This window comes from Paraburkholderia sp. WS6, from assembly GCF_030464835.1.
Lineage (GTDB): Bacteria > Pseudomonadota > Gammaproteobacteria > Burkholderiales > Burkholderiaceae > Paraburkholderia > Paraburkholderia madseniana.
Window position 1 is genome coordinate 57,672 of sequence record NZ_JALQCK010000022.1, and the last position, 57,671, is coordinate 115,342.

The 57,671-nt window shown below is 61.5% G+C and carries 50 protein-coding genes, 1 tRNA gene and 2 pseudogenes (2 of these 53 cut by a window edge); 18 read left to right on the forward strand and 35 right to left on the reverse strand.

Translation table 11 applies throughout. The annotated features are described in order from the left end of the window. The 4 genes from M0D64_RS24800 to M0D64_RS24815 form a co-directional block, all read right to left on the reverse strand. On the reverse strand, positions 1–1,024 hold the 5' portion of the coding sequence (locus M0D64_RS24800) for an NCS1 family nucleobase:cation symporter-1 (protein WP_154559077.1). 488 nt of this gene lie to the left of the window's left edge; the window shows 1,024 of its 1,512 coding nt (coding positions 1–1,024); its start codon is at positions 1,022–1,024; the stop codon falls past the left edge of the window. Between the two features lie 124 nt (positions 1,025–1,148). Then, positions 1,149–2,483, reverse strand: a complete 1,335-nt coding sequence (preA, locus tag M0D64_RS24805; protein WP_266259627.1) for an NAD-dependent dihydropyrimidine dehydrogenase subunit PreA — start codon at positions 2,481–2,483, stop codon at positions 1,149–1,151. 67 nt (positions 2,484–2,550) lie between these two features. Then, positions 2,551–3,900 carry an NAD(P)-dependent oxidoreductase gene (locus M0D64_RS24810; RefSeq protein ID WP_266259629.1) on the reverse strand — a complete coding sequence of 450 codons (1,350 nt, stop codon included), beginning with the start codon at positions 3,898–3,900 and terminating at the stop codon, positions 2,551–2,553. 155 nt (positions 3,901–4,055) lie between these two features. Continuing rightward, complete coding sequence (locus M0D64_RS24815; RefSeq protein ID WP_266259630.1) at positions 4,056–5,336, reverse strand: Zn-dependent hydrolase; 1,281 nt, start codon at positions 5,334–5,336, stop codon at positions 4,056–4,058. Positions 5,337–5,638: 302 nt separating this feature from the next. Here M0D64_RS24815 and M0D64_RS24820 point away from each other — a divergent pair, with 302 nt between their 5' ends. After that, positions 5,639–6,403 carry a TetR/AcrR family transcriptional regulator gene (locus tag M0D64_RS24820; protein WP_171927695.1) on the forward strand — a complete coding sequence of 255 codons (765 nt, stop codon included), beginning with the start codon at positions 5,639–5,641 and terminating at the stop codon, positions 6,401–6,403. An 82-nt stretch (positions 6,404–6,485) separates the two neighbouring features. Here M0D64_RS24820 and boxA read toward each other — a convergent pair whose 3' ends face one another. The 4 genes from boxA to M0D64_RS24840 all read right to left on the reverse strand — a co-directional run bounded on the left by boxA (position 6,486) and on the right by M0D64_RS24840 (position 12,112). After that, complete coding sequence (gene boxA, locus M0D64_RS24825; RefSeq protein WP_266259631.1) at positions 6,486–7,730, reverse strand: benzoyl-CoA 2,3-epoxidase subunit BoxA; 1,245 nt, start codon at positions 7,728–7,730, stop codon at positions 6,486–6,488. Positions 7,731–7,795: 65 nt separating this feature from the next. Further along, positions 7,796–9,223, reverse strand: coding sequence for a benzoyl-CoA 2,3-epoxidase subunit BoxB (boxB, locus tag M0D64_RS24830; RefSeq protein WP_093643119.1), 1,428 nt, complete (start codon positions 9,221–9,223; stop codon positions 7,796–7,798). Between the two features lie 96 nt (positions 9,224–9,319). Further along, positions 9,320–10,990: a 2,3-epoxybenzoyl-CoA dihydrolase gene (gene boxC / locus M0D64_RS24835; RefSeq protein ID WP_266259632.1), complete on the reverse strand. Its 1,671-nt coding sequence runs from the start codon at positions 10,988–10,990 to the stop codon at positions 9,320–9,322. 117 nt (positions 10,991–11,107) lie between these two features. Beyond that, entirely contained in the window at positions 11,108–12,112 is a 1,005-nt protein-coding gene (locus M0D64_RS24840) for a helix-turn-helix transcriptional regulator (protein WP_266259672.1), read from the reverse strand. A gap of 184 nt (positions 12,113–12,296) precedes the next feature. On the opposite strand from M0D64_RS24840, the gene M0D64_RS24845 reads away from it, so the two are divergent. The 4 genes from M0D64_RS24845 to M0D64_RS24860 all read left to right on the forward strand — a co-directional run bounded on the left by M0D64_RS24845 (position 12,297) and on the right by M0D64_RS24860 (position 16,910). Next, positions 12,297–12,776 (forward strand): DUF4863 family protein, encoded by a 480-nt coding sequence (locus M0D64_RS24845; protein ID WP_266259633.1) that lies wholly within the window; start codon positions 12,297–12,299, stop codon positions 12,774–12,776. An 8-nt stretch (positions 12,777–12,784) separates the two neighbouring features. Next, the gene (locus M0D64_RS24850; protein ID WP_266259634.1) at positions 12,785–14,383 is read left to right on the forward strand and encodes a 3,4-dehydroadipyl-CoA semialdehyde dehydrogenase; all 1,599 of its coding nucleotides are present in this window, start codon (positions 12,785–12,787) and stop codon (positions 14,381–14,383) included. Between the two features lie 95 nt (positions 14,384–14,478). Then, positions 14,479–16,071 carry a benzoate-CoA ligase family protein gene (locus M0D64_RS24855; protein WP_266259635.1) on the forward strand — a complete coding sequence of 531 codons (1,593 nt, stop codon included), beginning with the start codon at positions 14,479–14,481 and terminating at the stop codon, positions 16,069–16,071. Positions 16,072–16,079: 8 nt separating this feature from the next. After that, a complete protein-coding gene (locus tag M0D64_RS24860; RefSeq protein ID WP_266259636.1) occupies positions 16,080–16,910 on the forward strand; it encodes an alpha/beta fold hydrolase in 831 nt (276 codons plus the stop codon). 149 nt (positions 16,911–17,059) lie between these two features. Here M0D64_RS24860 and M0D64_RS24865 read toward each other — a convergent pair whose 3' ends face one another. The 3 genes from M0D64_RS24865 to M0D64_RS24875 all read right to left on the reverse strand — a co-directional run bounded on the left by M0D64_RS24865 (position 17,060) and on the right by M0D64_RS24875 (position 20,990). Beyond that, positions 17,060–18,430, reverse strand: coding sequence for a gluconate:H+ symporter (locus tag M0D64_RS24865; protein WP_054040499.1), 1,371 nt, complete (start codon positions 18,428–18,430; stop codon positions 17,060–17,062). 80 nt (positions 18,431–18,510) lie between these two features. Next, positions 18,511–19,629, reverse strand: a complete 1,119-nt coding sequence (locus M0D64_RS24870) for a porin (RefSeq protein WP_171927688.1) — start codon at positions 19,627–19,629, stop codon at positions 18,511–18,513. A 158-nt stretch (positions 19,630–19,787) separates the two neighbouring features. Beyond that, a complete protein-coding gene (locus M0D64_RS24875) occupies positions 19,788–20,990 on the reverse strand; it encodes an aminotransferase class V-fold PLP-dependent enzyme (RefSeq protein ID WP_171927687.1) in 1,203 nt (400 codons plus the stop codon). Between the two features lie 118 nt (positions 20,991–21,108). On the opposite strand from M0D64_RS24875, the gene M0D64_RS24880 reads away from it, so the two are divergent. From M0D64_RS24880 to M0D64_RS24895, 4 genes are all read left to right on the forward strand, one after another. Continuing rightward, entirely contained in the window at positions 21,109–21,972 is an 864-nt protein-coding gene (locus M0D64_RS24880) for an IclR family transcriptional regulator (RefSeq protein WP_171927686.1), read from the forward strand. 82 nt (positions 21,973–22,054) lie between these two features. Continuing rightward, complete coding sequence (locus M0D64_RS24885) at positions 22,055–22,516, forward strand: RidA family protein (protein WP_054040495.1); 462 nt, start codon at positions 22,055–22,057, stop codon at positions 22,514–22,516. Between the two features lie 137 nt (positions 22,517–22,653). Next, positions 22,654–22,977 (forward strand): hypothetical protein, encoded by a 324-nt coding sequence (locus tag M0D64_RS24890; protein ID WP_266259637.1) that lies wholly within the window; start codon positions 22,654–22,656, stop codon positions 22,975–22,977. A 79-nt stretch (positions 22,978–23,056) separates the two neighbouring features. Further along, positions 23,057–25,168: a phosphocholine-specific phospholipase C gene (locus tag M0D64_RS24895; RefSeq protein ID WP_266259638.1), complete on the forward strand. Its 2,112-nt coding sequence runs from the start codon at positions 23,057–23,059 to the stop codon at positions 25,166–25,168. A gap of 107 nt (positions 25,169–25,275) precedes the next feature. Here the strand turns inward: M0D64_RS24895 and M0D64_RS24900 are convergent, their stop codons facing one another. From M0D64_RS24900 to M0D64_RS24935, 8 genes are read right to left on the reverse strand one after another with little or no spacing between them, the layout of a single operon-like run. Next, positions 25,276–26,565 carry an MSMEG_0569 family flavin-dependent oxidoreductase gene (locus M0D64_RS24900; RefSeq protein WP_266259639.1) on the reverse strand — a complete coding sequence of 430 codons (1,290 nt, stop codon included), beginning with the start codon at positions 26,563–26,565 and terminating at the stop codon, positions 25,276–25,278. Between the two features lie 27 nt (positions 26,566–26,592). Further along, positions 26,593–26,877, reverse strand: a complete 285-nt coding sequence (locus M0D64_RS24905; RefSeq protein WP_266259640.1) for an MSMEG_0570 family nitrogen starvation response protein — start codon at positions 26,875–26,877, stop codon at positions 26,593–26,595. A 17-nt stretch (positions 26,878–26,894) separates the two neighbouring features. Continuing rightward, positions 26,895–28,070: an MSMEG_0565 family glycosyltransferase gene (locus M0D64_RS24910; RefSeq protein WP_266259641.1), complete on the reverse strand. Its 1,176-nt coding sequence runs from the start codon at positions 28,068–28,070 to the stop codon at positions 26,895–26,897. Next, positions 28,067–29,053, reverse strand: coding sequence for a sll0787 family AIR synthase-like protein (locus tag M0D64_RS24915; RefSeq protein ID WP_171927682.1), 987 nt, complete (start codon positions 29,051–29,053; stop codon positions 28,067–28,069). Before M0D64_RS24915 ends, M0D64_RS24910 begins: the two co-directional genes overlap by 4 nt. Next, positions 29,050–29,649, reverse strand: a complete 600-nt coding sequence (locus M0D64_RS24920; protein WP_171927681.1) for an MSMEG_0567/Sll0786 family nitrogen starvation N-acetyltransferase — start codon at positions 29,647–29,649, stop codon at positions 29,050–29,052. The genes M0D64_RS24915 and M0D64_RS24920 overlap by 4 nt, the downstream gene beginning before the upstream one ends. A gap of 2 nt (positions 29,650–29,651) precedes the next feature. Further along, positions 29,652–30,722 carry an MSMEG_0568 family radical SAM protein gene (locus tag M0D64_RS24925; protein ID WP_154559110.1) on the reverse strand — a complete coding sequence of 357 codons (1,071 nt, stop codon included), beginning with the start codon at positions 30,720–30,722 and terminating at the stop codon, positions 29,652–29,654. Further along, on the reverse strand, positions 30,715–31,749 hold the full coding sequence (locus M0D64_RS24930; RefSeq protein WP_171927700.1) for a Nit6803 family nitrilase: 1,035 nt from the start codon (positions 31,747–31,749) through the stop codon (positions 30,715–30,717). The genes M0D64_RS24925 and M0D64_RS24930 overlap by 8 nt, the downstream gene beginning before the upstream one ends. 19 nt (positions 31,750–31,768) lie before the next feature. Further along, entirely contained in the window at positions 31,769–32,251 is a 483-nt protein-coding gene (locus M0D64_RS24935; RefSeq protein ID WP_054040483.1) for an MSMEG_0572/Sll0783 family nitrogen starvation response protein, read from the reverse strand. Positions 32,252–32,598: 347 nt separating this feature from the next. On the opposite strand from M0D64_RS24935, the gene M0D64_RS24940 reads away from it, so the two are divergent. From M0D64_RS24940 to M0D64_RS24950, 3 genes are all read left to right on the forward strand, one after another. After that, complete coding sequence (locus M0D64_RS24940) at positions 32,599–33,990, forward strand: PLP-dependent aminotransferase family protein (protein ID WP_154559053.1); 1,392 nt, start codon at positions 32,599–32,601, stop codon at positions 33,988–33,990. A gap of 297 nt (positions 33,991–34,287) precedes the next feature. After that, positions 34,288–36,087 carry a methyl-accepting chemotaxis protein gene (locus M0D64_RS24945; protein ID WP_266259642.1) on the forward strand — a complete coding sequence of 600 codons (1,800 nt, stop codon included), beginning with the start codon at positions 34,288–34,290 and terminating at the stop codon, positions 36,085–36,087. A gap of 21 nt (positions 36,088–36,108) precedes the next feature. Beyond that, positions 36,109–37,689, forward strand: a complete 1,581-nt coding sequence (locus tag M0D64_RS24950; RefSeq protein ID WP_266259643.1) for a methyl-accepting chemotaxis protein — start codon at positions 36,109–36,111, stop codon at positions 37,687–37,689. 20 nt (positions 37,690–37,709) lie between these two features. On the opposite strand, the gene M0D64_RS24955 is transcribed toward M0D64_RS24950, so the two are convergent. Beyond that, positions 37,710–38,090 carry a DUF5594 family protein gene (locus tag M0D64_RS24955; protein WP_266259644.1) on the reverse strand — a complete coding sequence of 127 codons (381 nt, stop codon included), beginning with the start codon at positions 38,088–38,090 and terminating at the stop codon, positions 37,710–37,712. 59 nt (positions 38,091–38,149) lie between these two features. Between M0D64_RS24955 and M0D64_RS24960 the strand changes: the two are divergent. Beyond that, positions 38,150–38,242, forward strand: a pseudogene (locus tag M0D64_RS24960) (LuxR C-terminal-related transcriptional regulator); the annotation flags it as partial. A gap of 33 nt (positions 38,243–38,275) precedes the next feature. On the opposite strand, the gene M0D64_RS24965 reads toward M0D64_RS24960, so the two are convergent. The 4 genes from M0D64_RS24965 to M0D64_RS24980 all read right to left on the reverse strand — a co-directional run bounded on the left by M0D64_RS24965 (position 38,276) and on the right by M0D64_RS24980 (position 42,647). Next, a complete protein-coding gene (locus M0D64_RS24965) occupies positions 38,276–39,619 on the reverse strand; it encodes a dicarboxylate/amino acid:cation symporter (protein ID WP_171927678.1) in 1,344 nt (447 codons plus the stop codon). Positions 39,620–39,721: 102 nt separating this feature from the next. Next, complete coding sequence (gene leuD, locus M0D64_RS24970; RefSeq protein WP_266259673.1) at positions 39,722–40,336, reverse strand: 3-isopropylmalate dehydratase small subunit; 615 nt, start codon at positions 40,334–40,336, stop codon at positions 39,722–39,724. Next, entirely contained in the window at positions 40,333–41,751 is a 1,419-nt protein-coding gene (gene leuC, locus M0D64_RS24975; RefSeq protein ID WP_266259645.1) for a 3-isopropylmalate dehydratase large subunit, read from the reverse strand. Before leuC ends, leuD begins: the two co-directional genes overlap by 4 nt. Before the next feature lie 17 nt (positions 41,752–41,768). Then, positions 41,769–42,647 (reverse strand): alpha/beta fold hydrolase, encoded by an 879-nt coding sequence (locus M0D64_RS24980; protein WP_266259646.1) that lies wholly within the window; start codon positions 42,645–42,647, stop codon positions 41,769–41,771. 94 nt (positions 42,648–42,741) lie between these two features. Between M0D64_RS24980 and M0D64_RS24985 the strand changes: the two are divergent. After that, positions 42,742–43,639 (forward strand): annotated as a pseudogene (locus M0D64_RS24985) (LysR family transcriptional regulator). A 67-nt stretch (positions 43,640–43,706) separates the two neighbouring features. Here M0D64_RS24985 and M0D64_RS24990 read toward each other — a convergent pair. Both M0D64_RS24990 and M0D64_RS24995 read right to left on the reverse strand, forming a co-directional pair. Next, positions 43,707–43,895: a hypothetical protein gene (locus M0D64_RS24990; RefSeq protein ID WP_266259647.1), complete on the reverse strand. Its 189-nt coding sequence runs from the start codon at positions 43,893–43,895 to the stop codon at positions 43,707–43,709. Positions 43,896–43,994: 99 nt separating this feature from the next. Beyond that, entirely contained in the window at positions 43,995–44,903 is a 909-nt protein-coding gene (locus M0D64_RS24995; protein WP_266259648.1) for a LysR family transcriptional regulator, read from the reverse strand. Positions 44,904–45,044: 141 nt separating this feature from the next. On the opposite strand from M0D64_RS24995, the gene M0D64_RS25000 reads away from it, so the two are divergent. The 4 genes from M0D64_RS25000 to M0D64_RS25015 all read left to right on the forward strand — a co-directional run bounded on the left by M0D64_RS25000 (position 45,045) and on the right by M0D64_RS25015 (position 50,492). Next, positions 45,045–47,165 carry a 3-hydroxyacyl-CoA dehydrogenase NAD-binding domain-containing protein gene (locus tag M0D64_RS25000; protein WP_266259649.1) on the forward strand — a complete coding sequence of 707 codons (2,121 nt, stop codon included), beginning with the start codon at positions 45,045–45,047 and terminating at the stop codon, positions 47,163–47,165. Positions 47,166–47,263: 98 nt separating this feature from the next. Beyond that, on the forward strand, positions 47,264–48,472 hold the full coding sequence (locus tag M0D64_RS25005; protein ID WP_266259650.1) for an acyl-CoA dehydrogenase family protein: 1,209 nt from the start codon (positions 47,264–47,266) through the stop codon (positions 48,470–48,472). A gap of 12 nt (positions 48,473–48,484) precedes the next feature. Beyond that, positions 48,485–49,615, forward strand: a complete 1,131-nt coding sequence (locus M0D64_RS25010) for an acyl-CoA dehydrogenase family protein (protein ID WP_266259651.1) — start codon at positions 48,485–48,487, stop codon at positions 49,613–49,615. Between the two features lie 649 nt (positions 49,616–50,264). Next, positions 50,265–50,492 (forward strand): hypothetical protein, encoded by a 228-nt coding sequence (locus M0D64_RS25015; RefSeq protein WP_266259653.1) that lies wholly within the window; start codon positions 50,265–50,267, stop codon positions 50,490–50,492. 303 nt (positions 50,493–50,795) lie between these two features. Here M0D64_RS25015 and M0D64_RS25020 read toward each other — a convergent pair. The 9 genes from M0D64_RS25020 to thrS form a co-directional block, all read right to left on the reverse strand. Next, positions 50,796–50,872 (reverse strand) — tRNA-Pro (locus tag M0D64_RS25020). 63 nt (positions 50,873–50,935) lie between these two features. Then, positions 50,936–51,343, reverse strand: a complete 408-nt coding sequence (locus tag M0D64_RS25025; RefSeq protein ID WP_154559038.1) for a MerR family transcriptional regulator — start codon at positions 51,341–51,343, stop codon at positions 50,936–50,938. A gap of 46 nt (positions 51,344–51,389) precedes the next feature. Next, complete coding sequence (locus M0D64_RS25030) at positions 51,390–51,800, reverse strand: integration host factor subunit alpha (RefSeq protein WP_154559037.1); 411 nt, start codon at positions 51,798–51,800, stop codon at positions 51,390–51,392. A 69-nt stretch (positions 51,801–51,869) separates the two neighbouring features. Continuing rightward, on the reverse strand, positions 51,870–54,305 hold the full coding sequence (pheT, locus tag M0D64_RS25035) for a phenylalanine--tRNA ligase subunit beta (RefSeq protein ID WP_266259655.1): 2,436 nt from the start codon (positions 54,303–54,305) through the stop codon (positions 51,870–51,872). A 137-nt stretch (positions 54,306–54,442) separates the two neighbouring features. Further along, positions 54,443–55,456, reverse strand: a complete 1,014-nt coding sequence (pheS, locus tag M0D64_RS25040; protein ID WP_028200200.1) for a phenylalanine--tRNA ligase subunit alpha — start codon at positions 55,454–55,456, stop codon at positions 54,443–54,445. A gap of 157 nt (positions 55,457–55,613) precedes the next feature. Beyond that, positions 55,614–55,973, reverse strand: a complete 360-nt coding sequence (rplT, locus tag M0D64_RS25045; protein WP_006052502.1) for a 50S ribosomal protein L20 — start codon at positions 55,971–55,973, stop codon at positions 55,614–55,616. Positions 55,974–56,002: 29 nt separating this feature from the next. After that, entirely contained in the window at positions 56,003–56,200 is a 198-nt protein-coding gene (rpmI, locus tag M0D64_RS25050; RefSeq protein WP_097389908.1) for a 50S ribosomal protein L35, read from the reverse strand. Between the two features lie 248 nt (positions 56,201–56,448). Continuing rightward, positions 56,449–56,973 carry a translation initiation factor IF-3 gene (gene infC / locus M0D64_RS25055; protein ID WP_074263967.1) on the reverse strand — a complete coding sequence of 175 codons (525 nt, stop codon included), beginning with the start codon at positions 56,971–56,973 and terminating at the stop codon, positions 56,449–56,451. A gap of 49 nt (positions 56,974–57,022) precedes the next feature. Then, positions 57,023–57,671 carry the final stretch of a threonine--tRNA ligase gene (gene thrS, locus M0D64_RS25060; RefSeq protein WP_266259656.1) on the reverse strand. The gene runs 1,259 nt beyond the window's last position, so the window shows 649 of its 1,908 coding nt (coding positions 1,260–1,908); the start codon falls outside the window, past its right edge — the gene reads right to left on this strand; it ends in the stop codon at positions 57,023–57,025.

Sequence of the window (57,671 nt, forward strand, 5' to 3'; positions counted from 1 at the left end):
CAACAAGATTAGCCGCCAGATTGCAGCACATCGTATCCAGCGTCAGGATGATCAACGCAAGGCCGACGCCGATGCCGGTCATGCGGCTCGTCAGGTCGATCGGGTCCCAGATCGCCTTGCCGTAGATCACCACGGTCGCCGACGTCACCACCACGGAGATCACCGAGAGCAAGGCCATCGGCACCGGCAAACCGATCGACTGGCCGATAATCTGGTCGCGCTGCGTTTTAGCAAAGCGTGTGAAGTCGGGGATGTTCAGCGCGAGCGTCGCCCAGAAGCCCACCATCGCCGTGAGGCCGGGCCAGAAAGTCGCCCAGAACATGCCCTCCTTCTTGCCGCCCGGCACGAACTGCGACGGCGCGGACAACATCGAGCCGAGACCGCCCGCCTTCGAGGTGGCCCACCACACCAGCGCGATACACATCACGATCTTGATCGGCGCGGACCAACTTTCGAGCCAACGAATCGAGTCGGTGCCGTGCACGATGAAATAGATCTGCAACGCCCAGAACACCAGGAAACACGCGAGCTGCGTGAGCGAGATGTCAAGGAAAGGCAAGGCCGCGCCGTGCAGCGCGTTGCCAGTCAGAATGTTCAGCAACGTGTAGATCGCGCTGCCGCCCAGCCATGTCTGAATGCCGTACCAGCCACACGCGACGATCGCCCGCAGCATCGCCGGCAATTTCGCACCCTGCGTGCCGAAGGAGGAACGCACCAGCACCGCATACGGAATGCCGTGCTTCGCGCCCGCATGCCCGATCAGCAGCATCGGCACCAGCACGATCAGATTGCCGAGCAACACGGTTGCCACCGCCTGCCACGGCGACATGCCCTCCTCCGTCAATCCGGCCGCGAGCATGTACGACGCGATGTTCATCACCATCCCCACCCACAGCGCGGCGAAGTGATACCACCGCCACGTGCGCTGTGCGACGCCGGTCGGCGCAAGGTCGTCGTTGTAAAGACTGCTGCCCTGCGCGCCGGCCGCAAACTGCGGATCGACGGGTTGCGCTGTCTGCTTCATCGAAAGATCTCCACTGATCGTTGAGGCCTGCGCAGCTTCTGATGGCGCGTCAGGCCTTGAGGGAAAATTACAGGTTCAGTACAAGCGCTTCGCTTCGTTTCCTTTCCTACTGGTAGCTCAGGTTTCAAGCTGCTTTTGCTGCGTGGGCATGGGCATGCTCGGCGGTTTCAACGGCGTCTGACTTGTCGCTTTCACCAGCATCCACCCGTGCAGGGTTGTTCGGATGCGTGGTCCAGTTCGCATACTCGCCGCTGTCCACGCGCTCCATCGTGATGCACTGCTCGACCGGGCACACATGCATGCACAGATTGCAGCCGACACATTCGGAGTCCATCACTTCAAAATGCCGGACGCCATCTTTTTCCTTCATGATCGCCTGGTGAGCGGTGTCTTCGCACGCGATATGGCAGAGGCCGCACTGGATGCACTTGTCCTGATCGATGCGCGCCTTGATGTCGTATTTGAGGTTCAGGTACTTCCAGTCGGTGACGTTCGGCACGGCGCGGCCGCGAATGTCGTCGAGCGTCGTATAGCCTTTTTCGTCCATCCAGTTTGAAAGACCATCCGCGAGATCGGAGACGATACGGAATCCATAGTGCATCGCCGCCGTGCAGACCTGCACGCTGCCTGCGCCGAGCACCATGAATTCGGCCGCATCGCGCCATGTCGAAATGCCGCCGATGCCGGAGATCGGCAGATTCGGCGTTTCCACGTCGCGCGCAATTTCGGCCACCATGTTCAGCGCAATCGGTTTGACCGCCGGACCGCAATAGCCGCCGTGCGTGCCTTTACCGTCGACCATCGGCAGCGGCGACATCGCGTCGAGATCCACCGCGACGATCGAGTTGATCGTGTTGATCAGCGACACGCCGTCCGCGCCGCCTTTGTAGGCAGCACGCGAACCGAGGCGGATGTCGCTGATATTCGGCGTGAGTTTGACGAGGCAGGGCAGCTTCGAGCCTTCCTTAACCCAGCGCGTGACCATCTCGATGTACTCGGGCACCTGACCGACCGCCGCACCCATGCCGCGCTCGCTCATGCCGTGCGGGCAGCCGAAATTCAATTCCACCGCGTCGGCGCCGGTGTCTTCGACGAGCGGCAAAATCCACTTCCAGTCGCGCTCGTTGCACGGCACCATCAGCGAGACGATCATCGCGCGGTCCGGCCAGTCGCGTTTGACCTGGGCGATTTCCTTGAGGTTGACGTCGAGCGGACGGTCAGTGATCAGTTCGATATTGTTCAGGCCCGCGATGCGCTGGCCGTTCCATTGCACCGCGCCATAGCGTGAGCTGACGTTCACTACATGCGGGTCGAGGCCCAGTGTCTTCCACACGACCCCGCCCCAGCCCGCTTCGAACGCGCGGTTCACGTTATAGGCTTTGTCGGTCGGCGGCGCGGAAGCGAGCCAGAAGGGATTCGGCGACGTAATGCCGGCAATCGTACAGCGCAGATCGGCCATGTTCGGCTCCTTGGGGACTGCTATTTTATCTTGGTGTGATGCGTGGCTTAAGCGGCTCTGTGCAGTCTCACGCGGCTTTGACTGCTGTGCGGGCGAACTGGGCGTCAATCGTGGCGGCGACGACCTTGCCGTCCTGCACCGCTTGTACCGTCAGATCGATCCCGCCAGTCGCCGCGCAATCGCCACCCGCCCATACGCCGGGTAACGAAGTTTGTCCGTTTGCATCGACCGCGATACGGCTGCCGTCCAGCGTCAACAGTTCGCGCTCGATACCGACCGGCACCAGCGTCTGCCCGATTGCCTTTAACACCATGTCGGCCTCGACCACGAAGCGCTCCTGACTGCCATCGCCTAGCGTGCGCTCGAATTCGACACCCGTCACCACGCCTCCTTCTCCGATCAAACGCATCGGCTTTGCATGCGTGACGAGCGTGACGCCGTTGGTTTGCGCGAAATCGCGCTCGGCCCACGTCGCGCTCATCGACTCGACGCCGCGCCGATACACCATCGTGACCGACGTCGCGCCGAGCTTGTGGCTTTGCACGGCGGCATCCACTGCCGTATTGCCGCCGCCGATCACGACGACTCGCCGGCCCACCGGCACCGTGCCGAAGTCGCTCGCCGCGCGCACCTGTTCGATGAAATCCACTGCGTTCATCACGCCGCCCAGGTCCTCGCCTTCCATCGCCAATGCGCGCACGCCCGTGAGACCGATCGCGAGGAAGACCGCATCGTGCTGCTTGCGCAGCGCGTCGAGCTCCACGTCACGTCCAAGCGCCACGCCGTGCTTGATCTCGATGCCGCCGATCGAGCACAGCCACGCCACTTCACGCTGCGCAAAATCGTCAACGGTTTTATAGGCAGCGATGCCGTATTCGTTCAGGCCACCCGCTTTCTCGTGGGCGTCGTAGATCGTCACGTTATGGCCTGCCAACGCAAGCCGATGCGCACACGCAAGTCCGGCCGGTCCCGCACCGACCACCGCGACGTGCCGACCCGTTTCAGCCGCACGTTTGAACAGCACTTCGCCGCGCGCCATCGCCCAATCGGTCGCATGACGTTGCAGCGCGCCGATCGCCACCGGCTTCGCATCCTGATGGTTGCGCACGCAAGCACCCTCGCAAAGAATCTCGGTCGGGCAAACGCGCGAGCACATACCGCCCAGCGGATTCGCAGACAGAATGTCGACGGCCGCGCCCTTCAGATTGCCGTTGCTGATCTTGCGAATGAAACTGGGAATGTCGATCTGTGTCGGACACGCGTTCACACACGGCGCGTCGTAACAGTAGTGACAGCGGCTCGCTGCTGCGGCCGCGGCACTCGCGTCGAGCAACGGTGCGATATCGGAGAACTCGCACGAGAGTTGATCGGCCGATAGGCGTTGAGCCGCAATATCGCCGGTTTGCTTGATGGCCATACACGTTCCTTCTTCGATGTGAGGACGTAGCCGGTCCCGCCGGCTGCGCTGAAGCGGAGCCGGGGCGGCATGTTTTATGGGCACTACGGTGAGGCTAGGGAATCAACTAAAACCCGCAACTAAAACCCGCAACTACAACCGCTACCGCTAAAGCGTTATGAAACCGGCTCGCACGCTCGTCCGAGCATGGCGTGCAGCAAAACGTTGGCGCCCGCTTCGATCCATTCGAAGGTCGCGTCCTCGATCTCGTTGTGACTGATCCCGTCGACGCACGGCACGAACACCATCGAAGTCGGCGCGACTTGCGACAGATAACAGGCGTCGTGTCCCGCGCCTGAAACCATGTTGCGATGCGGATAGCCGAAGCGTTCGGCCGCGGCGCGTACTGACTTCACGCAGGCGTCGTCGAAAGCGACCGGCGCGTAGTAAAAGATCTGCTCGAGTTCGGTTTCCAGACCGATGGTGCTGGTGATTTTCTCCACGCCCTCACGTAGCGCCACATCCATCTTTGCGAGCACCGCGTCGTCCGGATGACGGAAATCGACGGTGAAGAACACGCGGCCCGGAATCACATTGCGCGAGTTCGGATAGACCTGCATCATGCCGACCGTTGCGCAGCCGAACGGCGCGTTATCCAGCCCGATTCGATTGACCAGATCGACCACGCGTGCGGCGCCCAGCAATGCATCGCGACGGCGCGGCATCGGCGTCGGACCCGCATGCGCCTCCTGTCCCGTCAGCGTAATTTCGTACCAGCGCTGACCTTGCGCATCGGTCACCACGCCGATGGTTTTGTGCTCGGCTTCGAGAATCGGCCCCTGCTCGATATGCAATTCGAACGCGGCATGCAAGGGACGACCGCCGCAAGGAAGATCGCCCGCATAGCCGATACGTTTGAGCTCCTCGCCGATGGTCTTGCCATCCACGTCCTTGCGCGAGAGGCCGTAGTCCAGTGTGAAGACGCCGGCGAACACTCCTGAGGCAACCATGGCGGGCGCAAAGCGCGAGCCCTCCTCATTGGTCCAGATCACCACTTCAACCGGATGCTCGGTCTCGATGCCGTGATCGTTCAGACTGCGGATCACTTCGAGTCCGCCGAGCACACCGTAGATACCGTCGAAGCGGCCGCCGGTCGGCTGCGAGTCCGCATGCGAGCCGGTCATGACCGGCAACGCATCGGGGTTGCGCCCAGCGCGGCGCATGAATACATTGCCCATCTGATCGACACTGACCGTGCAACCCGCTTCCTTCGCCCAACTGACGATCAGGTCACGCCCCTGTTTGTCGAGGTCGGTCAGCGCCAATCGGCAGACGCCGCCTTTGGGCGTCGCGCCGATCTTCGCCATCGTCATCAGGCTGTCCCACAGCCGCTTGCCGTCGACCTTGATCGACGTAGCGGGTTCTGCGTGCTTCAGCGCTTCGGATACCGCGTTCATTCGTCTCGCTCCTTTCGGTGAATCGACATGAAACTGGTGCATCGGCGGCGGGTTTTGGGGCGTGTCCGCACGGCGGCGGTGCACACTCGATGCCTTTGATCGCCTCTTTTACAGAGGGCAAACCCTGGGGCATCTCCCGCTCTCTCAATCCTGTCCAGTTGGACAGGTTGTAGACGATTAAGCCCGCCAAATCAACACCTTTCGTACGGTAGGAAACATAGCGAGAAGCGTGCCATTGCACTGCAGCACGCATTTTTCGACGACCTCGAATGCGCGTGTCCATCCGCGCTCAAACGACTAGAATGAAGCGCGACGCGGCACACATGCCGATGCAGGCCAACATGAGAGACGACAACGTGGCTGCCGACATCACGGAAAACGACGAGACACTGGACGAAACTCGCGCACCTTTGCGGCGGCGCAAGGCGCACATTCGCGAGTCGAATGAAGCGCATTTGTTGGCGTGCGCCGAAGCGGTTTTCGCCGAACGAGGACTCGACGGAACCAGCACGGCGATGATCGCGGAGCGTGCAGGCTTACCGAAAGCTAACCTGCATTACTACTTCCCGACAAAACTCGCGTTGTACCGGCGTGTGCTGGAAGATCTGTTCGAAGACTGGCATCGCGCGGCGGACACGTTCGAATGCAGCGACGATCCGGTCGAAGCGATTGGCGGATACGTACGCGCGAAAATGGAGTTGTCGCGCCGCCGGCCATTAGGCTCGAAGGTGTGGGCGAGCGAGATCATCCACGGCGCGGAGCATATGGAGGACATTCTCACGGGGCGTGTGAAGCCGTGGCTGGACAGCCGGGTGAAGGTGATCGACGACTGGATCGCGCGCGGGCTGCTGGCGCCGGTGGATGCGCAAACGCTGATGTACATGATCTGGGCGACTACCCAGCATTACGCCGACTTCGACGCGCAGATTCGCGCGCTTAAAGGCAAACGCGCGCTGACGCAGAAAGCGTTTGAGGTGACGACGGAGGAAGTCGTGCAGTTGGTGATTCGTGCGTGTGGGGCGGTGTCGCCGTCGCAGCACGAAGACGGCGCGGATCCCTCGAGATAAAAAAAAAGCCCGGCTGCGTTTTTAAAAGCAGCCGGGCCTTCGCACCACTCACTGTGTGATGTCTCTCTTGAGACTTAGCGATTCAATACGTCTCCAGATGCAGCCGCCCTTCCCGCTTCAGCTTCATCCATAGCGCTTCCCAATCGAGCTGGTGCTGCTCGCCGATTTCCTTGAGCGCTTGCAGCACGCCATCTTCCATCCCCTTCAACCCGCACACGTAGATATGCGTGTTGTCGTCTTTGAGCATCTGCGCGACATCGACCGCGCGCTCGCGCATCGCGTCCTGCACGTAACGCTTCGGCTGGCCCGGCGTGCGCGAAAACGCCAGATTCGTATCGATGAAATCCTTGGGCAGATTCGTCAGCGGCCCGAAGTACGGCAACTCTTCTTTCGTACGCGCGCCGAAGAACAACATCAGCTTGCCGGTTGCACCTTTCAGACGACGACGCCTGCGATATTCGGTCATCGCGCGCATCGGCGCCGAGCCGGTGCCCGTGCAAATCATCAGCAAATGCGAGTTCGGATGATTCGGCATCAGGAAGGTACCGCCGAACGGCCCGATCACGCTGACCACGTCGCCCTTCTTCAGATCGCACAGATAATTCGAGCAGACCCCATCGAGCACGTCGCCGTGCTGCTGGGAAACACGCTTCACGGTGAGAGAAACATTGTTATAGCCGGGCCGTTCGCCATCGCGCGGACTCGCGATCGAATACTGCCGCGCGTGATGTGTGCGGCCATCGGCGGTCGCGCCTGGCGGCAGGATGCCGATCGACTGCCCCTCCAACACAGGGAAAGGCATCGAACCGAAATCGAGCACGATGTGATGGATGTCGCTATCGGTGGAGCCGTCGGTGAGCCGGTAGTTGCCGACCACCGTCGCGGTAGTCGGCGCCTTGTGCGTGTAGAGATTCACGTACGGTTTCGCCGCGGACCACGGCGGCACGACCGACCCGCGTACGGTATCGACGTCAATACCGCTTGCGTCCGTCGGCGCATCGCCTGACGCTCCGGCCGCAACCGATTCATCTTCAGCAGCCGCCACGGCCATCGTGTTCTGCTCGGGCAACACGTCCCACTTGAACTGCTCCTCGATGGAGTACGCATCGGCTTTCAGCACGGTGCGCCAGTTATCGATCGAGCCAGTCGGACACGGTGGCACGCACGCCATGCAGCCGTTGCAGACATCCGCCTTGACCACATAATTATTCTCGTCGTGCGTGATCGCATCGACCGGGCAAGTCTCTTCGCAGGTATTGCAGCGAATGCAGATTTCCGGATCGATCAGATGCTGCCTGAGAACTTCGATCGATGCTGGGCCGTTCATGACATCCTCCACCAGATATTCGTGCGAATACGACGCCGCACGCCGCACGTTTTCAATCGCCGTGCTCAGTTAAAACGCACGTATTCGAAATCGACCGGCTGACGGTTCACACCCATTGCCGGCGGCGCAATCCAGTTCGCGAACTTGCCGGGCTCAACGACGCGGCCCATCAGCGAGGCGACATACGCGCGGTCTTCCGGCGAAGCGAGCCACTTCGCTTCATTGGCGGCCCATTCGGTTTCGCTGATCACGCGGCCGTCCGGCGACACACGCGTACCGGCAAACGTGCCGATCTGCCGGTTGAACGCTTTATGCGGCACTGTCATGCGGAAATCGATGCCGGCCTTTTCGAGTACCTTGTTCCAGCGGCCGACACCCGCCACCGAATCCTTAATGTAGTCGTCGCGCAGCACTTCGTTCATGGCGTTGAGCATCGGCACTTCACGCTCGACCAGTTTGCCGTCCTGCACGTCGAGCAGCTTGTAGCTTTGACCGTTCAATTGATGGTCGTCGTCGCGCTTGTTCTCTTCATAGCGGCCCTTCAGGCCCGAGCTGTAGAACGTGGCCGCATTCGAAGAATGATCAGCGCCGAACAGGTCGATCGTCACCGAGTAATGGAAGTTCAGGTAACGCTGGATGGTCGGCAGATCGATCACGCCGGCCGCGCGAATCTTCGCGACGTCGTCCGTGCCCAGTTCGTTCATCACTTGCGCCGTGCGCTGGATCACGCGCGACACACCCGATTCGCCAACGAACATGTGATGCGCTTCTTCGGTCAGCATGAACTTCGTGGTACGTGCAAGCGGATCGAAGCCCGACTCGGCAAGCGCCGACAACTGGAACTTACCGTCGCGGTCGGTGAAGTACGTGAACATATAAAACGCGAGCCAGTCCGGCGTTTTCTCGTTGAAAGCGCCGAGAATGCGTGGATTGTCTTCGTCGCCCGAACGGCGGCCGAGTAGCGCTTCGGCTTCCTCGCGACCGTCGCGGCCGAAGTAGCGATGCAGCAGGTACACCATCGCCCACAAGTGGCGCCCTTCTTCTACATTCACCTGAAACAGGTTGCGCAGGTCGTACATCGACGGCGCGGTCAAACCCAGATGCCGTTGTTGCTCGACCGAAGCCGGCTCCGTATCGCCTTGCGTGACGATGATGCGGCGCAGATTCGCGCGATGCTCGCCGGGCACGTCCTGCCACGCGGCCTCACCCTTGTGCTCGCCGAAATGAATCTTGCGGTCCTGTTCGCCGGGCGTAAGGAAAATGCCCCAGCGGTAGTCCGGCATTTTCACGTGATCGAAATGCGCCCAGCCGCCCGCGTCGACGCTCACCGCCGTGCGCAGATACACGTCATAGCCATGCGAGCCTTCCGGGCCCATATCGCCCCACCACGACAGAAAATTCGGCTGCCATTGTTCTAGCGCGCGTTGCAATGCACGGTCGTCGGCGAGATTGACGTTGTTCGGAATCTTTTCGCTGTAGTTGATCGTAGACATGGTCGGTTCCTTGGTCGGAATACAGAGCTTGCGGATGAGAGGCGCGTATCAGGCAGGTGGCGTCGCTTTCAGTTACGTTGCGTCGCGTCGAAAGAATCAAACGCGCGAGACGTCGAATTGCGCCTTGCTGCCCTTGCCGTACACCTTGAGCGCGCCCTTCTCGCCCACTGCGTTTGGCCGGTTAAAGATCCAGTTCTGCCATGCGGTGAGACGCCCGAAAATACGCGTCTCCATCGTTTCCGGGCCGTTGAAGCGCAGATTCGCTTCCAGTCCGGTCAATGCATCCGGCGACATCGCCGCGCGTTCTTCGAGCGCGATGCGGATTTCGTCGGCCCAATCGATATCGTCGGGCGATGCGGTCACGAGACCAAGGCGCTCGGCTTCAACAGCTTTGATCGCCTGGCCGATCTTCGAGCGCACCGCGTCGAGCGGTTCGACTTCTTCATAGAAGCGACGAGCGAGACGTGATTGATGCGTAACCATCGGATAGAGACCGAAATTGACTTCCGACAGCGTGATCGCCGGCTCTTCGTCTTCGTTGCTCGGCAGTGCGGCCATATAGCTGCGGTCGCAAGCAAACGCGAGTTCCGCGAAGGTACCGGCAAAGCACGAACCCGGTTCGATCAGTGCGAACAGCGAACGCGACGACACGTCGATACGTGCCAGTGTGCGGCGCAAGAGGCCGATGGTCTCGCGCACGAACCAGTGGTCCTTGTGCTGCATCAGCGTGGCGTCGGTAGCGAGCAGGTTACGGGCATCGCCTTCGGTCTTGAAGACCCAGGTGCCGACCTCGAGTTCGTTGGTACGCATCGACAGAATCGCGTCGTCGAGTTCGCGGGCGAACTGCAGCGGCCACCAACTCGTGCCGGCGGCGACGATCGCGTCGATCTCCGTGGGTTGTCCCGCTTGCGGGGCTTTCGCCGTGAAGGTGGCGATGCGCTTCGCACGATCGATCGTAACGTCGAGCGTTTTATAAGTCAGGCCGTCTTCGCGGTTGATGCGTTCGATACGCGTGAGCATGACGCCTTGTGCGTCCGACGGACGATCGCTTTGTTCGGCAAGTTCCAGCGCGCGCGCATGAATCGTCTGATCGAACTGATTCGGCTTCACGACTTCATCCACGAGACGCCATGCTTTCGCCCGTTCACCGCGGATGCCTTCGACCACCGTGCAGAAGATGTCTGCACGATCGTGACGCACCTTGCGTTTATCGGTAACACGCGTCAGGCCACCCGTACCCGGCAGCACGCCCAGCAGCGGCACTTCCGGCAGCGAAACCGACGACGAGCGGTCATCGACCAGATAGATTTCGTCGCAAGCGAGCGCGAGTTCGTAACCGCCACCGGCGCATGCACCGTTCACGGCGGCGAGAAACTTCAGACCTGAATGACGCGACGAGTCTTCGAGACCGTTACGCGTTTCGTTGGTGAACTTGCAGAAGTTGACCTTCCACGCATGCGTGGACAGTCCCAGCATGAAGATGTTTGCGCCCGAGCAGAACACGCGGTCCTTCAGGCTCGTTAGCACCACCGTTTTGACTTCGGGATGCTCGAAGCGGATGCGCTGTATCGCGTCGTGCAGTTCGATGTCGACGCCAAGGTCGTATGAATTCAGCTTTAGCTTGTAGCCGTCCCGGATCCCGCCGTCCTCGGCAATATCGATGCCAAGGGTCGCGACAGGACCGTTGAAACTCAGCTTCCAATGCTTGTACTGCGAAGGATCGGTGCGGTAGTCGACCGGCGCGATGGCGGTTTCTGCTGTGGACATGGGGCGTCTCCTGACTGGACGATGCAAAACTTGTTTTTTGAACAATAGTGCATCGCCATCCCCGAGTAAAGCACTTTAGTGCATGTTTGCTAGTAAACCCTAGGCTCGCACTGCATTTCAGCTCACCCGCACTTCGTCCGGCGATTCTGCCGCGAGCCTTGCAGCCAGCCGGTCGCGCAACTGCAAGTAGGCGTCGGCCAAGGTTTTTTCGCTGGTGTCGAAGGTCATGTCGGCGCGGCCGTATAGTTCGCTGCGCCCCGCCAGGATGCGCTTAAGATCATCCATCGCCTCCTTGTTGCCGGACATCGGCCGCAGGTCGCCTTGCGCGACGACGCGGCGCATATGCTCTTCCGGTGTGGCCTGCAGCCATACGGTAAAGCAGTGCGACAGCAATGCGTTGAAGGTGCCCGACTCCGACACCAGCCCGCCCGGCGACGCGATCACAGCGCGCTCGTGCTCGTGAATCACCGCCTCCAGCGCGCGGTGTTCATAACGCCGGTAAGCGCTCGCACCGTAAAGCGAATGAATCTCCGACGGCGGACAACCGGCGAGTTGCTCGATCACACGCGTCAGCTCGACGAACGGCACCTTGCGCTCCTGCGCCAGCATCCGGCCAAAGGTCGACTTACCAGCCCCACGCAGGCCGATCAACGCGATCCGGTCCTTGCGATGCGGGTCGCGCGGCGCCTGCGCGAACATCTCGGCAAGCGCCACGCGGGCGCGCTGCAGCGCCGCCTGGTCGCGCCCCTGCAGTAGTTCGCGGATAAGCAGCCATTCGGCGGAAGCTGTGGTTTCGTCGCCGATCACTTCGGCCAGCGGGCAGTTCAGCGTCGCCGCGATCTGCCGCAACACCAGCACCGATGCGTTCCCCACGCCCGATTCCAGATTCGCCAGATGACGCTCCGACAAGCCGGTTTCAGTCGCCAGCGTCTTGCGCGTCATGCCACGGCGCGCACGCAGCAGACGCACGCGATCACCCATTGCCGTTAGAAAAGGATCGCGTTCCTCGCGCTCCGCCCCACGCTCAGCCCCGCTGTCGGCCCCGCGGTTGGCCCCAGCGGAGCGGCTCGCGTCCTCATCGGCAGGATCGTCCAGCGGCGCGGAAGAGTAATTTTGGTTCATGTTTAACTGCCTATTGAATACGTTACATGTACTATAGTGCTTGACAGGGCTCTGGTGAACAGTTAATTTTCGCCAAATATTGATCCAATAACAAACGCTGTCGAGGTTTTTCGGCAGCGTCACGGAGACAGCGCAACAGCATGTATGAATTAAGGTGCGTGCGCGCGCTGATCTGGAGGCTTGCATGTCCCCACATGACTTTCAACGCCTGATTGCGGGCGTGACAGAGCAACTCGCCGGCCGCCCGCTCGACGGCACGCTAGCCACGTGGCTCAACAACACGTATCCCGCGGATGGCGCGACCTTCCGCGAACTGGCGGATGCCTGCCGCACCGGCGTGGCCGAAGGCTGGCTGTGCAACCGCGAAGGTGGCGGCATTCGTTATGGCCGGATCTTCAAGGCCTTGCCGGAGACCCACGGCTTCTCAGTCGACGTGGTCGATATGAAGGATATTGCCGGTCCGCATCATGTGCATCCGAACGGCGAAATCGATCTGATCATGCCGCTCACCGAAGGCGCCACCTTCGACGGTCATCCGGCCGGCTGGTGCGTGTACGGCCCCGGCAGCGCGCATCGACCAACCGTTGCGAATGGCCAGGCGTTGGTGCTGTATCTGCTGCCGCAAGGCGCGATCGAATTCACGCCCACCTCACCTTCCGCCTGAGACTCGCCATGACTGAACTATTGAAGAACTACGTTGCAGGCCAGTGGGTCGCGGGCGGCGGTGAAGGCGTCACACTGACCGATCCGATCACCGGCGAAGCGCTGGTCCGCGTGTCGAGCCAGGGTCTGGATCTCAACCGCGCATTTGGGTTCGCTCGGGAAGAAGGCGGCACTGCCCTGCGTGCGCTGACCTATGCGCAGCGCGCCGCCCATCTGGCCGAGATCGTCAAACTGCTGCAGGCGAAACGCGACGATTACTATGCGATCGCGATCGCGAACTCGGGCACCACGCGCAATGATTCGGCGGTCGACATCGACGGTGGCATCTTCACACTGTCGTACTACGCGAAACTCGGTGCGTCGCTCGGTGATGTACATGCGCTGCGCGACGGTAATGCCGCTTCGTTGAGCAAGGACCAATCGTTCAGCGTGCAGCACGTGCTCACGCCAACGCGCGGCGTCGCGCTCTTCATCAACGCGTTCAATTTTCCATCGTGGGGTTTGTGGGAGAAAGCAGCGCCCGCATTGTTATCCGGCGTGCCCGTCATTATCAAACCCGCCACGGCGACGGCATGGCTCACGCAACGCATGGTTGCCGATGTGGTCGACGCAGGCATTCTGCCGCCCGGCGCGTTGTCCGTCATCTGCGGCAGTTCCGCAGGTCTGCTCGATCGGATTCAGGCATTCGACGTGGTGTCGTTCACCGGCTCAGCGGAAACCGCCGCGACACTGCGCGCGCATCCGGCTTTCGTCGAGCATGGTGCGCGTCTGAATGTCGAAGCCGACAGCCTCAATAGCGCAATTCTCTGTGCCGACGCAACACCCGATACGCCGGCCTTTGAACTGTTCATCAAGGAAGTGGTGCGGGAAATGACCGTGAAATCCGGTCAGAAATGCACGGCGATCCGGCGCGCCTTCGTGCCTGAAGCATCGCTCGAAGCGGTACTCGAAGCGCTCAAAGCAAAGCTCGCGAAAATTACCGTCGGCAATCCACGCAACGACGCCGTGCGGATGGGTTCGCTCGTCAGCCGCGAGCAATACGAGAACGTTCTGGCCGGCGTCGCGGCGTTGCGCGAGGAAGCCGTGCTCGCATACGACGGCTCGGCTGCGCCGCTTATCGATGCGGACGCAACGATTGCCGCCTGCGTCGCGCCGCATCTGTTCGTGGTCAACGATCCCGATAGCGCGACGCTGCTGCACGACGTCGAAGTATTCGGGCCAGTGGCGACCGTGGCGCCCTATCGCATCGCCACCGCAGCAAACGGCGCCCTTCCCGAAGCGCACGCCGTCGCACTCGCGCGACGCGGCCAAGGCTCGCTCGTCGCCTCGATCTATTCGAACGACGACGCGCATCTCGCCAAGCTCGCACTGGAACTCGCCGACTCGCACGGACGTGTCCACGCGATCTCGCCTGCAGTCCAGCAGAGTCAAACCGGCCACGGCAACGTGATGCCGATGTCGCTGCATGGCGGGCCGGGCCGCGCGGGTGGCGGAGAAGAACTCGGCGGGCTGCGCGCACTGGGGTTCTATCACAGGCGCTCTGCCGTTCAGGCATCGAGCGCTGCAATCGACGCACTGACGCGAACCACCCATTTGCCCGCAGCATAGCGGGACGAGACAGGCTTCAAGCAATCAGACAGTAAGCATCGCGCGGATCAAGAGCACATAACCGCCGGACCGCCCCCACCCGATGGAGGAGACATATGGAAGCCCTGCTGGACACGGCTGCGAGTCGGCCCGCCCCGACTGTCGAACCGCCGCCCGCGGTATTCAATTTCGCGGCCTACCTGTTTGGACTGAATGAAGCGCGCGCCGCCAAGACCGCCTATATCGACGACACCGGCACCACCACCTACGGCGAACTCGAAGAACGGGCCCGGCGCTTCGCGAGCGCATTGCGCACACTCGGTGTGCATCCGGAAGAGCGCGTGCTGCTGGTGATGCTCGATACCGTCGAACTGTCGATTGCCTTTCTCGGTGCGCTCTATGCAGGTGTCGTGCCGGTCGTCGCGAACACGTTGCTCACCACGGCCGACTATGTGTACATGCTGACGCACAGCCATGCGCGCGCCGTGATCGCATCCGGCGCATTGCTGCCGAATGTCACGCAGGCGATGGATACCACCGAACACGACGGTTGCCAGTTGATCGTTTCACAGCCGCCTGAGAGCGAGCCTGTAACGGCGCCATTGCTTAAAGATCTGATCGACGCGGCCACGCCGGCCATCAAGGCACCCACGACCGGTTGCGACGATATCGCGTTCTGGCTGTATTCGTCCGGGTCGACTGGCAAACCGAAAGGCACCGTCCACACGCATGCAAATCTTTACTGGACTGCCGAGTTGTACGCGAAGCCGATTCTTGGGATCGTCGAAAGCGATGTGGTTTTCTCGGCGGCCAAGTTGTTCTTTGCATATGGTCTGGGTAATGGTTTGACGTTCCCGCTTTCGGTCGGCGCTACGGCCGTACTGATGGCTGAACGTCCCACCGCCGACGCGATTTTCACTCGCCTCGTACAGCATCGTCCGACCATTTTCTACGGCGTGCCGACGCTCTACGCGAGCATGCTCGTCTCACCCAACCTGCCCGCGCGCGCCGATGTCGCGATGCGCGTGTGCACGTCGGCGGGCGAAGCGCTGCCGCGCGAAATTGGCGAGCGCTTCACGGCGCACTTCGGCTGCGAAATTCTCGACGGCATCGGCTCGACCGAGATGCTGCATATCTTCCTGTCAAACCGCCCGGGTGAAGTCGAGTACGGCACCACGGGGCGCCCCGTGCCCGGATACGAAGTTGAACTGCGCGACGAAGCCGGACATCCGGTGCCCGACGACGAAGTCGGCGATCTGTTTATCAAAGGACCGAGCGCGGCGCTCATGTACTGGAGCAATCGCGAGAAATCGCGCGCGACGTTCCTTGGCGAGTGGATCCGCAGCGGCGATAAATACCGCCGTCTCGCGAACGGCTGCTACGTGTATGCGGGCCGCAGCGACGACATGCTGAAAGTGAGCGGTCAATACGTATCGCCCGTCGAAGTGGAAATGGTCCTGGTGCAGCACGGCGCAGTGCTGGAAGCCGCGGTGGTCGGCGTGGATCACGGCGGCCTCGTGAAGACCCGCGCATTCGTAGTGTTGAAGCGTGAATTCACGCCGTCTGAGATACTCGCGGATGAGTTGAAGGCTTTCGTCAAGGAACGGCTCGCGCCGCACAAGTATCCGCGCGATATCCTGTTCGTCGACGATTTGCCGAAAACCGCTACCGGCAAAATTCAACGCTTCAAACTGCGCGAACAGTCATAAGGTGATCCATGCAGAACCCCGCAACCGCAACCCTTGCTAGCGAATTCGCAGAACTGCCCGCCACGGCATCGCATGGGCCGTTGCGCATCGAATATCGTTGGGTGAATGAAGCGGCGGCCAACGCACCGATCGCCGTATTCCTCCATGAAGGGCTCGGTTCCATCGCGATGTGGCGCGACTGGCCGCAAGCCTTGTGCGAGCGGCTCGGCATGCGTGGTCTCGTTTATTCGCGACCCGGTTATGGACTATCCACACCGCGTGCGCACGACGTCAAATGGCCGGTCGACTTCATGACCGCGCAAGCGCGCGATATCCTGCCCGCTTTGCTCGATGCGCTCGATATCGGCACGCAGGAACGCAGGCGCATGTGGGTGATCGGGCATAGCGACGGCGGGTCGATCGCGCTGCTCTACGCGGCGCTGTATCCGGATGAGTTGGCCGGTGCAGTAGCAATCGCACCACATGTATTCGTCGAAGACATCTCTGTGGAAAGCATTGCGCAAACCAAGCAGCTCTACGAAACCACTGATCTGCGCAGCAAGCTAAGCCGCTATCACGCAGACGTCGATTCCGCGTTCTATGGCTGGAACGATATCTGGCTGAATCCTGCGTTCAGGGAATGGCGCATCGTGAATGAACTGGCCGCCATCAGGCAACCGGTGCTCGCGGTGCAAGGTCATGACGACAACTACGGTACCATGGCGCAGATTGATGCAATCGGCGAACGCGTTCCCCATGCGCAACTGGTGAAGCTCGATGCTTGCGGACACTCGCCGCATCGCGATGCACCGGATGCGCTGAATGACGCGATTGCAGCGTTCATCTCACGGCAGCGTTGAACGTCGCCACGCCCCCCCTCTCTCACTCGCGCGCGCAAGTTATCGCGCCTTCTTTAGCCAGCAGATTGCGGCGATAGTCGAGCGAAAGGGTGCGCAATGCGAAATCGCGACGCGTCCTCAAGACACGCCGCGATCGGACCTCTCCCCGCTCAAATCACGGTCGAAAGCCCCAACGTCAACACCAGCGCCGTCACCGAAATAATCGTTTCGCAAACGGTCCACGTCTTGAAGGTTTGCGGCACAGTCATACCGAAGTACTCCTTCACCAGCCAGAACCCGCCGTCGTTCACGTGCGACAGAATCAGCGACCCCGCGCCGGTGGCGAGCACCAGCAACTCGGGCCGCACGCCGCCCGCCGTGCCCACCGCCGCTGCCGCGATCGGTGCAATGATGCCGGCCGCCGTCGCCATCGCGACCGTTGCCGAACCGGTCGCCACACGAATCAACGCCGCCACCAGCCACGCGAGAATCAGCAGCGGCACGTGCGCGCCGGTCGCCACATCGACGATCGCCTTCGACGCGCCGCTATCGATCAGAATGCGCCCGAAGCCCGCGCCCGCTCCCACCACCAGCGTGATACTCGCAGTCGGCGCCAGACACTCGTTGGTGAACTTGAGAATCTGCTCGCGATTAAAGCCACGTGACTTGCCGAACGTGTAGAAGCTCAACAACACGGCCAGCAACAAAGCCATATCCGGATGGCCGATCAGACGCAGAGCGTTGTTCATCGACGTTTTGGCCGGCACGATCAAATCCGCCCAACTGCCGACCAGCATCAACAACACCGGCAACAACACCGTCAACAACGTGATGCCGAAGCCCGGCAGTTCCTGATGCGAGCGCTTCGCGTCCTGTTCGATGAACTGCTGCGCCATCGGGTTAAAGCCGTCGAGCACGACAAAGCGCGCGATCAGCTTGGAGAACAGCGGGCCGGCCACCGCCGCGGTCGGAATGCCGACGATCAGCGCGTAGAAAATCGTATGACCGATATCCGCGTTGTACGCCGTGACCGCGAGCAACGCAGCCGGGTGCGGCGGAATCAGACCGTGCACGACGGACAAACCCGCCACCATCGGAATGCCGACGCGAATCATCGACGTACCGGTCCGCTGGGCGACGTTGAATGCGATTGGAATCAGCAGCACGAAACCGACTTCAAAAAACACCGGCAGGCCGACGAGGAACGCGATGCACATCATCGCCCAATGCACGTTCTTCGGCCCGAACAGGTCGATCAGCGTACGCGCGATACGTTCGGCGCCGCCCGATTCGGCCATCATCTTGCCGAGCATCGTACCGAGCCCGACCACGATGGCAATGTGGCCGAGCGTGCCGCCCACGCCCGTTTCGAACGACTTGAGAATCGACGTCGCCGGCATGCCGACGGCGAGTGCCAACGCCACCGACACCATCATCAACGTAATGAACGGGTTCATCTTGAAGCGCGCGATCAGCACGACCAGCGCGATGATGGCAATCAATGCATAGACGAGTAACAGACTTCCTTGAACGGTCGCCATAGGTGCTCCTGAAAAGAAAGAACCGCGCCGCAGCCTCCGTTGAGCGGAATGTTGCATGCGCAGCGGCGCGGGCGGCGGACTTAGAACTTGTGGCGGATGCCGGCGACGGTCACGAACTGGCCGTTGTTGCTCGACGGATTCGAAATACCTTCGACCCATGCGTGCGAACCGGACGCACGTTGGTAGATACCGTTCAGGTAGAGATCAGTGGTCTTCGACAGGAAGTACTCGCCGCCCACGCTTAACTGGTTGTAATGGGCGTTAGTGGCCGTGGTCCGGCTCGTGTTCTGTGTCGTGTAGATGTAACCGAGCGCGAGCAGCGCGGCCGGCGTGACTTGATACTTCACGCTGGCTTCATAGTTGGCAAAGTGCAGGCTGCCGCCGCTGAGCAACTGGAATTGCGAGTTCGTGTACAGCAGCAGGAAGGTTGCCGGGCCGAACACGTACGAACCGCCCGCGCCCCACACCTGGTTGCGCTTCACGCCGCTGATGATCGACGAACTGGTGCTGTAGTAGTTATCAGACGGCGCCGCGCCCGTGGTGTTGGTAGCCGGCTGATTGACCAGCGAGTAGGCCGCGTCAAGGTGCAGCGGACCGTTCACGTAGTCGGCGCCGACGCTCCATGCGCGGTTGTTGGCGAACTGCCCCGCCGTGTTCGAGAACGCGTACATTGCGTTTGCGGTGAACCCGGCATACGTCGGCGTGGTGTATTTGACCGCGTTGTCGGTGCGATACGTGTTGTTGATATCGTCGTTGTCGTAGATCGCGTTGCCGTACTGGCTCATCGCGCCGACGCCATTTATCTGCATGTTCGAGAGATAGTCCTGCACGCTGTTGTACTGACGGCCGAGCGTGATCGTACCTGCTTTGCTGTTGGAGAGCGCCACCCATGCGCTACGGCCGAACATGCGGCCGCCCTGACCGGCTGCGCCACTCTCCAGGCTGAAGCCGTTTTCGAGCTTGAACAGGACCTTGTTGCCGCCGCCCAGATCTTCGCTACCGATCAGGCCCCAGCGCGAACCCTGCACGTTGCCCTGCGTCGCCTGATAAGCCTTCTCACCCTTCTGGTTATTGGTGAAGGTAAAGCCGGCATCGACAATGCCGTACAACGTCACGCTGCTTTGCGCGTGGGCGGCCTGCGCGGCGAGTCCGGCGGCAGCGAACGCGATGGTCGTACGAAGAATCTGCTTGTGCATCATGGTTTCCTCAAGTCGAAAGAAAAACGAACGCCGGTTACACGGTGATGTTCCGGCGATATAAGTAGTACTAAGCGGGCAGGTCAAAGCGGCACCGGAATGGAATCCGGCGCTACGGTCAAACAACGGTCATCGGTGAATCGAAATGAACCGGGGAAGAATCAATCCGGCCAATTACGGCGCGCGGCAATGCGGCGCGCGTCGCGCTGGTAAAACGGCGTAACGACGGGTTCGGGCGACTGTCGTGCGCGCTCGAGTTCGGCAGTAAGCCGTGCCAGTACGGTCTGCTCTTCGCCCGGGTGCAGATTGCACGGGTCGACGAAAAAGAAATGCAGTTCCGCTTCATGATCGCGCACGATAACCGGCGCCTCGCCCTCGGGTGGCCGCGCGAGCGCATCGGCGAGATCCCACGCAGTGATACGGGCCTGCCTGGGATCGATATGCAGTTTCAGACGATCGAGCGGATTGCCGGTCGGATCGGCGTCGATCTCAGCCCAGACGCCGTCGCAACGATTCAAGGTCTCGCGCCACAGCGTGAGGTAGCCGCGTTCGCGAGCGCGAACCGCGACATGGTCGCGCTGCTGCCATTGTTCGAGCGCGGCAATCGCGCCCACAATGCCTTCCTTGCCGACTTTCATGCCGCGGCCAATGCCGCCGTTCTGGAAATGCGCGGCACGTACCAGCGTTTTCTTACCCGCGACGATGCCGGCGGTGAGCCCGCCGAGAAATTTGTGCGCCGAGTAGAGCGCGAGATCCGCGCCGGCCGCAATGAAACGCTTCAGGTCGTATTCGGAAGCCGCGTCGACGATCACGGGCACGCCCTTCGCGTGCGCGACCGCAATAAATTCTTCGAGCGGGATCATGCCGAATTGCACCGTATGATGTGAAACCACGTAAAGCGCTGCAGCCGTGCGTTCGGTGATGGCGCTATTCAACTGGTAGCCGTGCGCTTCGGTTGCCGCACCCACCGGCACGACGCGCGCGCCGGACAGACGGATCGCCTGGTCCACCGGTGCGCCATAATTGACAAGGTGGCCGGTTTGAATCACGACTTCGTTGCGCTGCAGGGCGGTCGTGTCGGGCAGCCGTTCGATCAGGCCGTGGTCGTCGCCCGTCATGGTGGCGGCGATGCAGAGCGTAATCGCCGCCGAGCACGACGCGGTGATATACCCGGCTTCGCTGCCGCACGCCTCGGCAATCGCCGCCGAGGCTCTGCGTTGCAGATCGTCGATCTCGACGAATTGCGGCAACACCTGCGCCACCGCGTCGATTACCGGTGCGCTGACAATGGACGCACCCAGACTCGTCATCGTGCCTGAAGCATTGATAACAGGGCGTAAGCCAAAGCGAGAGCGAATGTCCATGAAGCGCCTCCGACCGGGTATTTCTTAATTATGGAATATATGTTGTAATTGCGGATCAGTCTAGCATACAATCACCCTGCGTCAACTGGACAAAAACATCTCGCGTCAGAGGAGCACGATGGCTCGCACGTCCCGACCTTCCGCGTCCGAAGCAGTACCCGCGGCGCCTTCAGCCGGCGCCGAAGCACAGGCTGAAGCTGCCGCGCCACGCACGCGCACCAGCGCGATCGAGCGCGCCGTGCAGATTCTCGACGCGCTCCAGCAGGCAAACCGTCCCGCCACCGCGTACGAAGTCGCACGCATGGTCGGCGCGCCGCTGTCCACGGTGTATTCGATCATTAACGATCTGGTCGAGAAGAACCTGTTGGCGCGGCGCATGGACGGCACGATCTGGCTCGGCTCGCGTCTGTACGGTTACGGTTTGACGTACGCCAGCTCGCTCGACTATCTCGCGGTCGCTCATGAAGAAATGCAGCGTCTCTCCGCCGAAGTCGAAGAGACCGTGCAGGTCTGCGGACTCGAAGACGGCATGATGGTCGTACAGCAAATGGCCGAAGGGCCAGGGCATTTCCGTGTGACCTCGCGAGTGGGCAGCCGCGTGCCGCTCAACTGGACCGCGTCCGGACGCTTGCTCGTCGGGCATCTGCCGGATGCCGAACGGGTCGCGTTTTTTGCGCAGCATGCGCAAAGCTCGCCTACCGGTCGCGCGGAAACCCGGCCGCAAGTGCTCGCGCAGATTGCCCGCGAGGCGCTGGAGGCGCGACTGTCGATTCAGATCGGCGAATCGGATGCATCCGTGGCGTGTCTCGCGGCGCCCGTGCTCGACAACACCGGCGCGTGCGTCTTCACGATTTCGATCGTGATGCCCGAGGCGAAAGCCGAGCTCGGCACCGAACGGTTCGCACAAGCTGTGCAGGCGGTGGCCGCCCGTATCGAAGCGCGCCTCGGCTGGCGGCATCGCGAGCAGGACCCGGCGGCGTAAGGCCGCGCCAAACCCGAAACCTTAAATCCCCCCGCGCGCAACGCTGACTCCTTAAAGACCGCTCACCATCACTTCCCCATCGATGAACTGCTACGACCGGCTGCACACGCGCGGCCTCAAGCTACCGCAAGTGCCGACGCCGATCGGCAATTTCACGCACTGCACGCGCGAGGGCAATCTGCTGTTTCTATCGGGCCAAGGTCCGCTCGACGAATCCGGCTCGCTGATGACCGGCAAAGTCGGCGCCACCGTCAGCGCGGACGAAGCGTACCGGCACGCGCAGATGGTCGGCCTGAATCTGCTTGCCGTGCTGCATAACGAACTGGGCGATTTGCGGCGCGTGAAGCAGGTCGTCAAGCTGCTGGGCATGGTCAACGCGGCGCCGGATTTCACCGAGCATCCGCGCGTGATCAACGGCTGCTCGGATCTGTTCGTCGATGTATTCGGCGATGCCGGTCGGCATTCGCGCTCGGCGGTTGGCGTGGGCTCGCTGCCGGGCAATATTACCGTCGAGATCGAAGCCATCGTCGCGATCCAGGATTGACGGCCGCCCAATTCTCAACAAATACCCAAATTTCCACATCTTCACAAAAGTTACACAGGTAAGCGACTATTCTTGCGCATCGCTGACCTGGGCACGTGGATGCCCTAGCGCATCTTCCCCGTGCCGGAGACATTGCCATGTCTGTTGTGTCGAAGCCGTCCATTGCCTTCTATCGCAAACGTTTGGCGGGCGCACTGGCCGCCGTGTCGCTCTGCATGCTGCTCGGCGCTTGCGGCAACGACGACCGAGCACCGGACACGAGCACCGCGAGTTCTACCGACGGCGCCGGCGATAACGGCGGCGCTTCACAGGTCCTGTCAGCGAATCCTTCTTCCGCTTCACCAGCGTTACCCGCAGTCACGATTCAAACCCCAGCACTGCCCGCATCAAGCGCCGACGCGGCGCTGTCCGCTGCCGCTTCGACGCCGCTCGCCACACCCGTCATCCACACCGTAGATTGAGTTCCGCGCCCCATGCGGCGCGTGGCTCACGCTCGCGCCTCATGGCTCGTTCCTCTTATGAAGATCGAAAGCCAAAACCATGACTTCAAAAAATCGCCGTGATTTTCTGCGCTCCGCCGCGCACGCCGCCGGTTCCGCCACCGCGTTGAGCATGCTGCCGCTGGGCATTCGCAACGCCCTCGCCATTCCCGCCAACAACAAGACCGGAACGATCCGCGACGTCGAGCATATCGTCGTGCTGATGCAGGAAAACCGCTCGTTCGATCATTACTTCGGCACGCTCAAGGGCGTCCGCGGTTTCGGCGACACGCGCGCAATCAACCTGCCCAATGGCAAGCCGGTGTGGTACCAACCGCTTGCCGCGGACGTGGGCTATGTGTTGCCGTTCCGCCCTACCGCGCCGAACCTCGGTCTGCAATTCCTGCAAGACCTCGCGCACGACTGGACCAGCACGCACGCAGCATGGAACGGCGGCCGCTACGATCAATGGGTGCCGTCCAAGGGCACCACGACGATGGCCTACCTCACGCGCGACGACATTCCGTTTCACTATCAACTCGCCGACGCCTTCACGATCTGCGACGCGTATCACTGCTCGCTGATGGGCCCGACCGACCCGAATCGTTACTACATGTGGAGCGGCTGGGTCGGCAATGACGGCAGCGGCGGCGGCCCGGTGATCGACAACTCCGAACTTGGCTACGGCTGGTCCACGTATCCGGAAGTGCTGCAGAACGCCGGCATCACGTGGAAGATCTATCAGGACATCGGTACGGGACTCAACGCAAGCGGCTCGTGGGGCTGGACGCAGAACGCGTACATCGGCAACTACGGCGACAACTCGCTGCTCTACTTCAATCAGTACCGCAACGCGCAGCCGGGCAACCCGCTGTACGACAACGCCCGCACGGGCACGAACGCCGCCAACGGCGACGGCTACTTCGACATCCTCAAGCGCGACGTGCAGAACAACGCCCTGCCGCAAGTCTCGTGGATCGTCGCCCCGGAAGCGTATTCCGAGCACCCGAACTGGCCGTCGAACTACGGTGCATGGTACATCGATCAGGTCTTGCAGATTCTCACGTCGAATCCCGAAGTGTGGAGCAAGACTGTCCTGCTGATCAATTACGACGAAAACGACGGCTTCTTCGATCACATGGCGCCGCCGTTCGCGCCGGCATCGAGCGCAAACGGTTTGTCGACCGTCGACACCAGCAATGAAAACTATGCGGGCAGCGGCAATACGCCGGCGGGTCCGTACGGGCTCGGACCGCGTGTGCCGATGCTGGTGGTCTCGCCGTGGTCGAAAGGCGGCTACGTGTGCTCGGAACTGTTCGACCACACGTCGGTGATCCGCTTTATCGAAAAGCGCTTCGGCCAGCAGCACAATCTCGGCGAATCGAACATTACGCCGTGGCGTCGCGCGGTGTGCGGCGATCTGATGTCGGCATTCAACTTCAGCACCCCGAACGACGCGTTCCCGACGCTGCCGAGCACGAGCGGCTATGTGCCGCCCGATCAGAATCGCCATCCGGACTATGTGCCGCTGCCGCCGCTCGTGCAGGCCGTACCGAAGCAGGAACCCGGCGTGCGCCCGGCGCGCGCGCTGCCGTACGAACTGTTCGTGCGCGTGCACGGTGAAGGCGCCGAGAACAAGCTGACGATGCGTTTCGTCAATTCGGGCCGCACGGGCGCCGTGTTTCTCGTCTATGCCGCCAATGGTCTCGCCGCACCGCTGACCTATACGGTCGAAGCCGGCAAGCGGCTGCAGGATCAGTTGCCGTTGAATATCGACGGTACGTACGATTACACGGTCTACGGCCCGAACGGCTTTCTGCGCCGCTTCGCGGGCAAGCCGGTCGCGAGAAGCTGGTGGCACGGCTCCGATATTGCACGGCCAGAAGTCGCCGAAGGCTACGACGTCGCGAACGGCAACCTGCAATTGCGGCTGGAAAATGTGGGCAGCGCGCGCTGTCAGTTCACCATCGTCAATGCCTACGACGCGAGCAATGTGGTCAAGCATTCGGTGCGCGGCGGCGATACCGAACAGTTGTACCTCGATCTGCGTAACGCCTACGGCTGGTACGACCTGGTGATTACCGTCGACACGGACCCGTCGTTCGCGCGACGCTTCGCCGGACACGTGGAAACCGGCCGGAGCAGCATGAGCGATCCGGCACTGGGGAGCTAAGTTTCAGCTCGGTTTCGATTCAGTCCGTACGAAAAGAAGCGGCCGCTGCGATAAAAAGCAGTGGCCGTTTTTTCATGCATTCACGTCGTGATGTGTAAGCCGAAATCTTAAGCCGCCACAGTCGCCCTCACCGACTCACGCTCGCGTGTTTTCTCGCGAATCGCCTGCACGACGAACTCCGCATCGCGTGCGACACCAGAGAAGCGCCCCGATCCCCAAGTATGCAGCCACGGCAAACCGACGAAATACAAACCGTCGATCGGTGTAATTCCGCGGGTATGCGCCGGATAACCGCGACCGTTGAACACCGGCGCGTCGAGCCAGCTAAAGTCAGGCGTAAAACCGATGCACCAGATAATTGCCGAAATGCCGCTAGTGTGGAGATCGAGCATCGTGCGTTCTTCGGCTGGTCTCCAGACGGGTTCGTAGACTTCACCTACCGGCGCGTCGATGCCATGCTTTTCGATGAAGCCGTCGATGCTCGCGTTGATCCGGTTATACGTATCGTCCGCGGCGTCCAGATTGGCGGCGAGCGTCGGTGCGAAATGGAATTGCCCGTCGCGCAGATCGTCGAGCCTGCCGTACAACTCCATGCCTTCGGCGGCAAACTTGCGCAGATCGATGTCGCGCCCGCCGTCGCGGCCGGTCACATAGTGATTGGTGTTGTCGCGTACGCCTTCGCGCAACGGATGCTTTTCGACCGGCATGTCGTAGTACTGCATGTCGGCGAGCCAATCGACCACGTCACGCCCCCGATAAAAGCGCGCGCAGCGCGGCGCCTCACCGACTGCGAGCACCACCTTGCGCCCCGCCAGATGCAGGTCCTCCGCGATCTGCGCGCCGGATTGCCCCGTGCCGACCACCATGACCGCGCCATCGGGCAAGGCATCTGGATTCCGATACGCCGACGATTGCAACTGCACGATGCTTGCGGGCAAGCGCTCGGCGAGCCGCGGCACGATCGGCGTGTGATAGCCACCCGAGGCAACCACGACCTGATCCGCGGTGAAATCGCCCTGCGTAGTCACGATCGCATAGACGCCATCGTCGCGCTGCTTCACGCGTTTGACTTCCGCGTGCTCGATCACCGGCGCACCGACATGCGCGATGAAACCATCGAGATAGTCGATGATCTCGTCCTTCTTCATGAACCCGTGCGGGTCGTCGCCCAGGTAGGGGTAACCGGGCAACGCACACTGCCAGTTCGGCGTCACGAGACAAAACGCGTCCCAGCGTTGCTGCCGCCACGTATGCGTCACCGTGTTCTTTTCCACAACCAGATGGTCGATGCCGGTCTGCTTGAGGTAATAGCTGACCGACAGGCCCGCCTGCCCGCCGCCGATGACGAGCACGCTGTAATGCCGGTCAGCGCGCCCATGATGGGTTGGATTCGACATGATGCGTCCTCTGCAAAAAATAAGCGCCTAGCTGAATTCGATAACCTTGACAGTCGCCTCGGGCCGATCGCGAAAACGCTCGGCATCGCGTTCGATCTGTGCGAGTTGATCCATCGCTGCCGAGCAGGCAAAGCCGTACTTCTCGCGCACGCGCTCCGAAGCGATACCTAACGCCTGCCGCGAACGTTCGACGAAATCGTCCAACGCATAAGCCTCGCCAGGTTTGAAGAAATCACCAATGACGAGCGACGGCGAATAACAGTTCGCTTCATCGCCATCGGGCCACTGAATCCGAAAGTGCATGACAGGCATCGCAAATCCTCAATCGATCAATGAATAGTTAGCGCGCGCTTTGCGAGCAACTGGCGGTACACGTCGACGTGACGCCGTGCGCTTGCCGCCCAGCTAAAGCGTGCGAGTAATGCGGGCACGGCCTGGTCGAAATCAATACGACTACCACTGCTGTTGAGAGCACATAACAAGGCCGCCGCTATCGACTCGACATCGGCCGGATTTGCCCAGTAACAGGTGGTGTCGTCGAGGTATTCGGTGAACGGTGCGATTGCAGAGGCAATCACCGGCGTGCCACTAGCAAGCGCTTCCAGCACCACCAGGCCGAAGCCCTCGCGCAACGACACCATCGACAGCACGTCCGCGCTGCGAAAGAGCGCGGGCATGGCGGCGTCTTCGAGTGGCCCGGTTACGACCACGCTTTCGCGTGGACCAATCGACAGCCCCAACTCCGCCGCTCGTTTAAGCACGCCGCGGGCGTAGGCGTCGTGGTCAAGTAGGCTCGCACCGCCGGCAATCACAAGTTGCGCGCCCGGCAACGTGCGCTGCACCAACGCGAAGGCTTCGAGCAGTGCGAGTGTGTTCTTGCGCGCTTCGATACCGCCCACTGAAAGTACGATCGGGCCGCCATCAATACCCAAGCGCCGCCTGATCAGCGCATCGTGCGCATCTTCATCAGGCGTGAAGCGCGCGATGTCGACACCGTTCGGCACCGTCAGCGCCGCAATACCGAAAGTCGAACGCATCTCGCGCGTCCATGTATCGCTGACACACAACACTTGCTCCGCATCCTCGTACGCCCGCCGTTGCCATGCAGCGAGACGTGGATCGTCGAAACGATCCAGGTGATGAACGGTGCGCGTGAAACTGCAAATGAGCCCTTGCGCTCTCAGTTCCGCGAGTGCGTTTCCGCTGATACTGTCCTGCGCGTGCAGCACATCGAACGACCACGCGTCATGCTCCATCAAGGTCTGCTTGAATGCATGAATACGCGCCTCCACCATGGCTACCGTGCCGGCCTGAGATAGCGTGATCGGCGCATAGACCACGCGGCACGGCGGCAGACGGAACAGCGTCTCGCCCGGCGCAGCGGGCGCAAAGACGGTCACGTCATGACCGAGCGCGGTCAACGCGGTCGCCAGTTCAAGCGTATGCACGACCCCGCCACGCGGATTGACCGAATGCGTCAGCAACGCGATTCGCAACGAATTCATCGCGAACCGTCCTTCGCGATCATGAACGGCTCGCGATTGAAATCCCACAACACCGCTGCCTCATCGTGGTGATGCAAAACCACTTCAGACGACGCATCGACAGTACCAATCACGGCGCAAGCGAGCGAGCGCGAATCGAACTGCGCCTGCACTGCGTCCACCTGCTCCTCCCGAACCGACAGCAAATAGCCGAAGCTCGGAAATGCGGTAACCCAACGCTCCAAGGGGACGTTCGCTGGCTTCGGAATACGCTCAAGATCGATCCGTGCTCCCATCCGCGAGCACTCGAGCAACATCAGCGCAGTGCCGAGTGTGCCGGCCATACTGATGTCCTTCGCCGCATCGCATAAGCCACTTTCCGCTAGCCGCGGAAGCAGTTCGAGATCCGCTCTCAAACGTTCAGGCGGCGCGCCCACCGACGCATTCCAGAACGGATACGGTTCCTCGAAGTGCCCGCGCAAATCGACGGCCATCATCAAACGGTCGCCGGGCTTCGCATTGAAACTCGACAGCAGCGCTTTGGCGCGCCCCACAATCGACACCGCCAGTTGCGCAGCATCGCTGCGCGTATTCGTATGACCGCCGACTATCGACACGCCATAAGCAACGGAGGCCGCGGCCATGCCGGCAAGCACCTCCTCGGCGGCGTCGATGCCTCGACTCCATAGCGCATCGACCACCGCCAGCGGCCGCCCACCCATCGCATAGATATCGCTGACGTTGACCATCACGCTGCTGTAGCCGGCAAACCACGGCATTGCGCTCACGAAATCGCTGACCATGCCTTCGATGGCGAAGAGCAGGTAGCCATCGCCATCGGCAATGGCCGCGCAATCGTCGCCAAGTGCGACAGCCTGCGCGAGATCCTGCGTGCCACCTGGCAGACGCCGGGCGAGTGAGCCGACTACGTCGACGATATCCGTCTTGTGCCGAAACCCGCGACTTTCGCGCAGGCTGGCGACGAGATCGGCCACGCTCCTCATGCCGCGCTCCGTGCGGAAGCCGCACTGTGTGGTTGCGTATGAGTCACGAAGCCGCTATACGGCGCCACACACGGCGGATACCAGTCCAGTTGCGCCTGCATCAGATGATGCGGCCGGCCCAACAACATTTCCTCTGCAAGCACATCCCAATGCATCGCGCGAAAGAGCGGCACGTTCTGGCTCTGCACGTGGGCGAGAAAAGTCTCGCAGCCGAGCGCATGGGCACTGCTCACCGCGAGACGAATCAACGTCGCGCCAATTTTTCCGTGGCGGCGAAACGCTGCATGCACAGCAAGACGTGAACCGAACCACACGCTGCCTTCATCGCGATGAATGCGCACCGTGCCGACCACCTGCTCCGGCATGCCGGCGACACAGCTCACTGCCACCAGTTGCTGCGCGTGCGTGTCGATATCGTCCCGATCGTCGCCGACAAAAATGCCCTGCTCGATGCAGAACACCGCGCGCCGCAACTTGTACGCTTCATCGGCTTCCCAATCGAGCGTCGTCCACTTGATGCGGAATTCGCTCGGCGCATAGGGCGCGAAACTCATGTCACCTTCCAGCGCCTCGCCTGCAATCGCTTCACCGAACATGATCACTCCTCGTACGACGACAACGACGAACACGCACCGCATTTTCCGCATCCGGCCTTGATATCGCTTGAACGCATCGCGGCAACGTTCAGCATTGCGCCGAGCGGTTGCAGAACCGACTTCATGAATTCAGGCGTGGGCGCCGGATGATCTTCGAGCGGCGTGCCGCTGATCGGCACGAAGGGCACAACGAACGGATAGACACCGAGTTCGATCAACTCGCGCGACATGGCCAGAATCGCCTCCGCGCTATCACCAAGACCGGCGAGTATGTACGTACTCACCTGACCGCGTCCGAACACCGCAACTGCCGCCTTGAACGCCTCCATGTAGCGCGCCAGCGGCACGCTCGCCTTGCCCGGCATGATGCGTTCGCGCAATGCGGGCGTCACCACTTCGAGATGCATGCCGAGCGTATCGATGCCGCTCGCTTTCATGCGTGCGAACCAGCGATCGTCGTCGGGTGGCTCGCATTGCGCCTGGATCGGCAGATCGACCGCCGCTTTGATAGCGAACGCGCTTTCGCACAGGATCTGCGCGCCGCGATCGGACGTGGGCGGCGTGCCGGTGGTCAGCACCATATGCTTAACGCCGTCGAGCAATACGGCTGCCCGTGCCACTTCGGCCAATTGCTCCGGCGTCTTGCGCGCAATCGTGCGGCCTGCAGCGAGCGATTGCCCAATCGCGCAGAACTTGCAACTCTTGCGGCGGCTCTCGTAGCGAATGCAGGTTTGCAGCACCGTCGTGGCCAGCACGTCCGCACTATGCAGCGCGGCAATGTGCGAGTAAGGCACGCCGTCGAGCGTCTGCATGCCGTAAAAGCGCGGTGCTTTGGGAAAGCTGATATTGGCAATCGGGATCGTACCGCGCAGCAAGGCGCTCGAGCCGTTCGCATCCGGCGTCTCTGCGACGAACGGCGAGTGCCAGGCGGTGCTCGTATGCACCGGCACCATGATCGTCACGCCGTCCACCGTCACTGCCTTGTGGTCCGAGGGTCCCGCGCCGCCGCGCCGGCTCGCCGCGCCCGCATCCGGAGACACGAGCCGCAAACCGGCCGACTGCAATTCAGTCATCAATTGCCGGCTCGCTGCCGACAGTGTCTCGCTGGAATTCATCGCGCCATCCCTCGTTTGAATTGAAACCCGTGCTCGAAGCACCGGACCACGCCGGCATCGGCGCGACGGTTTCCGCCGGCCGCCGGTTGATCGCAAGACTCAGCAATTCCGGCCGCGCGTAGTGGCCGACTGAATCCATCATGCGTTTGCGCTTGGTGATCAGCGCCATGTCGAGATCGGCAACCACCATGCCTTCGCCCTCGCGCAGTGGCTGCGCCAGATGCTGTCCTTCCGGCGACACGATTGCGGTGTTGCAGCCGCCGCGCAGCGCCTTCTGCAAATTCGTATCGGACGTGACCGATGCAATCTGCGCTTCGGTCAGCCAGCCCGTTGCATTGACCACGAAGCAGCCCGACTCCAATGCGTGATGCCGGATCGTCACTTCGATCTGATCGGCGAAGATCGGCCCCACCAGCGAGCCGGGAAACTGGCTGCAGTGAATCTCTTCGTGCTGCGTCATCAAGGCATAGCGCGCGAGCGGGTTGTAATGCTCCCAGCACGCGAGCGCGCCGACGCGCGCCACCGCCGTTTGCGCGACTTTCAGGCCGGCCGCGTCGCCCTGGCCCCAGATCATCCGTTCATGAAACGTCGGCGTGATCTTGCGACGCTTGAGCACCAGTTGGCCGTCCACGTCGAAGATCAGCTGCGTGTTGTAGAGGCTGCCGTGATCGCGCTCATTGACGCCAAGCACCACCACCATCCGATGCAAACGCGCCCGCTCGGCCACCGCTTGCGTCACCGGGCCCGGCACGATCACGGCTTCCTCGTAGAGCTTCATGTGATCGGCGCCGGAAGCAACCGGCGGACGCACGAAAGAAAAGTACGGGTAGTACGGCACGAAGGTTTCAGGGAACACGATCAGTTGCACGCCTTCGCGTGCCGCTTTCTCGATGGCCTCGCATACCTTCTCGAGGGTGCCGCCGCTGCGTTCGAAGTCCGGTGCGATCTGGACCGCGGCGGCACGCACGATGCGTTTGTCGGACATAGTGGTCACTCGCCTCTCGTCAAACCGTCCACGTGTGGATGATCAGCGCGTTGTCCTTGCGATGAAGTAACTGGATATCCAGCACGTCGAGCGGACTAATCGGGCGGATACCTTCGATCAACGAAGCTTCGCCGTGCCCGTACAAGGCTTGCAGCGCGAAGCGGCAGGCGTACACCTTGCCGCCCTCTTCCATGAACTTCATCAGTTGCTTGTTGAAGTTCAGGTGGCCGGGGAATGCTTCGTCGCCAAGCGTTGGGAAGCCGCGTTGCAGACCAAGCGTGACACCCGGCCCGTAAAGCAGCACCGACGTCTCGAAGCCCTTGCGTTGCAAACGCGTGGCTTGCAACAGATTGACGAAGCCGATCGACCCCTCGAACGCGACCGTATGAAACGTGACGAGTGCCTTCTCGCCTGGTTCGGCCTTCACGTCTTCGAAGACTTTCTCTTCGTAGTCGACAAGGTAATCGCCTTTCTGATGCAGCGGTTTGTTGACGGCTGGCATAACACTCTCCGATCAGGTTTGCTAAGTAAAAGATGGCGCGTTCCATCCGTGCGCGCTTCTCTCAATGCAACGGCCGTGCCATTGATCGCTCACACAAATGCGATCAATCAGCAATCAATTCCGCCTCGATTCGACATGCGACTCGAAAAATTTTTTGGCGTGAAGCTTGCATATAGCCGGGGCGTCGCGGGCAATCACCCCCGACCCCGGGATATCGCACCAGCCAGGTGCGATTTGTCTGCCGGGACGAGTCGGCGTGGTGCACCCATTCACCACGGGCGATCAATCCGATCATTGATCGCATCCGAATGCGATCAATGATCATCACCCCCAGCCGAAGGCTATCGATGAGCAGCCCGACACATCACTGGATCAAACGCCTCGCCGACACTCGCAAGCCGGCCTACCTCGCGATTCCCGATCTGATCGAAGAAGATCTCGCCACCGGCCGCCTGCGTCCACGCGACCGCTTGCCGGGACTGCGCGATCTGGCCGAAGAACTCGCGCTGAACTACACGACGGTGGCGCGCGCGTATGCGGAGGCTCGCAAGCGCGGCCTGCTCGATTCGCGCGCGGGCAGCGGCACCTTCGTGCGTGGCCGAACCGCTACCTTGCCGCTCGCCGGCGGCAGCAGCATCGAGATGTCGATGAATACGCCACCCGAGCCGCCCGATTACGCGGCCCGTTTGCGCGATTCGGCCGCGCGCCTGATGAGCGGCAGCGATCCGTATCAGTTGCTGCGCTATCAGGATTTCGGCGGCTCTGCCGCCGACAAGGACGCGGGCGCCGAATGGCTGAAGCGTCGCGTGCCGCATTGCGACGCGCAGAACGTGCTGGTTTGCCCCGGCATTCATAGCGCGCTGGTGGCGCTCGTCTCGCAGTTGGCGCGGCCTGGCGGCACGATCTGTCTCGACACGCTTGCTTACCCCGGCATCAAGGCAATTGCCGCGCAACTCGGCGTACGTCTGCAAGCCCTGCCGCGTGACGACGAAGGTCCGCTCGCGCACGCCTTCGAAGCGCTCTGTAAAACCGACAAGCCCAGCGCGTTCTATTGCAATCCGACTCTGCAGAATCCGAGCACGCTCACGCTCACGCACAAACGGCGCGAGGCGCTCGCCGATGTCGCCTTGCGCTACAGCGTTCCGATCATCGAAGACGATGCGTATGCGATGCTGCCGCAGAGTGCGCCCGATGCGCTCGCGAGCTTCGCTCCCGAACTGACCTACTACGTGACGGGTTTATCGAAGAGTCTCGGTGCCGGTTTGCGAGTGGCGCATCTGCACGCGCCGACTGCCAGGCAAACGCAGCGCCTCGCCGGCGCGTTGCGCGCGACAACGGTGATGGCGAGTCCGTTCACGGTCACGCTCGCAACGCAATGGATCGTCGACGGCACCGCGCTCGATATGCTCAACGCGATCCGCAACGAATCGCGCGCACGCCAGGCGATTGCATCGCGCATGCTCGATGCGTGGCCTTACGAAGCGCACGCGGATGGCTTTCATTTGTGGTTGCCGGTACCGGCCGAAAGCGGCTGGAGTGCTTCCGAACTCGCATTGCAACTGCGCAACCAGGGCATCGCCGCCGTTGCGGGGGCGGCGTTTTCCACCGATGGCAATCCGCCGAACGCAATGCGTGTGTGCCTCGGCGGTTCAAAGACGCGCGACGAATGCGAAGAGGCACTGCGCATCGTGGGTGAGACACTCGACCATCCGCATCATCTGCATTCTCCGGTGATGTAAGACCATTTGCGCGCATCGGCATATAGCCTCGCATAGCGTCATACCCACCGTTATCGTCATACGAATACAGCGCCCTGCAACTCACTGCCAGGGCGCTGTTTCGGCATCCATTGAAAACCCCGCATCGCGCGAAAAAGTGTGTAGCATCGCGGCGCGCCGCCACAAGCGGCGTTGCCGGCCGCCGTCAGAAACTGAAAGCATTACCCGCTCAAGTCCCCACTGCCGGCGCCGTATACCGCGTATGAGGCCCCCGCCTCACCGACTACGGCTCACTGCTTACTCCGAAAGACTCCCAACATGTTCTCCTCCATTCGCGCGCGCATCGTCGCCCTGTGCGTCGCCATCGTTGTGGTTGCGCTCGCTGCTAACGCGGTTCTCAACTATGTCGTCGCCAACTCGTACAACGCCGATGCGATCGAAAGCAGTTTGAACGCTGTCGAAAGCGGTCATGCAGACGGGATCGAAGATTGGATCGCCTCCAATAGTCAGATGATCAACTCGCTGCAGGACGCGGTGCTGCAACCCGATCCGTCCGCCGCGTTGAAGCAGATCGCCGCAGCCGGCAAGTTCACCAACGTGTACGTCGGCTACGCGGACAAGACCGCGAGGTTTTCGGACCCGACCGGTATTCCGCCCGACTACGATCCGACCGGCCGCCCCTGGTACAAGCAGGCCGCCGCAGCGGGCAAGCCGGTGGTGACGCCGCCGTATGTGGACGTGGGCACGGGCAAGCTGGTGGTCGCATTCGCCGCGCCCGTGGTGCGCGATGGCGTGGTGAAAGGCGTGGTGTCCGGCGACGTCGCGATGGACAGCGTGATCGCCAATGTCAAGGCGATTCATCCGACGCCCGCGAGCTTCGGCATGTTGATCGACGCGAGCGGCCATATCGTCGCGCACCCGGATGCCAAGCTGACCTTGAAGCCGGTATCGGACCTCGCACCCGCCCTCACCGGCGACAAGCTGACCGCGCTCTTCAGCGCCGAGCACCCCGTCGAAGTCGACGTGAGCGGCAGCACGAAGCTGCTGCGCGCCGAGGCCATTCCCGGCACCGACTGGTACGCGGTCGTCGCGCTAGACAAATCGGAAGCGACGGCGGGTATGCGATCGCTGTTGACCGCTTCGGTGATCGCCTTGATCGTGATCGCCGCCATCGCCGCCGCCATCGTGGCCGCGGTTACCGCCGTGTCGTTCCAGCGCCTCTCGAAAGTACGCGATGCGATGGACGCGATCGGCTCCGGCGAAGGCGATCTGACACAACGTCTGCCGGCCGTCGGCCACGACGAAGTCGCGCAGATCGCGCGCTCGTTCAACACCTTCATCGACAAACTCAGCCACGTGATGCGCCAGATTCGCGATGCCAGCGAATCGGTGCGCGTGGCCGCCAATGAAATCGCCGCGGGCAATGTCGATCTGTCGGGCCGCACCGAATCCGCAGCGGCCAGCCTGCAACAGACGGCGGCGTCGATGGAAGAAATCACCTCGACGGTCACGCAATCGGCGAGCGCCGCGAAGCAGGCCGACGATACGGCCGTGTCCGCATCGCAGGTGGCCTCGCGCGGCGGCGTAGTGATCTCCGAAGTGATTGCGACGATGGGCGAGATCGAACATGCGTCGGTGAAGATCTCGGACATCATCGGCGTGATCGACGGCATTGCATTCCAGACCAACATTCTCGCGTTGAACGCAGCGGTGGAAGCCGCGCGCGCCGGCGAACAGGGCCGCGGTTTCGCGGTGGTCGCGGGCGAAGTGCGCAGCCTCGCGCAACGCAGCGCGCAGGCCGCGAAGGAAATCAAGGCACTGATCGAAGCAACCGTGGCGAGCGTGACCTCGGGGTCGGGCCAGGTTCGCCAGGCCGGCGAGACGATGACGGAAATCGTCAGCAACGTCGCCAACGTGACCACCATCATTTCCGAAATCACCCAGGCGGCCAACGAGCAAACGCGCGGGATTCAGGAAGTGAATCGCGCAGTCAGCCAACTCGATGAAATGGTTCAGCAGAACGCCGCGCTCGTCGAGGAATCCACGGCGGCCGCCGCCGCGTTGCAAAGCCAGGCCGCGAGTCTTGCCGGCGCCGTGACGCAATTCAAGCTGGACTAAGGTCTGCCCAAGGAAATCGCCGTGACGTTCTATAGAAATCTGAAGATCGCCGTCAAACTGGCGCTGCTCGGCGCGGTGCTGCTCGCCGCGACAATGGTAGTGGGTCTGGAAGGGTGGCATGCGTTGTCGAATACGCATGCGCTGCAAATCCAGTCCGCGCAAACGCTCGGCCAATACGCGCAAGCCGCGGACACTGCGCGCGTCGCGCAGGTCGAATTCAAGAAGCAGGTGCAGGAATGGAAGGACCTGTTGCTGCGCGGAGCGGACCCGGCTGCGCTCGCCAAGTACCGTGACGCCTTCAGCAAGGAAAGCGGCACGACGCACGCGGCCTTGCTACGACTGAAGGATCAACTGAGTGCATTGGGCGCCAACGTCGACGGGGTCGACAAGGCGCTCGCCACGCACGCCTCGTTGCAGGACCGTTACCTCGACGCGCTCAAGCATTACGACGCGGCCGATCCGAATACGGCGCACATCGTCGACGGTCTGGTCAAAGGCATCGACCGGGCGCCGACCGCCGCTATCGACGACATCGTCGCTATGGTGATGCAGCAGGCGCAAGACTCCAACGTGCGCACGGGCGAAGCCGCGGAACACGCATACACGCTCGCCTGCGTGCTGCTGCTGTCGGTCGTGATCGGCTCGCTCGGCGTAGGCACGTTCGCGGTCTGGTTCCTGAGCCGCAGCATTACGTTGCCGGTCAGGCAGGCAGTGGGTGTCGCGCAAGCGGTTGCGGCAGGCGATCTGCGCGCGGATGTCACCGTCGTGAGCCGCGACGAAACCGGTCAGTTGCTGGTCGCGCTCAACGAAATGAATCAACGCCTGCGGCACATCGTCAGCGAGATTCGTGAAGGCGCGCACACGATTTCCTCAGCGACCCAGGAGATCGCCGCCGGCAACCTCGACCTGTCGGCGCGCACGGAACAACAGGCCGCCTCGCTCGAAGAAACCGCCGCGTCGATGCAGCATTTCACCGACTCGGTTCAGCGCAACGCCAGCAACGCACGCGAGGCCACCACGCTCGCGCGGACCGCGGCGCAAGCGGCGCGCGACGGCGGTGTTGTGATGACCGACGCCGTGCGCACCATGGGCCAGATCGACGCGGCGTCCAAGCGGATCGTCGATATCATCGCGGTGGTCGAAGCGATTGCCGCGCAGACCAATATTCTGGCGCTCAACGCCGCGGTTGAAGCGGCGCGTGCCGGTACGCAGGGGCGCGGCTTCGCCGTCGTCGCGAGCGAAGTGCGCAGCCTCGCGCAACGCTCGGCCGATGCTGCGCGCGAGATCAAGGCGCTGATTCGTGAGTCGGTAGCTACGATCGACGCCGGTACGCAGTTGATCAATCACGCAAGCAATACGATGGACGGCGTGGTGCAAAGCGCGGGCAGCGTGACGCGTATCGTCGAGGCGATCGCGACGGCCAGTGTCGATCAGGCGGCAGGTATTGCGGAAGTAAACGATGCGGTCACGCAGATGGATCAGGCGACGCAGAGCAATGCGGCTTTGGTGGAGCAGGCGGCGGCTGCGGCCGATGCGGTGCAGAGCAAGGCGTCGGGGCTGGTGCAAAGCGTGAGTTTCTTCCGGATCGGTGCGGCGGCTTGATCGGTGCGGCGGCTTCTTAGTTAAGACTCGAAGTCGAGGCCGCCGAGTAATACCGTCGGCTCGGCCTGGGTGTGCGAGACAAAGTCCAGTTCGCGTACGTGGCGCCAGGCTTCGAGCTTGCGTGGTAATGCGGCAAGGTAGCCGGCGAAACGGGCTGGGCCTTCCGTGCCCATCAGGCGTTCTATTTCGTCGCTGTCCCAGGTTAGGAACAGGTTCAACGGATGTGCGTAGTGGCGCAGGTCTTCGATCGGAGTTGCGTGGATTCGCACGCGGGTGGGATGGCCGTGGCCGCCGTATGGGAGCACTTCAGTATGCACGGTGGTAGCGAAACATGCGGCGATTGCCTCGGCGATGCGAGGCGCGAACTGTTCGTCGAAACGGGCGGCGCTCTCTGGATGCATCTATGTCTCCGATGTTTTGTGCGATTAACGGAGCATCGTAGCATGTGAGATCGGCCGCGATCGCAGAGGCGATGGGTGTCAAGGAATCGACGGTTGAAACTTACGCCAAGCGCGCATTCGCGAAGCTTGGCGTGAGTTCACGCCGCGGGTTGTTGCATGGACATGAGGCGATCACGGCGGCGCAGTCACATCGAGCGTTGCGTTTCACGTTCGGGCAGGCGACCCACGACGGCCTCGCCCTCCTCCGCGGCAACCGTGCCGGACGTGACAACAGGTCTCGCCAACGCCACCTTCAGCTTGTCGCGATCCAGTTCCTTCTCCCACGCCGCAATCACGATCGATGCCACACCGTTGCCCATCGTATTGGTCAGCGCGCGGCACTCGGACATGAAACGGTCGATGCCGAGAATCAGCACCATCGCCGTCACCGGCACGGTCGGCACGACCGAAAGACTCGCGGCCAGCGTGATAAAGCCGGCCCCTGTAACGCCGGTCGAACCTTTCGACGTCAGCATCGTCACCGCCAGCAACGTGATCTCCTGAGCAATCGTCAAATGGGTATTCGTGGCCTGGGCGAGAAATAGCACCGCGAGCGTCATGTAGATATTGGTGCCGTCGAGGTTGAACGAGTAGCCCGTCGGCACGACCAGCCCGACGATCCCGCGCGAGCAGCCGAGCCGTTCGAGCTTCTCCATCAGCTGCGGCAACGCTGCTTCAGATGTCGACGTACCGAGCACGATCAGCAGCTCGTCCTTGATGTACACGACGAAGCGCCACAAGCTGAAACCGCATGCCCGTGCAATCAGGCCGAGCCCGCACGAGACGAACAGGAATGCGGTCAGATAGAACGTGCCGATCAGTTTCATCATCGGCAGCAAGGAGACGATGCCATATTTGCCGATCGTGAACGCGATGGCGCCGAACGCGCCGATTGGCGCGAGGCTCGTAATCATGCGCACAATACGGAAGAAAGTTTTCGACAGCAGTTCGATCAAACCGATGACGGGTTTCGCGGGCTCACCCATCACCGCGAGCGCCGTACCGAACAACATGGCGATCAAAAGCACCGGCAGAATATCGCCCTGCGTGAACGCGCCGACGAACGTCTCCGGGATGATGTGCATGAAGAAACCCGCCAGCCCCTCGCCGTGCGCGGCTTGTGCGGCGTAACTGGATATTGCGCCTGCGTCGAGTGTAGTGGGATCGACGTTAAAGCCCACCCCGGGTTTCAGCACGTGCGCGGCCAGCAAACCGATGGCGAGCGCGAGTGTCGACACCACTTCGAAATACAGCAGCGCTTTGCCACCCACGCGGCCAACCTTGCGCATGTCGTGCATGCTGGCGATGCCGGTCACGACAGTGCAGAAGATCACCGGGCTGATGATCATTCGCACGAGTTTGATGAAGGCGTCGCCGAGCGGTTTCATCGCCACCGCATCCGCCGGCAGGAAATGGCCCACGATCACACCGACAACGATCGCCACGATCACCTGCACGTACAGCACCTTATAAAGCGGTTTGCGCTTCATGTCTCCTCCGTTTTTAAAAGGCAAAGCGCGTCCCTTCCCTTCTGCGGGGGAATCGGTCACACGCGTTTCGGTTGAATGGCGGCGCAAATGCCGCCAAGGGATTTACAGCACGGCGGCCCAGGGATGCCGTTCGAAATGGGTCCGCTCGAACGCGTCAATTTCGGGAAGTGAAGCGAGCGTGAGATCGATGGTGTCCATGCCCTCGATCACCATCTGTTTGTGGCGCGCACCGAGCGGGAATGTGAACACGCGACCACTGGCGGCCGTCACCGTTTGCTGCTCGATGTCGATATGCAGGCGGGCGGCCGGATGCGTCATCGCGTCTTGCATTAGAACGTCGACTGCTTCGCGATCCAGTTGCACCAGCAGCAAGCGGTTATTCATCGCGTTCGAATAGAAAATCTCCGCAAAACTAGGCGCGATCACGGCTTCGAAACCGAATTGCTGAAGCCCCCACACAGCATGCTCACGACTCGAGCCGCAGCCGAAATTCGATCCACCGATCAGGATGCGCGCTCCGCGATACGCCGTCTGATTCAACACGCAATCCGGGCGCGGCTCGCCTTCTGCATCGAAACGCAAGTCATATAGCAAGCCCTCGCTCAGCCCGGCCTTGTCGATGATGCGAAGAAACTGCTTCGGCATGATCTGATCGGTGTCGAGGTTTTCGATCGGCAAGGGCGCGGCATTCCCGTCGATTTCGGTGAGTCTCGTCAGCATGATTGCGTCTCCAGCGTGCGGACGTCGGTGATGCGCCCGATGAGTGCAGCGGCGGCGGCCATCGCCGGGCTCATCAGATGGGTGCGGCCGCCGCGCCCCTGACGTCCTTCGAAGTTGCGGTTGGTCGTGGATGCGCAGCGCTCGCCTACCGCGAGAAAATCGTCGTTCATCGCGAGACACATCGAACAGCCCGGCTCACGCCATTCGAAACCGGCATCGCGCAGCAGCGCCGCAATGCCCTCGGCCTCGGCCTGGCGGCGCACACTGCCCGAGCCCGGCACGACCATCGCGCGCACCCCTTGCGCGACGTGGCGCCCTCGGACAATCGCAGCGACCACGCGCAGATCTTCGATACGTCCATTGGTGCACGAGCCGATGAACACGCGATCGATCGGCGTGCCCGCAATCGGCTGGTCCGCATCGAGCCCGATATAGTCGAGCGCGCGACGCAGTGCGGCGGCAGCCTCCGGTGTTTTTTGCGCAGCCGCACTGGGAATGCGCTGATCGACCGCAATCGCCTGATCGGGGCTCGTGCCCCATGTGACGAACGGCGCGATATCGTGTGCGTCGAAATGATGTTCGGCATCGAAACTCGCACCGGCGTCCGATTTCAGTTCGCGCCAGTCGTTCATGGCAGCAGCCCATGCGGCATCGTCCAGTGATGTTGCATGCGCGCGGACATAGTCGAACGTGGTCGCGTCGGGTGCGATCAATGCCGCTCGCGCGCCGGCTTCCACGGTCATGTTGCATAAGGTCATGCGCGCTTCCGCGGACAGCGACGCGATCGTCGATCCTGCGAACTCCACCGCATAACCACGCGCGCCCTGTGCGCCGATGCGGCTGATGATCCACAGAATCACATCCTTCGACGATGTACCGTAGGGCAACGCCCCGTCGATCGTGATACGCATGGTTTGCGCGACGCGATAGACCAGTGTTTGCGTGGCAAGCACGTGCTCGACCTCCGAGGTGCCGATGCCGAAGCCCAATGCGCCGAGCGCACCGTACGTAGTCGTGTGACTATCGCCGCATAGCACGACCATGCCTGGGCAAATCAAACCGCGTTCTGGTGCGACGATATGTTCGATGCCTTGCAGGGGATCATTCGCCGCATGCAGTTCGATACCGGCCTGCTCGCAGTTGCGTGCGAGATTATTCGCCTGCAACAGGGAAGCGGCATCGCGAATCACGCGCGGCGACTCCGCATGCGTTGGAATGATGTGGCTGACCACCGCCAACTGCTGCCGGGGACGACGCACGGGCCGCGCTTTCGCCGCGAGCGCGCTGAACGCCTGTGGGCTGGTGTATTCGTTCATCAGATGCAGATCGACATACAGCAGCACGTTTTGCGCATCGATGCGCGTGACGACGTGCGAATCGACGAGCTTCTGGTAAAGGGTTCGTTTTGACATGATGGGCCGACCGGCGACTAGGACTGCAAGAACGGCAGGACGCGTTCGAGCAACAACTCGGGCGCTTCCTCGGGAATGTAATGACCGCACGGCAAGGCCTCGCCGCTCACGTGCGCCGACCACTGACGCCATTCGGCGAGCGGCTCGAAACATTGCTCGATGACGCCCTGTGCGCCCCACAAGGCCAGGAAATCGCACTCGATCTTCTGCCCTTCCGCGAGCGATGCACGATCGTGATCGAGGTCGATCGTGATGCTCGCGCGGTAGTCCTCGCAGATACCGTGCGCGGTGGCAGGGTCCGACAGACAGCGCAAATACTCGGCGTAGGCGGCATCGGTGAACGGCGCAAGCCCGGCGCTGCGTGCGCCTATGGTCTGCTTCAGATAGAGATCGGGATCGGCGCGAATCAGCGTTTCGGGAAACGGCGTGGGACGCACGAGGAAAAACCAGTGCCAGTAAGCGCGCGCAAACGCGAACGACGTTTGCTCATACATGGCGAGTGTCGGTGCGACGTCCAGCGTGACCAGCTTCGTCACGGCTTGCGGATGATCGAGCGCCATGCGAGCAGCAACGCGTCCACCCCGGTCGTGACCGACCACGGCAAATTGTGTGAAGCCATGGGCGCGCATCAACGACACCTGATCCGCGGCCATGCAGCGTTTCGAATAGTTGCTGTGGTCGTGCGCGCCTTGCGGTTTGCCGCTGTCGCCGTAGCCGCGCAGATCCGCAGCAATGACCGTGAAGTACTGCGCCAGCGTGGGCGCAACCTTATGCCAGATCGCATGGGTCTGCGGATGGCCGTGCAGCAGCAGTAAGGCCGGGCCGTTGCCGCCGCGAATTGCATGGATCTGGATGCCGTCGACGTGGATCGACGCGTCGGTGAAACCTCTAAACATCGTTGCCTCCCGTATCTGAATGCAGTCTAATTGATGCCTGCAGAGACATGGTTTCTATTGACGCAATCCGGAATTAACTTTTGGGAACGAATCGATGGATGGTTTTTCCGACCTGAATCTGTTCGCGCTGGTGGCGCGCCACCGCAATCTGGCGGCCGCAGCGCGTGAGCTCGGCGTGACGCCGCCGTCGATCAGCAAGCGTCTCGCGCAACTCGAAAAGCGCCTGGGCGTGCGTCTCGTCAACCGGACCACCCGCCGCCTGAGCCTCACCGCCGAGGGCGAGATCTATCTGGCGAACGGCTCGCGTATCCTCGACGACCTCGCTGAACTGGAGCAACTGGTCACCAGCAGCCGCGCCGAGCCGACTGGGCTTTTGCGCGTGAACGCGTCGTTCGGGCCGCGCGCACGTCGCGCCGGCCATTTCACGGTTCAGCGAGCGTTTTCCATCGATGAAAATTCAGTTGCATCTCACTGACCGGCCGGTCAGCTTGCAGGAAGAAGGCTTCGACTTGGGCATTCGCTTTGGCGAGGTGCCGGATGCACGTATCAATGCGCGTTTGCTGCTGAAAAACCAGCGGCTGGTGTGTGCCGCACCGGGCTACGTGAAACGGCATGGCGCACCGGCCATGCCACACGATTTGACGCGCCATGCGTGCCTCGTCTTACGCGAAAACGAATCGGCGTACGGCACCTGGCATTTTGCGCGCGGCAAGAAGTCGGAGACGGTGAAGGTGGATGGTCCGTTGAGCAGCAACGACGGCAGCGCCGTGCTGAAGTGGGCGCTCGATGGGCGCGGCATTGCCGTGCGCTCCGCATGGGAGATTTCCCGCCACTTGCAACGTGGCGAGCTGGTGCCGTTGCTCACGGACTGGGCGCTGCCGAACGCGGACATTCACGCGATCTATCTGGAGCGGCATCGGCTGTCGGCGAAACTCAGGACGTTCATCGACTTTCTCGGCGACGAACTGCAAGCGAGTGTTCGATCGGCTTAGCGCGCGTGCGGTGAGCCGGGCGCTGCAGGGCGATCACGCGGGTCGGGTGATTACCCGGCGTGCGTGTTCAGCCGACGCGTTTGTTTCGCTGGGCGCGATTTGCTCGCCAGCGGATCAGGAAGCTGACCAATGCGGCGAAGGCCGCAGTGGCCGCGTAGCCGGCGAGGCGAATGGCATCCTCACTCGGGAGACGCGAGACCAACACAATGACAATGGCGATTGCAAGTAGCGCGACACATGCGATTGCCCATTTCATCTCCGTCTCCCCTGAAGTTTGATGTGCTGCCAGATGCACGGCTATCTCGCCGTTTTGTTAAGCATACCCGCGAGTGAGGCACCGGTGCTCCGTTGCAACTCAAGCGGCCACGCCTCTGCCACTTCCGTGCGCCTGCTCCAGGATGAACTCGATAAAACTCGCCGCCGCCCGCGTGTGATGCCGATTCGGCATGTAGAGCAGGTACATGTTCGTACCGAAGATGCTTAGACGCCATTCATCGAGCGCCGTCACCACGTCCCCGCGGCGCAGGTCGTCCTGCACCACGTAGTCGGGCACCAGGCCGACGCCCAGACCGGCTAGCACCGCCTGGCGCAAGAACAGGAAGTTCTCGGAGATGATCGTCGGCTCCAGCAGCACTTCGTGGCGTTCGTCGCGCAGATACGCCGCCACCCGCAACTGCCTGCCGACCACCGCCGCCGTAATCAGGGGAGCTGTGCGCAAATCGTCGAGACGCACCGGCATACCGCGGCTTGCAGCAAATTCCGGCGACGCACACGCAACATATCGCACCGGCCCCATGTCACGTGCGACGAGATTCTGCGGCGGCTCCGACATCACCCGAACCGCGATGTCGACCTCGTCGCGCATCAGATCCTCGACCCGATTCTCAAACATCACATCCAGCACGATGCCCGGATACAGACGCTTGAATGCGATCAGCCAATCCGACATCACCAGTTGCCCGTAACCGCTCGGCACACTCAACCGCACCCGCCCCTGCAAGCTTTGCCCGAGCGTGGTGACCGATTCGCGCGCGGCCAGCAGCGCATTCTGAATGGTGCGGCCATGCTCGTATAACTGCAGACCGATTTCAGTCGCTTCGACCCGGCGCGTGGTGCGCCTGACCAGTTGCAGCCCGATCGAGCGCTCCAACTGGTTCAGGTGGTAACTCACATTCGCGCGGCTCATTTTCAGCCGGCGCGCGGCCTCGCTCAGGTTGCCCGCATCGAGGATATCGACCAGCAAGGTCAGCGAATTGACGTCCATGGCATAGCCTTTGTCAAAATATCTTTGACAGTCTGTCAACCGTCTATGTGATTGTCAATAAACCTTGACCAACCCACAATCGGAGAATTCGCCAGACCCGGCATGCCCGATCTGCCCCGATATCAATCAGGAGACGACACGATGACCCTCAACCCTTCCGCCGACGTTGTGACGCGCGAATTGCGCGGCAAAGTCCTGCTGGTGACCATCGACCACGCACCGGTCAACGCCTTATCCGCCGACGTGCGGCGCGGCCTGCTCGCCGCCATCGAAGCCGCGGATGCCGACAAGGCCGTCGAAGCCGTGCTGATCGTCGGCGCCGGGCGCAACTTCATCGCAGGCGCGGACATCCGCGAGTTCGGCAAGCCGCCGGTGCCGCCGTCGCTGCCAGATGTATGCAACCGTATCGAGGCGTGTGCGAAGCCAGTGGTGGCCGCCATTCACGGCGCCGCGCTCGGCGGCGGCCTGGAAGTGGCGCTCGCGGCGCATTACCGGCTCGCCGTGGATGGCGCGAAGCTCGGTTTGCCCGAAGTGCAACTGGGCCTGCTGCCGGGTGCAGGCGGCACGCAGCGTATGCCGCGCCTGATCGGCGCGCCGGCCGCGCTCGACCTGATCCTGAGCGGCCGCCACGCCGGCGCGAAAGAGGCACTCGCACTTGGCCTCATCGACCGGTTCGGCAGCAGCGACGACATCCTCGCTGAAGGACTCGCCTACGCGCAGGAACTGCTGGCCGCTCACGCACCGGTACGCCGCACGCGCGATGCCGCTGCGCTCAGCGACCGTGCAGCGAGCCTGGCCGCCGTCGCCACGGCGCGCACGGAAACGGCGAAGAAATCGCGCGGCCTGTTTTCCCCGCTAAAAATCGTCGATGCGGTGGAAGCCGCCATCGAACAGCCTTTCGAAGAAGGCCTGCGGCTCGAACGCAAACTGTTCCTGGAATGCATCGACAGCCCGCAGCGTGCCGGCCTGATTCACGCGTTCTTTGCCGAACGCGAAGTGCTCAAGGCCCCGGAAACACGCGATGCAAAACCACGCGCGCTGAATAAGATCGGCGTGGTGGGCGGCGGTACGATGGGCGCGGGCATTGCCGTCGCCGTACTCGATGCCGGCCTGCCGGTGACGATGATCGAACGCGACGACGCGTCGCTCGCGCGCGGCCGCGCGCACATCGAAAAGGTCTACGACGGGATGATCGCCAAAGGCCGCATGAGTGCTGAGAAAAAGGCCGACGTGATGACACGCTGGCAAGGCAGCACTTCATACGATGCACTCGCCGACGCCGATCTGGTGATCGAAGCGGTATTTGAAGACCTGTCGGTGAAAAAAGCCGTGTTCGCCGAACTCGATCGTGTCTGCAAAGCCGGCGCGGTGCTCGCCACCAATACGTCGTATCTCGACATCGATGCGATTGCGGCCAGCATCTCACGCCCTGCGGACGTGATCGGCCTGCACTTCTTCTCCCCCGCCAACATCATGAAGCTGCTGGAAGTGGTGGTGCCGAAGCAGGTCAGCGCCGACGTGGTCGCGACGGCGTTCGAACTTGCGAAGAAGCTGCGCAAGACGCCGGTGCGTGCTGGCGTGTGCGACGGCTTCATCGGCAATCGCGTGCTGGCGGTGTATCGCAACGCGGCCGACGCAATGATGGAAGACGGTGCGTCGCCGTATCAGATTGACGCGGCAGTGCGTGCATTCGGCTTCCCGATGGGCCCGTTCCAGGTGGTCGATCTGGCAGGCGGCGACATCGGTTGGGCCGCGCGCAAGCGACGCGCGGCCACACGGAACCCCAACGCGCGCTACGTGCACATCGCCGACCGTCTTTGCGAACGTGGCTGGTTTGGTCAGAAGACCGGCCGTGGTTTTTATCTGTACCCCGAAGGTTCGCGCAGCGGCGCACCCGACCCTGAAGTCGAGGCCATCATCGATGCCGAACGTGAACGCGCCGGCATCACGCCGCGCACGTTCACCGACGAAGAAATCGTGCGCCGCTACATGGCCGCGATGATCAACGAAGGCGCCAATGTCGTGCACGAAGGCATCGCGCTGCGGCCACTCGATGTCGACGTGACCTTCCTCTATGGCTACGGCTTTCCGCGTTATCGCGGCGGTCCGATGAAATACGCCGATACGGTGGGCCTCGCCACGGTTCTCACAGACATCCGCGAATTCGCCAAAGAAGACCCGCTGTTCTGGCGAGCGTCACCGCTGCTGGTCGAACTGGTCGAGCGCGGCGCCGATTTCGCGAGCCTCAACCAGTCAGCTTGAGACGGCACGTTATTTGGAGCATTCTCGACCGGCAGGGGGGGCGCGCCTGCCTGCCCGCTCACCCGCCGGTCCGGTAAATATCTAGGGAAGAACCCGCTATGGATCTGAACTTCACGCCTGAAGAAGAGGCTTTTCGCACTGACGTGCAGCGTTTTTTGCGCGACAAACTCCCACAACGTCTCGCCGACAAGGTACACGGCGGCCGCCGCCTCACGCGCGACGACATGGCTGAGTGGCACGCGATTCTCAACGCACAAGGCTGGCTCGCCAATCATTGGCCGAAGGAGTACGGCGGCCCGGGCTGGAATGCCGTGCAGAAATTTATCTTCGAGAATGAATGCGCATTGGCGGGCGCACCGCGCGTCGTGCCCTTCGGCGTCAACATGCTCGGCCCGGTGTTGATCAAGTACGGCAACGAAGCGCAAAAGCACCACTGGTTGCCGCGCATTCTCGATGGTTCGGACTGGTGGTGCCAGGGCTACTCGGAACCGGGCGCTGGCTCGGATCTCGCGTCGGTCAAAACCACTGCTGTACGCTGCAGCGACGCGCAAGGCGAGCACTACATCGTCAATGGCCAGAAGACGTGGACCACGCTCGGCCACTACGCGAACATGATCTTCTGCCTCGTGCGCAGCGCCACCGACGTGCGCAAGCAGGAAGGCATCAGCTTCCTGCTGATCGACATGAATACGCCAGGCGTCGAAGTGCGGCCGATCATCACGCTCGATGGCGAGCACGAAGTCAACGAAGTCTTCTTCACGGATGTGCGTGTACCGGTTGAGAACCTCGTGGGCGAAGAGAACAAGGGCTGGACCTACGCCAAATACCTGCTCACGTATGAGCGCACCAATATCGCGGGCGTCGGCTTCTCAGTCGCCGCATTTAACCGGCTGCGCAAGATCGCCGCGAAGCAGCAGCGCAACGGCCGACCGCTTGCGGAAGATCCGTCGTTTGCGGCACGCATGGCGCGAGTCGAGATCGATCTGGAGAACATGAAGACCACCAATCTGCGAGTAATCGCGGCGGTGGCCGGCGGCGGCGTTCCGGGCGCCGAGAGTTCGATGCTGAAGATTCGCGGCACTGAGATCCGCCAGGAGATCTCTTCGCTCACACGCCGCGCGATGGGGCCGTATGCGCAGCCGTTCGTCGAGGAAGCTTTGCACGATGGTTTCGAGGGCACCCCAGTCGGTCCAGACGAAGCCGCGAGCGCTGCCTCGCTCTATTTCAACAACCGCAAGCTGTCGATCTTCGGCGGCTCCAACGAAATCCAGAAGAACATCATTTCCAAAATGATCCTGGGACTGTAAGGGGCAAACGCTATGAATTTTCAGCATACCGAAGACCGCCGCATGCTGGCGGATACGCTCAACCGTTTTGTCACCGAGCAATACGCCTTCGAAACGCGTGACCGCATCGCAGGCTCGCCCGAAGGCTTCAGCGCCGACCTGTGGAATCGCTTCGCGGAACTCGGCATTATCGGCGCGTTGTTCGATGAGGCGCACGGAGGCTTTGGCGGCGGCGGCTTCGATATCGCCGTCGTATTCGAGAGCCTGGGTCGCGGCCTCGTGGTCGAGCCGTTTCTCGATACGCTGATCGTCGGCCAGGCGATCGCGCGTGGCGGCAATGAAACGCAAAAGGCCGCGCTTGGCGAATTGATCGACGGATCCCGGATCGTTGCGCTCGCGCATGGCGAGCCGGACGGCCACTACGAGCTGTCGCGTGTCACAACACGTGCCCAGCGTGTTGGCGACGTGTGGCAGTTGAATGGCGCGAAGGCCGTGGTTCAGCACGGCGAGAACGCTTCCTTTTTTCTGGTCTCCGCACGCACCGCAGGCGCTGATGACGCCGAAGCCGGCATCACGCTCTTTCTCGTCCCGCGCGACGCCGCGGGTGTCAGCGTGCATGGCTATCGCAAGATCGACGGCGGCCGCGCAGCCGAGGTCACGTTCGACAACGTCACGCTCGCAAACGATGCGGTGCTCGGCGCGGCCGGAGAAGGCTTCGCGACGCTCGAGTACGCGATCAGTTGTGGCGTGCTTGCGTTGTGTTCCGAAGCGGTCGGCGCGATGGATGTCGCGAAGGACTACACGCTTGAGTACCTGCGCACGCGCAAGCAGTTCGGCGTGCCAATCGGCAGCTTCCAGGCGTTGCAACATCGGATGGCGGATCTGCTGCTCGAGATCGAGCAGGCGCGATCGGCGGTGATCAACGCCGCGGCAGCGCTTGGCGCTGAACGTACGGTGCGGGAACGCGCGGTTTCAGCGGCGAAATACAGTATCGGCAGGATAGGGGCGATGGTCGCCGAGGAATGTATTCAGTTGCATGGCGGTATCGGCATGACGTGGGAGTTGCCGATGGCTCATTATGCGAAGCGCCTTGTGATGATCGACCATCAACTGGGCGATGAGGATCATCATCTCGAGCGGTTTATCGCGCTCGGCAGAGGGTGAGACCTGGTTTCCAGGCTTTCTTCGAATCAGCGCCGCTGTGGTGGTTTGCCAGCGGCGCTGCCCTCGTCCGTTTGCCAATGACTCCCGCCCGACCTCCGAACGTCCTCCATCACATCCGCGCGGTCACCGCCATGTGACAGTCCAGGCAGATGTTGCCGTTTCAGAATGACCGGCCTCGTGCCTGTTCTCCGACGAGGACTCGACTGTCATTCGGCGACTCGACTCTGCAGGCTTTGCGCAGCGCTGCTCCGTCCGGCTCGGTAAACCGTGTCTCCAAGGCGTCGTCCTTGCTTGCTCGAAGCATTGCTGCGACCAGCAGACCAAGGCACGCGCCAAAGGATCCCCCCACTCCAAAGCCAAGTAAGAATTCCATCGTTTTCCCCCGTTCGTATATTGTCTTTTTGCTGCTTGTGCTGCTGTATTGAATTCGCTTGATGCAGTGTCTTGATGGTCTGTAGTGTGTCAACGCAAAAAGCGAGCCATCCTTGAACTAACCAAGGCGTGCATTTGAATGCCGAGGTGCCGTGACTGTTTAAATGCTCTATACCGTCACAAATCGTTTCAATCTTGTAACGCGCCTGAGTGAAACCGGTGGCACCAGACCGGTCGCCTGGAACGCTCTACACAGTGCTTTTGATGCAGTGGGCGCGTGATCGCTGTGTTTATCCGCGAGATAGAAGCGAGCGCCGAAAACGTTGCAAAGATGAGAACAAGGCGCAGTGCCGCGATCGCTGATTTTCTGGTCTGGCCCGGGCTGATACAAATCAATTGCGGGGCGGGTATTTACGACATGGACGCCGCGTTTCGGATTTGCTATGCGCAATTGGGTGGGGTGACCGCGATAAAAAGAACGCGCACGGGAAACGATGAACTATGACATCGTCGGCGGCATTCACGGGCAGGCTGAAAAACTACCCGCGCTGTTGCAGTGACTGGATGTGTCAGGATTTCTGTGTGCTGAGGTCGTTATAAAAAATCTCAGCTTGTGGCGCGGGTGAACCGCTCGTCGAACTGGTTGACGGCTGCCGCCAGGCGATAGGCGATAGGCGGCACCTTCCAATCCTTTTCGATGTTGCGCAATGCCAGTCTCGAGTTCATGACGATCCGGTAACCAGACGGTAGCGAACGTCAGAATAGAAAAAGGCCTTATGGACGTGCATCCATAAGGCCTTGATTTCTTTGGTCGGGGCGAGAGGATTTGAACCTCCGACCACCTGCACCCCATGCAGGTACGCTACCAGGCTGCGCTACGCCCCGAACAGCTAAAAATTATAACAGACACTTCAATCGATTAGAACCGCTCTGCGCTAACAAAGAAAACTAGTGACCCAACAAGTCGATCACATGCAGCAATTCCTTGCGCAACTGCTCCACATCTACCGCAGCCGTTGCTGCGGCCGGAACCGCCGCGCCCTCGCCTTCCTCGACCAGATCAGCCGGCGCACCCTGCGCGCCACCGCCATGCGAATCGAGCCGATTGCGTGCCCCGTTGATCGTGAAGCCCTGCTCGTACAGCAACTCGCGAATCCGCCGGATCAACAGCACCTCATGATGCTGGTAGTACCGGCGATTGCCGCGCCGCTTGACCGGCCTCAACTGCGTGAACTCCTGTTCCCAATAGCGAAGCACATGCGGTTTCACGCCGCATAGTTCGCTGACCTCACCAATCGTGAAGTAGCGCTTCGCCGGAATCGGAGGCAAGACGACTTTTTCGATCGTCGCTGTCATCGTCAGTTAGCCGTCGTGGTGGGTTGCGCAGGGACGCGCCAGTCGATCAGCGCGCGAAGCTCGCTTCAGCGCCGTTCTCGACCAACGCTTTCAGCTTTTGACTTGCATGGAACGTCACAACGCGGCGCGCGGCGATCGGAATCGCCTCGCCGGTCTTCGGGTTTCTGCCGGGACGCTGGGGTTTGTCGCGCAACTGGAAGTTGCCGAACCCCGACAGCTTTACGCTATCGCCACTCTCCAGCGCATCGCGGATCACCTCGAAGAATGCTTCGACCATGTCTTTCGCTTCCCGCTTGTTGAGCCCGACATTGTCGAACAGCAACTCGGCAAGTTCAGCCTTGGTAAGCGTCGGCGTTTCGCTGGAAACGGCCGCGGGTGATGTCGGAATTTCGCGAATCATGGCGCTGCGTTGCGCCGTAAGAAGGGCTTCGAAATCACTCGAGTTCATTTCATTCATATCTATCAAATGGCGCGCCAAGCAGAAACGGAGGTTGCGAAAAAATGCCGTGCAAATGTTAAATGCGGGTTATCCACGCAACCGTGCGCCATATACTCGAGCCAGACGTTCCACCAGAGTTTGAATGGCCAGATCGACCGTTTCATCCTGAAGGGTCCCGCCAGTATCTTGCAAGGTCACACGGAACGCAAGGCTTTTCTCGTGAGCAGCCAAACCACCGGAAGTGTTTGATTTTGGACGGAATTCGTCGAAAAGCACAACCTTCTGAACAGTCTTGCAAGCCTCTTCGGACTGAGCCTTCTGGAGCTCGTCCAGCAGCTCCTGCACCTCGATTTTCTGATCGACGACCACCGCGATATCGCGACGCACCGGCGGGAATTTAGACACATCGGCCGGAGTCGGCAATACACGCTGCATTAATGCTTCCGATTCGATTTCAAACAGAATCGGCGCATGCGGCAAATCATATTTCTGCATCCAGCGCGGATGCAATTCACCAATCCAGCCCACCGCGCGATCATTCAGTTCAATACGCGCGCTGCGGCCCGGATGCAATGCCGGATGCTCCGCTTTCACGAAGCTCGCGACGGCCGGCGCGAGCACGGCTTCCAGATCGCCCTTCACGTCGAAGTAGTCGACGGTGCGCGTTTGCGCGCCCCACTGCTCTTCGAGCGCGGGACCGTAGGCGAGGCCACCGAACATCTTCGGCTGGGCGAAACCTTCGACGGTCAATTCACCTGCCTTGATCGACGGATCGTGCAGGAACACGCGGCCGGCTTCGAACACGCGTACGCGATCGGCCGCGCGACGGTTCAGATTCGTGCGCAGAACGTTGATCAGGCTACCGAACAGCGTAGTGCGCATGACCGACAACTGGCTCGCAATCGGATTCAACAGACGAACAGGCTTGTCGTTGCCGGCGAAGTCCGACTCCCACTCGGCATCCACAAAGCTGAAGTTAACCGTCTCCGCGTAATCGCGCGCGGCGAGCGCGTGACGGATCACGTGAATCGAGCGCTGCGTTTCGTTAGTCGGCAGCATTTCGCTGGTCGCGACCGGCGGACGTGCGGGGATCTTTTCGAAGCCGTAGATGCGCGCGACTTCTTCGATCAGGTCTTCTTCGATTTCGATATCGAAGCGGTACGACGGCGGCATCACCGCGAACGTATCGCCGTCACGTTCGAACGTGAGGCCGAGGCGCGTGAAGATCTGCGCAATTTCGTCCGCGTCGATCTTGATGCCGATGATGCGGTTCGCACGCGAGACCCGCATCTTCACCGGCTCGCGCTTCGGCACGTTGACGATCTGATCGTCGACCGGGCCGGCTTCGCCGCCGCAGATATCGAGGATCAATTGCGTAATGCGTTCGATGTGTTCGACGGTGGTCGCGTAATCGACGCCACGTTCGAAACGATGGCCTGCATCGGTCGAGAAGTTGTACTTGCGCGAGCGGCCACGAATGCTATCCGGCCACCAGAACGCGGCTTCGAGATAGATGTTGGTGGTGTCGAGCGTGACGGCCGTGCTGTCGCCGCCCATGATGCCGGCGAGGCTTTCGATGTGCTGTTCGTCTGCGATCACGCCGACGGTTTCATCGAGTTCAACGGTGTTGCCATTCAGCAGCTTGAGCGTTTCGCCCTTGCGGCCCCAACGCACGTCCATGCCGCCGTGGATCTTGTCCAGATCGAACACGTGCGACGGACGGCCGAGTTCGAGCATCACATAGTTCGAAATATCGACGAGCGCGGAAATGCTGCGCTGACCCGAACGCTCGAGACGCTGCACCATCCATTGCGGCGACTTCGCACGCGCATTCACGCCACGAATCACGCGACCCGAGAAGCGGCCGCACAAATCGGGCGCCGAGATTTTGACGGGCAACGTTTCGTTCAACTTGACTTCGACCGGCTTGATCTCAAGCGGACGCAGCGCAGCACCAGTGATGGCCGACGTTTCGCGCGCCACGCCGAACACCGACAGGCAGTCCGCCTTGTTCGGCGTCAGCTTGATTTCGAAAACCGTGTCGTCGAGATTGAGCGTTTCGCGGATGTCCTGGCCGATCGGCGTAGCTTCCGGCAGGATCATCAGGCCGCTATGATCATCCGAGAGCTTCAGTTCCCGTGCCGAGCACAGCATGCCCTGGCTTTCCACGCCGCGCAGCTTCGAGAGCTTGATCGCGAACGGCGTGCCGCCCTCTTCGGCCGGCGGCAGTTGCGCGCCGACCAGCGCGACCGGCACCTTGATGCCCGGCGCGACATTTGGCGCACCGCACACGATGTTCAGCGTTGCGCCCGTGCCGGCATCGACCTGGCACACGTTGAGCTTGTCCGCGTCCGGGTGCTTGACGACTTCCAGCACCTGACCGACGACGATCTTCGAGGTCGGCGGCGCGGCCGGCCGCAGGTCTTCGACTTCGAGACCCGCCATCGTCAACGCGTGCGACAGCTCATCGGTCGTCAGTTGCGGATCGACAAAGGTTCTCAGCCAGGATTCCGGGAATTGCATGGTTCTGTCTACGTTCTGATCAGGTTAGGTCCAGGTCCGGCAGGCGGCCCATTGATTCACTGGACTCTGCCGGGGACGCTGCTGCGGCACTGCCTGCAGTGCCGCGCTCTATGCTTGTCGCGTTCGTACGCGCCCGCTCACGCGAATTGACGCAGGAAACGCAGGTCGTTTTCGAAGAACAAACGCAGGTCTTGCACGCCGTAACGCAACATCGTGAGCCGCTCGAGGCCGCTGCCGAAAGCAAAACCGATATAGCGCTCGGGGTCGAGGCCCATGTTGCGGATCACCGTGGGGTGAACCTGGCCGGAACCCGAAATTTCGAGCCACTTGCCGGCGTTCTTGCCCGTTTCGAACAGCATGTCGATTTCAGCCGACGGTTCGGTGAACGGAAAGTACGACGGGCGGAAGCGCACCTGAATATCGTCGCGCTCGAAGAATTTCTTGAGGAAATCGGAGTAGACGCCCTTCAGGTCCGCGAAGCTGATGTTCTCGTCGATCCACAGGCCTTCGACCTGGTTGAACATCGGCGAATGCGTTGCGTCGCTGTCCACACGATACGTGCGGCCCGGCACGATCACCTTGATCGGCGGCGTGTTGGTACGGGCGTAACGCACCTGCATCGGGCTGGTGTGCGTGCGTAGCAACAGTTGACGGCCGTCGGCATCTTTGCCGTCGACGTAGAAGGTGTCCTGCATCGAACGCGCCGGGTGGTTTTCCGGGCTGTTCAGCGAGGTGAAGTTGTACCAGTCGGTTTCGATCTCGGGGCCGTCGGCCACATCGAATCCAATCGTACGGAAAATCTGTTCGACGCGTTCCCATGTACGCATCACCGGGTGCAGGCTGCCTGCGCCGGTGCCGCGGCCGGGCAACGTGACGTCAATGGCTTCAGCGGCGAGGCGCTGGTTCAGCAACGCGTCGGCGAGCGCCTGACGGCGGGCCGTCAACGCGGCCTCCACTTGTTGCTTGACGAGGTTGATCCGTGCGCCTTCGGTCTTGCGCGTTTCGGGATCGAGTTTGCCAAGGCCCTTCAATAGCTCGGTCAACGCACCCGATTTGCCGAGAAAGCGCGCTTTCTCGTTCTCGAGGGTGGTGACGTCGGAGGCTTCTGCGAAGGCTTTTTGCGCGTCGGCGACAATCTGGTCCAGATCCATTGATCCCATCATTTCAACGTCAGTGTTCAATCGATGCAAAACTGGTTCGACCAACAAAAACGGGGCTCGGTGAGGAGCCCCGTTTTTGCTGCAGCGTCACCGAGACTACCGGATGTTCGCTGCAACGAACCACGCAGTTTAATTGCCCAAAGCGCAATCAGGCTGCAACGGCGGCTTTCACCTGCTGAACGATCGCAGCAAAAGCAGCCTTGTCGAACACAGCCATGTCGGCCAGCACCTTGCGGTCGAGTTCGATCGAAGCCTTCTTCAGGCCGTTGATGAACACGCTGTACGTCATGTCGTGCTGACGCACCGCCGCGTTGATACGCGTGATCCACAATGCACGGAACACACGCTTCTTGTTGCGGCGATCGCGGTAGGCGTATTGGCCTGCGCGCATGACCGCCTGCTTGGCGATGCGATAGACGTTATTGCGACGGCCGCGGTAACCCTTGGCCAGCTTGATGATCTTCTTGTGACGGGCCCGTGCGGTAACCCCACGTTTTACTCGAGGCATGTCTTGCTCCTATGAGTGTCGGTTAAGGGTTAAGCGAACGGCAGCATTGCGCGCACGGAGTTCATATCTGCTTCATGAACTGACGTCGAACCGCGCAAATGGCGTTTGTTCTTGGTGGTCTTCTTGGTAAGAATGTGGCGCTTGAAGGCTTGACCGCGCTTAACGGTACCGCCCGGACGCACCACGAAGCGCTTTGCAGCACTCTTCTTGGTCTTCATCTTCGGCATGACAACTCCATTATTAGATGGATATGGGTGTGCGGTCGGCCAGATGGCCATTACCCGCCCTTCGAAACCCATTCCACTTGGTATGCAGACCGCCGTTACTGCCGGCAGCCGCTTTTCAGGAAGCGGCGCACATTTGCACATGCGCCGTTCCGAAACCTGCCGATCCCGCACCGGACACCCGGCACAGCATCGTTTCAATCTTTCACAACCGGAGCGCGCACCACACGGTGCGCCGCTGCTCCAGCGGCTTACTTCTTTTTCTTCGGCGCGAGCACCATGATCATCTGGCGCCCTTCCATTTTCGGCATCTGCTCGACCTGACCGACTTCGTCGAGGTCCGTGCGCAGGCGCTCGAGCATGCGCATACCGATTTCCTGGTGAGCCATTTCGCGGCCACGGAAACGCAACGTGATTTTCGTCTTGTCGCCGTCGTCGAGGAAGCGGATGAGGTTGCGCAGCTTGACGTTGTAGTCGCCGTCATCGGTGCCCGGGCGGAATTTGACTTCCTTGACCTGGACGATCTTCTGCTTGAGCTTGGCCTCGTGTTGCTTCTTCGCTTCCGAGTACTTGAACTTGCCGTAGTCCATCAAACGGCAGACCGGAGGAACCGCTTGCGGAGCGATTTCAACCAGATCCACATCCTGCTGTTCCGACATGCGGAACGCATCAGCGAGTTTCACGATGCCGAGCGGTTCGTTCTCGACTCCGACCAGACGCACCTCGGGTGCTGTAATTTCACCGTTGATGCGGTGCGCAGACTTATCAGTAGCGATGTTACGTTTCCTCTAAAAATTAAAAAAACGAGCCGGGCTGCCAAGTGGCTCAATTGAACGACTGCACGTCCTGGCGCAGACGCTCAATGAAGGTATCGAGAGGCATCACGCCCAGATCGACACCACCACGGGCACGCACGGCTACCGTTTGGGCTTCACGCTCTTTGTCGCCGACCACAAGCAGGTACGGCACCTTTTCCAGCGTGTGCTCCCGTATTTTATAGCTAATCTTCTCGTTGCGCAAATCGGCCTCTACTCTAACCCCTTGTTTTTGCAACGATTGGGCTAGCGACTGCGCATATTCGGTCTGACTTTCGGCGATATTCATCACCACGACCTGCATCGGCGCGAGCCACGACGGCATTGCACCAGCATGGTGCTCGATCAGAATGCCGAGGAAACGCTCCATTGATCCGACGATTGCCCGGTGCAGCATGATCGGGCGGCGGCGGCTATTGTCTTCGGCGACGTATTCAGCGCCGAGGCGCTCCGGCAGCACCATATCGAGCTGCAACGTGCCGCACTGCCACGAGCGGCCGAGCGCGTCCTTGATGTGGTACTCCACCTTCGGGCCGTAGAACGCGCCCTCGCCCGCCAACTCTTCCCACGTCACGCCGCACGCCGTCAGCGCCTCACGCAGGCCCTGCTCCGCACGATCCCATGTCTCGTCCGTGCCGGCGCGAGCATCCGGGCGCAGC

Coding starts and splice junctions, on each gene's coding strand:
- preA (WP_266259627.1), bottom strand. CDS start 2,483: ATGGCCGATCTGCGCTGTACGATTGCCGGCATTACGTCGCCGAATCCC.
- M0D64_RS24810 (WP_266259629.1), bottom strand. CDS start 3,900: ATGGCCATCAAGCAAACCGGCGATATTGCGGCTCAACGCCTATCGGCC.
- M0D64_RS24815 (WP_266259630.1), bottom strand. CDS start 5,336: ATGAACGCGGTATCCGAAGCGCTGAAGCACGCAGAACCCGCTACGTCG.
- M0D64_RS24820 (WP_171927695.1), top strand. CDS start 5,639: ATGAAGCGCGACGCGGCACACATGCCGATGCAGGCCAACATGAGAGAC.
- boxA (WP_266259631.1), bottom strand. CDS start 7,730: ATGAACGGCCCAGCATCGATCGAAGTTCTCAGGCAGCATCTGATCGAT.
- boxB (WP_093643119.1), bottom strand. CDS start 9,223: ATGTCTACGATCAACTACAGCGAAAAGATTCCGAACAACGTCAATCTC.
- boxC (WP_266259632.1), bottom strand. CDS start 10,990: ATGTCCACAGCAGAAACCGCCATCGCGCCGGTCGACTACCGCACCGAT.
- M0D64_RS24840 (WP_266259672.1), bottom strand. CDS start 12,112: ATGAACCAAAATTACTCTTCCGCGCCGCTGGACGATCCTGCCGATGAG.
- M0D64_RS24845 (WP_266259633.1), top strand. CDS start 12,297: ATGTCCCCACATGACTTTCAACGCCTGATTGCGGGCGTGACAGAGCAA.
- M0D64_RS24850 (WP_266259634.1), top strand. CDS start 12,785: ATGACTGAACTATTGAAGAACTACGTTGCAGGCCAGTGGGTCGCGGGC.
- M0D64_RS24855 (WP_266259635.1), top strand. CDS start 14,479: ATGGAAGCCCTGCTGGACACGGCTGCGAGTCGGCCCGCCCCGACTGTC.
- M0D64_RS24860 (WP_266259636.1), top strand. CDS start 16,080: ATGCAGAACCCCGCAACCGCAACCCTTGCTAGCGAATTCGCAGAACTG.
- M0D64_RS24865 (WP_054040499.1), bottom strand. CDS start 18,430: ATGGCGACCGTTCAAGGAAGTCTGTTACTCGTCTATGCATTGATTGCC.
- M0D64_RS24870 (WP_171927688.1), bottom strand. CDS start 19,629: ATGATGCACAAGCAGATTCTTCGTACGACCATCGCGTTCGCTGCCGCC.
- M0D64_RS24875 (WP_171927687.1), bottom strand. CDS start 20,990: ATGGACATTCGCTCTCGCTTTGGCTTACGCCCTGTTATCAATGCTTCA.
- M0D64_RS24880 (WP_171927686.1), top strand. CDS start 21,109: ATGGCTCGCACGTCCCGACCTTCCGCGTCCGAAGCAGTACCCGCGGCG.
- M0D64_RS24885 (WP_054040495.1), top strand. CDS start 22,055: ATGAACTGCTACGACCGGCTGCACACGCGCGGCCTCAAGCTACCGCAA.
- M0D64_RS24890 (WP_266259637.1), top strand. CDS start 22,654: ATGTCTGTTGTGTCGAAGCCGTCCATTGCCTTCTATCGCAAACGTTTG.
- M0D64_RS24895 (WP_266259638.1), top strand. CDS start 23,057: ATGACTTCAAAAAATCGCCGTGATTTTCTGCGCTCCGCCGCGCACGCC.
- M0D64_RS24900 (WP_266259639.1), bottom strand. CDS start 26,565: ATGTCGAATCCAACCCATCATGGGCGCGCTGACCGGCATTACAGCGTG.
- M0D64_RS24905 (WP_266259640.1), bottom strand. CDS start 26,877: ATGCCTGTCATGCACTTTCGGATTCAGTGGCCCGATGGCGATGAAGCG.
- M0D64_RS24910 (WP_266259641.1), bottom strand. CDS start 28,070: ATGAATTCGTTGCGAATCGCGTTGCTGACGCATTCGGTCAATCCGCGT.
- M0D64_RS24915 (WP_171927682.1), bottom strand. CDS start 29,053: ATGAGGAGCGTGGCCGATCTCGTCGCCAGCCTGCGCGAAAGTCGCGGG.
- M0D64_RS24920 (WP_171927681.1), bottom strand. CDS start 29,649: ATGTTCGGTGAAGCGATTGCAGGCGAGGCGCTGGAAGGTGACATGAGT.
- M0D64_RS24925 (WP_154559110.1), bottom strand. CDS start 30,722: ATGACTGAATTGCAGTCGGCCGGTTTGCGGCTCGTGTCTCCGGATGCG.
- M0D64_RS24930 (WP_171927700.1), bottom strand. CDS start 31,749: ATGTCCGACAAACGCATCGTGCGTGCCGCCGCGGTCCAGATCGCACCG.
- M0D64_RS24935 (WP_054040483.1), bottom strand. CDS start 32,251: ATGCCAGCCGTCAACAAACCGCTGCATCAGAAAGGCGATTACCTTGTC.
- M0D64_RS24940 (WP_154559053.1), top strand. CDS start 32,599: ATGAGCAGCCCGACACATCACTGGATCAAACGCCTCGCCGACACTCGC.
- M0D64_RS24945 (WP_266259642.1), top strand. CDS start 34,288: ATGTTCTCCTCCATTCGCGCGCGCATCGTCGCCCTGTGCGTCGCCATC.
- M0D64_RS24955 (WP_266259644.1), bottom strand. CDS start 38,090: ATGCATCCAGAGAGCGCCGCCCGTTTCGACGAACAGTTCGCGCCTCGC.
- M0D64_RS24965 (WP_171927678.1), bottom strand. CDS start 39,619: ATGAAGCGCAAACCGCTTTATAAGGTGCTGTACGTGCAGGTGATCGTG.
- leuC (WP_266259645.1), bottom strand. CDS start 41,751: ATGTCAAAACGAACCCTTTACCAGAAGCTCGTCGATTCGCACGTCGTC.
- M0D64_RS24980 (WP_266259646.1), bottom strand. CDS start 42,647: ATGTTTAGAGGTTTCACCGACGCGTCGATCCACGTCGACGGCATCCAG.
- M0D64_RS24990 (WP_266259647.1), bottom strand. CDS start 43,895: ATGAAATGGGCAATCGCATGTGTCGCGCTACTTGCAATCGCCATTGTC.
- M0D64_RS24995 (WP_266259648.1), bottom strand. CDS start 44,903: ATGGACGTCAATTCGCTGACCTTGCTGGTCGATATCCTCGATGCGGGC.
- M0D64_RS25000 (WP_266259649.1), top strand. CDS start 45,045: ATGACCCTCAACCCTTCCGCCGACGTTGTGACGCGCGAATTGCGCGGC.
- M0D64_RS25005 (WP_266259650.1), top strand. CDS start 47,264: ATGGATCTGAACTTCACGCCTGAAGAAGAGGCTTTTCGCACTGACGTG.
- M0D64_RS25010 (WP_266259651.1), top strand. CDS start 48,485: ATGAATTTTCAGCATACCGAAGACCGCCGCATGCTGGCGGATACGCTC.
- M0D64_RS25025 (WP_154559038.1), bottom strand. CDS start 51,343: ATGACAGCGACGATCGAAAAAGTCGTCTTGCCTCCGATTCCGGCGAAG.
- M0D64_RS25030 (WP_154559037.1), bottom strand. CDS start 51,800: ATGAATGAAATGAACTCGAGTGATTTCGAAGCCCTTCTTACGGCGCAA.
- pheT (WP_266259655.1), bottom strand. CDS start 54,305: ATGCAATTCCCGGAATCCTGGCTGAGAACCTTTGTCGATCCGCAACTG.
- pheS (WP_028200200.1), bottom strand. CDS start 55,456: ATGGATCTGGACCAGATTGTCGCCGACGCGCAAAAAGCCTTCGCAGAA.
- rplT (WP_006052502.1), bottom strand. CDS start 55,973: ATGCCTCGAGTAAAACGTGGGGTTACCGCACGGGCCCGTCACAAGAAG.
- rpmI (WP_097389908.1), bottom strand. CDS start 56,200: ATGCCGAAGATGAAGACCAAGAAGAGTGCTGCAAAGCGCTTCGTGGTG.